Origin of the sequence: Stappia sp. P2PMeth1 (genome assembly GCF_900185735.1) — a bacterium.
GTDB lineage: Bacteria > Pseudomonadota > Alphaproteobacteria > Rhizobiales > Stappiaceae > Stappia.
The window spans coordinates 1-55,174 of the sequence record NZ_FYAW01000014.1 but is presented as its reverse complement, the minus strand read 5'-3'; the positions used below and the strand labels follow the sequence as shown (position 1 = coordinate 55,174).

At 68.4% G+C, this 55,174-nt stretch carries 56 protein-coding genes and 1 riboswitch (1 of these 57 cut by a window edge); of the genes, 49 read left to right on the top strand and 7 right to left on the bottom strand.

Annotated elements, in window-relative coordinates:
• The 18 genes from P2PM1_RS07145 to hypE form a co-directional block, all read left to right on the top strand.
• Positions 1-343, top strand: the 3' end of a protein-coding gene (locus P2PM1_RS07145) for a nickel-dependent hydrogenase large subunit (protein ID WP_186398644.1). The gene continues 1,085 nt to the left of window position 1, outside the view; the window shows 343 of its 1,428 coding nt (coding positions 1,086-1,428); the start codon falls outside the window, past its left edge; it ends in the stop codon at positions 341-343.
• Between the two features lie 185 nt (positions 344-528).
• Positions 529-2,799, top strand: coding sequence for a carbamoyltransferase HypF (gene hypF / locus P2PM1_RS07140; protein WP_208985208.1), 2,271 nt, complete (start codon positions 529-531; stop codon positions 2,797-2,799).
• A gap of 203 nt (positions 2,800-3,002) precedes the next feature.
• Positions 3,003-4,088, top strand: a complete 1,086-nt coding sequence (locus P2PM1_RS07135) for a hydrogenase small subunit (protein ID WP_186387445.1) — start codon at positions 3,003-3,005, stop codon at positions 4,086-4,088.
• Positions 4,089-4,092: 4 nt separating this feature from the next.
• Positions 4,093-5,883, top strand: a complete 1,791-nt coding sequence (locus P2PM1_RS07130; protein ID WP_186396150.1) for a nickel-dependent hydrogenase large subunit — start codon at positions 4,093-4,095, stop codon at positions 5,881-5,883.
• Positions 5,884-5,896: 13 nt separating this feature from the next.
• Entirely contained in the window at positions 5,897-6,466 is a 570-nt protein-coding gene (locus P2PM1_RS07125; RefSeq protein WP_186398642.1) for a HupE/UreJ family protein, read from the top strand.
• A gap of 10 nt (positions 6,467-6,476) precedes the next feature.
• Positions 6,477-7,205 (top strand): Ni/Fe-hydrogenase, b-type cytochrome subunit, encoded by a 729-nt coding sequence (cybH, locus tag P2PM1_RS07120; RefSeq protein WP_186398641.1) that lies wholly within the window; start codon positions 6,477-6,479, stop codon positions 7,203-7,205.
• A gap of 270 nt (positions 7,206-7,475) precedes the next feature.
• Complete coding sequence (locus tag P2PM1_RS07115) at positions 7,476-8,093, top strand: HyaD/HybD family hydrogenase maturation endopeptidase (protein WP_186398640.1); 618 nt, start codon at positions 7,476-7,478, stop codon at positions 8,091-8,093.
• Positions 8,093-8,413, top strand: coding sequence for a HypC/HybG/HupF family hydrogenase formation chaperone (locus P2PM1_RS07110; protein WP_186387450.1), 321 nt, complete (start codon positions 8,093-8,095; stop codon positions 8,411-8,413). Before P2PM1_RS07115 ends, P2PM1_RS07110 begins: the two co-directional genes overlap by 1 nt.
• Before the next feature lie 5 nt (positions 8,414-8,418).
• Positions 8,419-8,850 (top strand): hydrogenase accessory protein, encoded by a 432-nt coding sequence (locus tag P2PM1_RS07105; RefSeq protein WP_186387451.1) that lies wholly within the window; start codon positions 8,419-8,421, stop codon positions 8,848-8,850.
• On the top strand, positions 8,847-9,683 hold the full coding sequence (locus P2PM1_RS07100; protein WP_186387452.1) for a hydrogenase expression/formation protein: 837 nt from the start codon (positions 8,847-8,849) through the stop codon (positions 9,681-9,683). Before P2PM1_RS07105 ends, P2PM1_RS07100 begins: the two co-directional genes overlap by 4 nt.
• Entirely contained in the window at positions 9,680-10,537 is an 858-nt protein-coding gene (gene hybE, locus P2PM1_RS07095) for a [NiFe]-hydrogenase assembly chaperone HybE (RefSeq protein WP_186398639.1), read from the top strand. Before P2PM1_RS07100 ends, hybE begins: the two co-directional genes overlap by 4 nt.
• Positions 10,537-11,430: a HupK protein gene (locus P2PM1_RS07090; RefSeq protein ID WP_186398638.1), complete on the top strand. Its 894-nt coding sequence runs from the start codon at positions 10,537-10,539 to the stop codon at positions 11,428-11,430. The genes hybE and P2PM1_RS07090 overlap by 1 nt, the downstream gene beginning before the upstream one ends.
• Positions 11,423-11,764 (top strand): hydrogenase maturation nickel metallochaperone HypA, encoded by a 342-nt coding sequence (gene hypA / locus P2PM1_RS07085; protein WP_050474652.1) that lies wholly within the window; start codon positions 11,423-11,425, stop codon positions 11,762-11,764. The genes P2PM1_RS07090 and hypA overlap by 8 nt, the downstream gene beginning before the upstream one ends.
• Positions 11,764-12,696, top strand: a complete 933-nt coding sequence (gene hypB / locus P2PM1_RS07080) for a hydrogenase nickel incorporation protein HypB (RefSeq protein WP_186398637.1) — start codon at positions 11,764-11,766, stop codon at positions 12,694-12,696. Before hypA ends, hypB begins: the two co-directional genes overlap by 1 nt.
• Positions 12,697-12,709: 13 nt before the next feature.
• Positions 12,710-14,197 carry a sigma-54 dependent transcriptional regulator gene (locus tag P2PM1_RS07075; protein ID WP_186387456.1) on the top strand — a complete coding sequence of 496 codons (1,488 nt, stop codon included), beginning with the start codon at positions 12,710-12,712 and terminating at the stop codon, positions 14,195-14,197.
• 3 nt (positions 14,198-14,200) lie between these two features.
• A complete protein-coding gene (locus P2PM1_RS07070) occupies positions 14,201-14,491 on the top strand; it encodes a HypC/HybG/HupF family hydrogenase formation chaperone (RefSeq protein ID WP_186387457.1) in 291 nt (96 codons plus the stop codon).
• Positions 14,488-15,624, top strand: a complete 1,137-nt coding sequence (hypD, locus tag P2PM1_RS07065; protein WP_186398636.1) for a hydrogenase formation protein HypD — start codon at positions 14,488-14,490, stop codon at positions 15,622-15,624. Before P2PM1_RS07070 ends, hypD begins: the two co-directional genes overlap by 4 nt.
• A 47-nt stretch (positions 15,625-15,671) precedes the next feature.
• On the top strand, positions 15,672-16,694 hold the full coding sequence (gene hypE / locus P2PM1_RS07060) for a hydrogenase expression/formation protein HypE (RefSeq protein WP_186398635.1): 1,023 nt from the start codon (positions 15,672-15,674) through the stop codon (positions 16,692-16,694).
• Between the two features lie 110 nt (positions 16,695-16,804).
• Here hypE and P2PM1_RS07055 read toward each other — a convergent pair whose 3' ends face one another.
• Complete coding sequence (locus P2PM1_RS07055; RefSeq protein ID WP_186398634.1) at positions 16,805-17,428, bottom strand: LysE family translocator; 624 nt, start codon at positions 17,426-17,428, stop codon at positions 16,805-16,807.
• 350 nt (positions 17,429-17,778) lie between these two features.
• Between P2PM1_RS07055 and P2PM1_RS07050 the strand changes: the two genes are divergently transcribed.
• The 13 genes from P2PM1_RS07050 to P2PM1_RS06990 all read left to right on the top strand — a co-directional run bounded on the left by P2PM1_RS07050 (position 17,779) and on the right by P2PM1_RS06990 (position 34,013).
• Positions 17,779-18,756, top strand: coding sequence for an acyl-CoA desaturase (locus P2PM1_RS07050; RefSeq protein ID WP_244293042.1), 978 nt, complete (start codon positions 17,779-17,781; stop codon positions 18,754-18,756).
• Between the two features lie 32 nt (positions 18,757-18,788).
• Positions 18,789-19,076: an acyl carrier protein gene (locus tag P2PM1_RS07045; protein WP_186387461.1), complete on the top strand. Its 288-nt coding sequence runs from the start codon at positions 18,789-18,791 to the stop codon at positions 19,074-19,076.
• 10 nt (positions 19,077-19,086) lie between these two features.
• The gene (locus tag P2PM1_RS07040; RefSeq protein ID WP_186398633.1) at positions 19,087-19,974 is read left to right on the top strand and encodes a cyclopropane-fatty-acyl-phospholipid synthase family protein; all 888 of its coding nucleotides are present in this window, start codon (positions 19,087-19,089) and stop codon (positions 19,972-19,974) included.
• A 124-nt stretch (positions 19,975-20,098) separates the two neighbouring features.
• The gene (locus tag P2PM1_RS07035; protein WP_186396163.1) at positions 20,099-21,391 is read left to right on the top strand and encodes a cytochrome P450; all 1,293 of its coding nucleotides are present in this window, start codon (positions 20,099-20,101) and stop codon (positions 21,389-21,391) included.
• Positions 21,388-22,218, top strand: a complete 831-nt coding sequence (locus P2PM1_RS07030) for a thioesterase II family protein (protein WP_186398632.1) — start codon at positions 21,388-21,390, stop codon at positions 22,216-22,218. Before P2PM1_RS07035 ends, P2PM1_RS07030 begins: the two co-directional genes overlap by 4 nt.
• Complete coding sequence (locus P2PM1_RS07025) at positions 22,194-23,993, top strand: fatty acyl-AMP ligase (RefSeq protein WP_186398631.1); 1,800 nt, start codon at positions 22,194-22,196, stop codon at positions 23,991-23,993. The genes P2PM1_RS07030 and P2PM1_RS07025 overlap by 25 nt, the downstream gene beginning before the upstream one ends.
• An 81-nt stretch (positions 23,994-24,074) precedes the next feature.
• Positions 24,075-24,500, top strand: coding sequence for a PaaI family thioesterase (locus P2PM1_RS07020; RefSeq protein ID WP_186398630.1), 426 nt, complete (start codon positions 24,075-24,077; stop codon positions 24,498-24,500).
• Positions 24,501-24,538: 38 nt separating this feature from the next.
• Entirely contained in the window at positions 24,539-25,564 is a 1,026-nt protein-coding gene (locus tag P2PM1_RS07015) for a TauD/TfdA family dioxygenase (protein WP_186398629.1), read from the top strand.
• Positions 25,565-25,628: 64 nt separating this feature from the next.
• Complete coding sequence (locus tag P2PM1_RS07010) at positions 25,629-26,438, top strand: class II aldolase/adducin family protein (protein WP_186398628.1); 810 nt, start codon at positions 25,629-25,631, stop codon at positions 26,436-26,438.
• Positions 26,439-26,447: 9 nt separating this feature from the next.
• On the top strand, positions 26,448-27,440 hold the full coding sequence (locus P2PM1_RS07005; protein ID WP_371636472.1) for a Pnap_2097 family protein: 993 nt from the start codon (positions 26,448-26,450) through the stop codon (positions 27,438-27,440).
• Positions 27,441-27,763: 323 nt separating this feature from the next.
• On the top strand, positions 27,764-30,784 hold the full coding sequence (locus P2PM1_RS07000; protein WP_186398627.1) for an AMP-binding protein: 3,021 nt from the start codon (positions 27,764-27,766) through the stop codon (positions 30,782-30,784).
• A 132-nt stretch (positions 30,785-30,916) separates the two neighbouring features.
• Positions 30,917-32,647 (top strand): type I secretion system permease/ATPase, encoded by a 1,731-nt coding sequence (locus tag P2PM1_RS06995; RefSeq protein WP_256376454.1) that lies wholly within the window; start codon positions 30,917-30,919, stop codon positions 32,645-32,647.
• A gap of 1 nt (position 32,648) precedes the next feature.
• The gene (locus tag P2PM1_RS06990; RefSeq protein ID WP_208985207.1) at positions 32,649-34,013 is read left to right on the top strand and encodes an HlyD family type I secretion periplasmic adaptor subunit; all 1,365 of its coding nucleotides are present in this window, start codon (positions 32,649-32,651) and stop codon (positions 34,011-34,013) included.
• Positions 34,014-34,024: 11 nt separating this feature from the next.
• Here P2PM1_RS06990 and P2PM1_RS06985 read toward each other — a convergent pair whose 3' ends face one another.
• Both P2PM1_RS06985 and P2PM1_RS06980 read right to left on the bottom strand, forming a co-directional pair.
• A complete protein-coding gene (locus tag P2PM1_RS06985; protein ID WP_208985212.1) occupies positions 34,025-34,456 on the bottom strand; it encodes a type II toxin-antitoxin system VapC family toxin in 432 nt (143 codons plus the stop codon).
• On the bottom strand, positions 34,453-34,698 hold the full coding sequence (locus tag P2PM1_RS06980; RefSeq protein ID WP_186387472.1) for a type II toxin-antitoxin system VapB family antitoxin: 246 nt from the start codon (positions 34,696-34,698) through the stop codon (positions 34,453-34,455). Before P2PM1_RS06980 ends, P2PM1_RS06985 begins: the two co-directional genes overlap by 4 nt.
• A gap of 141 nt (positions 34,699-34,839) precedes the next feature.
• Positions 34,840-34,943, top strand: a riboswitch (TPP riboswitch).
• Between the two features lie 130 nt (positions 34,944-35,073).
• On the opposite strand from P2PM1_RS06980, the gene thiD reads away from it, so the two are divergent.
• From thiD to P2PM1_RS06935, 9 genes are read left to right on the top strand one after another with little or no spacing between them, the layout of a single operon-like run.
• Positions 35,074-35,946 carry a bifunctional hydroxymethylpyrimidine kinase/phosphomethylpyrimidine kinase gene (gene thiD, locus P2PM1_RS06975; protein ID WP_371636471.1) on the top strand — a complete coding sequence of 291 codons (873 nt, stop codon included), beginning with the start codon at positions 35,074-35,076 and terminating at the stop codon, positions 35,944-35,946.
• Positions 35,943-36,953 carry a glycine oxidase ThiO gene (gene thiO, locus P2PM1_RS06970; protein ID WP_186398625.1) on the top strand — a complete coding sequence of 337 codons (1,011 nt, stop codon included), beginning with the start codon at positions 35,943-35,945 and terminating at the stop codon, positions 36,951-36,953. Before thiD ends, thiO begins: the two co-directional genes overlap by 4 nt.
• Positions 36,922-37,119 (top strand): sulfur carrier protein ThiS, encoded by a 198-nt coding sequence (thiS, locus tag P2PM1_RS06965; RefSeq protein ID WP_097175695.1) that lies wholly within the window; start codon positions 36,922-36,924, stop codon positions 37,117-37,119. Before thiO ends, thiS begins: the two co-directional genes overlap by 32 nt.
• 3 nt (positions 37,120-37,122) lie before the next feature.
• A complete protein-coding gene (locus P2PM1_RS06960; protein WP_186398624.1) occupies positions 37,123-37,896 on the top strand; it encodes a thiazole synthase in 774 nt (257 codons plus the stop codon).
• Positions 37,893-38,495, top strand: a complete 603-nt coding sequence (locus tag P2PM1_RS06955; RefSeq protein WP_186387475.1) for a thiamine phosphate synthase — start codon at positions 37,893-37,895, stop codon at positions 38,493-38,495. The genes P2PM1_RS06960 and P2PM1_RS06955 overlap by 4 nt, the downstream gene beginning before the upstream one ends.
• A gap of 39 nt (positions 38,496-38,534) precedes the next feature.
• On the top strand, positions 38,535-39,470 hold the full coding sequence (locus P2PM1_RS06950; protein ID WP_186387476.1) for an ABC transporter substrate-binding protein: 936 nt from the start codon (positions 38,535-38,537) through the stop codon (positions 39,468-39,470).
• Positions 39,467-40,195 carry a TenA family protein gene (locus tag P2PM1_RS06945; protein ID WP_186398623.1) on the top strand — a complete coding sequence of 243 codons (729 nt, stop codon included), beginning with the start codon at positions 39,467-39,469 and terminating at the stop codon, positions 40,193-40,195. The genes P2PM1_RS06950 and P2PM1_RS06945 overlap by 4 nt, the downstream gene beginning before the upstream one ends.
• Positions 40,192-40,926, top strand: coding sequence for an ABC transporter ATP-binding protein (locus tag P2PM1_RS06940; protein ID WP_186398622.1), 735 nt, complete (start codon positions 40,192-40,194; stop codon positions 40,924-40,926). Before P2PM1_RS06945 ends, P2PM1_RS06940 begins: the two co-directional genes overlap by 4 nt.
• Positions 40,923-41,708: an ABC transporter permease gene (locus tag P2PM1_RS06935; protein WP_186387479.1), complete on the top strand. Its 786-nt coding sequence runs from the start codon at positions 40,923-40,925 to the stop codon at positions 41,706-41,708. The genes P2PM1_RS06940 and P2PM1_RS06935 overlap by 4 nt, the downstream gene beginning before the upstream one ends.
• Here P2PM1_RS06935 and P2PM1_RS06930 read toward each other — a convergent pair.
• Positions 41,705-42,361, bottom strand: coding sequence for a thiamine diphosphokinase (locus P2PM1_RS06930; RefSeq protein ID WP_371328909.1), 657 nt, complete (start codon positions 42,359-42,361; stop codon positions 41,705-41,707). The genes P2PM1_RS06935 and P2PM1_RS06930 overlap by 4 nt on opposite strands.
• Before the next feature lie 92 nt (positions 42,362-42,453).
• Between P2PM1_RS06930 and P2PM1_RS06925 the strand changes: the two genes are divergently transcribed.
• On the top strand, positions 42,454-43,797 hold the full coding sequence (locus P2PM1_RS06925) for an NAD(P)H-dependent oxidoreductase (protein ID WP_186398621.1): 1,344 nt from the start codon (positions 42,454-42,456) through the stop codon (positions 43,795-43,797).
• Positions 43,798-43,808: 11 nt separating this feature from the next.
• Here the strand turns inward: P2PM1_RS06925 and P2PM1_RS06920 are convergent, their stop codons facing one another.
• Positions 43,809-45,191, bottom strand: coding sequence for an L-serine ammonia-lyase (locus P2PM1_RS06920; RefSeq protein ID WP_186398620.1), 1,383 nt, complete (start codon positions 45,189-45,191; stop codon positions 43,809-43,811).
• A gap of 193 nt (positions 45,192-45,384) precedes the next feature.
• Positions 45,385-46,092: a GntR family transcriptional regulator gene (locus P2PM1_RS06915; RefSeq protein WP_186398619.1), complete on the bottom strand. Its 708-nt coding sequence runs from the start codon at positions 46,090-46,092 to the stop codon at positions 45,385-45,387.
• A 128-nt stretch (positions 46,093-46,220) separates the two neighbouring features.
• On the opposite strand from P2PM1_RS06915, the gene kynU reads away from it, so the two are divergent.
• The 8 genes from kynU (at position 46,221) to P2PM1_RS06875 (ending at position 53,902) form a co-directional block, all read left to right on the top strand.
• Positions 46,221-47,483 carry a kynureninase gene (gene kynU / locus P2PM1_RS06910; protein ID WP_186398618.1) on the top strand — a complete coding sequence of 421 codons (1,263 nt, stop codon included), beginning with the start codon at positions 46,221-46,223 and terminating at the stop codon, positions 47,481-47,483.
• Between the two features lie 17 nt (positions 47,484-47,500).
• Positions 47,501-48,358: a tryptophan 2,3-dioxygenase gene (kynA, locus tag P2PM1_RS06905; protein WP_186398617.1), complete on the top strand. Its 858-nt coding sequence runs from the start codon at positions 47,501-47,503 to the stop codon at positions 48,356-48,358.
• An 81-nt stretch (positions 48,359-48,439) separates the two neighbouring features.
• Positions 48,440-49,069: an arylformamidase gene (gene kynB / locus P2PM1_RS06900; RefSeq protein ID WP_186398616.1), complete on the top strand. Its 630-nt coding sequence runs from the start codon at positions 48,440-48,442 to the stop codon at positions 49,067-49,069.
• 97 nt (positions 49,070-49,166) lie between these two features.
• A complete protein-coding gene (locus P2PM1_RS06895; protein WP_186398679.1) occupies positions 49,167-49,937 on the top strand; it encodes an ABC transporter ATP-binding protein in 771 nt (256 codons plus the stop codon).
• The gene (locus P2PM1_RS06890; RefSeq protein WP_186387486.1) at positions 49,934-50,641 is read left to right on the top strand and encodes an ABC transporter ATP-binding protein; all 708 of its coding nucleotides are present in this window, start codon (positions 49,934-49,936) and stop codon (positions 50,639-50,641) included. The genes P2PM1_RS06895 and P2PM1_RS06890 overlap by 4 nt, the downstream gene beginning before the upstream one ends.
• A 5-nt stretch (positions 50,642-50,646) precedes the next feature.
• On the top strand, positions 50,647-51,519 hold the full coding sequence (locus P2PM1_RS06885) for a branched-chain amino acid ABC transporter permease (RefSeq protein WP_186387487.1): 873 nt from the start codon (positions 50,647-50,649) through the stop codon (positions 51,517-51,519).
• Between the two features lie 14 nt (positions 51,520-51,533).
• On the top strand, positions 51,534-52,517 hold the full coding sequence (locus P2PM1_RS06880) for a branched-chain amino acid ABC transporter permease (protein WP_186387488.1): 984 nt from the start codon (positions 51,534-51,536) through the stop codon (positions 52,515-52,517).
• 185 nt (positions 52,518-52,702) lie between these two features.
• Positions 52,703-53,902: an ABC transporter substrate-binding protein gene (locus P2PM1_RS06875; RefSeq protein ID WP_186398615.1), complete on the top strand. Its 1,200-nt coding sequence runs from the start codon at positions 52,703-52,705 to the stop codon at positions 53,900-53,902.
• 154 nt (positions 53,903-54,056) lie between these two features.
• On the opposite strand, the gene rirA is transcribed toward P2PM1_RS06875, so the two are convergent.
• A complete protein-coding gene (gene rirA, locus P2PM1_RS06870; RefSeq protein ID WP_186398614.1) occupies positions 54,057-54,542 on the bottom strand; it encodes an iron-responsive transcriptional regulator RirA in 486 nt (161 codons plus the stop codon).
• Between the last annotated feature and the right edge of the window lie 632 nt (positions 54,543-55,174).

Sequence of the window (55,174 nt, the reverse complement as noted above, 5' to 3'; positions counted from 1 at the left end):
CCGCACCCAGATCCTGATGGAGCACCTGGTCGCCGCCATCGAGCCGGGCGCCGGCTTCATGGTATCCGGCCGCCTGCCGCAGCGCGCTGTCGGCGTCGGCCTGGTCGAGGCGGCGCGCGGCGCGCTCGGACACTGGCTGCGGATCGAGAACGGACGGATCGCTGGCTACCAGATCATCGCCCCGACCACCTGGAACTTCAGCCCGCGCGATGCCGCCGGCATTCCGGGGCCGCTGGAGGCGGCGCTGGTGGGCACGCCGGTGGAGGACGGCGAGAGCACTCCGGTCGCGGTCCAGCATGTGGTTCGCTCCTTCGATCCCTGCATGGTCTGCACCGTGCACTGACGCCAGTCACCCTTTTGAATCTGAAGTTCGTTCAGAGCCTGTCGAGTAATGTGACGAACTTCAGATTCAAGAGGGTGACCAGCAAGTCTATGTTTCTAGTGTGGTTTTCGAATTTGAAATACGCTCACCGGCACGCTGCAAAAATGAGGCGTATTTCAAATTCACCACACTAGCGGGAGGTGGTCATGGTCGAAGGCTGGATCATCCGGGTGCGCGGCCAGGTGCAGGGGGTCGGCTTCCGTCCCTTCGTCTGGACGCTGGCCCGCCGACACGGCCTGCGCGGCTTCGTGCTGAACGATCCGGAAGGGGTGCTGATCCATGCCGCCGGACCGGGCATCGACAAGCCGGACAGCGAGGGGCCGGGTCTCGATGCCTTCGCTCTGGCGTTGCGGACGCAGGCGCCGCCGCTCGCCCGCGTCGACGCGGTCGAGTGCCGGCGGGCCCGCTTCGACGACCTGCCGCCGACCTTCGAGATCCGCGCCTCGGCCGGTTCGGGCGCCGAGACCCGGGTGACGCCGGATGCGGCAACCTGCGCCGCCTGCGCGGCGGAAATCGTCGAGCCGGGCCGCCGCCGGGGTTATGCCTTCACCAATTGCACCCATTGCGGGCCGCGCTATTCGATCCTGCGCAGCCTGCCCTATGACCGCGCCCGCACCGCCATGTCGGTCTTTGCCATGTGCCCGGACTGCGCGGCGGAGTATTCCGACCCCGCCGACCGGCGCTTCCACGCCCAGCCGATCGCCTGCCCGGCCTGCGGGCCGAGGCTGTGCTACGAGGAGGGCGGGCGCGAGCGTCCCGGCGATCCGCTGACGCTGGCGGTGGAGCGGCTGCGGGCGGGCGGGATCGTCGCGGTCAAGGGGCTTGGCGGCTTTCACCTGGCCTGCGACGCCGGCAATGCCGACAGTCTCGCCCTGCTGCGCCGGCGCAAGCGCCGCCCGGCCAAGCCCTTCGCGCTGATGGCCGGGGAGGCGGATCTTGCGGCGGTGGCCGATCTGTCGCCGGCGGCGCTGGCGCTGCTGCGCGATCCGGCCGCGCCTGTGGTGCTGGTCCCCTCCCGCCGGGTGCTGCCCGAAGCGGTGGCGCCGGGCATGACCTCGCTTGGCGTCATGCTGCCCTACACGCCCTTGCACCACCTGCTGCTCGCCGCGTTCGGCGGCGTGCTGGTGATGACCTCCGGGAACCTCTCCGGCGAGCCGCAGGTGATCGGCAACGACGAGGCGCGCGAGAAGCTTGCCGCCTTTGCCGACGGGTTCCTGCTGCATGACCGCGACATCCTGCGCCGTCTCGACGACGGGGTGGAGCGGGCCGAGCCGCCGATGGTGCTGCGCCGCGCCCGCGGCCGGGTTCCCGGCACGCTGCCGCTGCCTCCAGGTTTCGCGGCCGGGCCGCAGGTTCTGGCGCTGGGCGGCCAGATGAAGGGCGCCGTCTGCCTCGTCAAGAACGGCCAGGCGCTGCTGTCGCAGCATCTCGGCGACCTCGACGACGCCCTGACGCTGGACGAGTTCCACAAGGCCATCGCCGATTGCACGGCGCTGTTCGACCATCGGCCCGACCGGGTCGCCATCGATCTGCATCCGGACTATCGGGCAAGCCAGGCGGGCGAGGCGATGGGCCTGCCGGTGACCCGCGTCCAGCATCACCACGCCCATCTCGCCGCCTGCCTTGCCGACAATCTCTGGCCGTCGGATGCCGGGCCGGTGGCCGGGATCGTGCTCGACGGCACCGGCCTTGGGACCGACGGCACGCTGTGGGGCGGCGAGGTGCTGCTCGGCGACTATGGCGAGTTCGAACGGATCTGCCGGTTGCGCCCCGCACCGCTGGCCGGCGGCGACCGCGCCGCGCTGGAGCCCTGGCGCAACCTGCTGGCGCGCCTCGACCAGGCGGAACTCGCGGGTGGCGCGGACGATCTCGCGCAGCGGCTGATGGCCGGCCGGCCGGTGGAGCAACTGCGCGCCGCCCTGCGCGCGGGGATCAACGCGCCGCTGTCCTCCTCCGCCGGGCGTCTGTTCGATGCGGTTGCCGCCGCGCTCGGCCTTTGCCCCGACGCGCAGAGCTATGAGGGCGAGGCGGCGATGCGGCTGGAGGCGATGGCGGCGAGCGCGCCCGCCTACCCGTTCGCGGTGAGCGGGGGGGAGATCGACCCCGCGCCGATGATCCGCGCCCTGCTTGCGGATCTGGCGGGGGGCACCTCCCCGGCACGGATCGCCGGTGCGTTCCATGCGGGGCTCGCCCGCGCCTTCTGCGTGCCGGCCCGCGATCTCGTCGAGACGGGACGGGCGCGGGCGGTCGCCCTTACCGGCGGCTGTTTCCAGAATGCCCGGCTGCTCGAGGCCTGTCAGGCCGAACTGTCCGGCCTGCCGGTGCTGGTCCATCGCCAGGTGCCGGCCAATGACGGGGGCCTTGCCCTGGGCCAGGCCCTCGTCTGCCTTGCCCGCGCCGGGGCGGAAGCGGGCTGACCGCCTGGCCCTGTCCGGCGGTCAGGGGCTTGACATGCGTCGGACGCGAAAAATCCGAAAAATCGGATCAAGCTGTTGATATCAAAAAGGTAATTTTTATTTCTGCGTCAGGTGTTTTTCTGCAGGCGCGGGGAGGGGCCGGCACGACATCATCCTCTCGGTACGGTCGAAACACGACATTTCACGCACCGAGGGAGGACACCTTGTCGCAAGTCGAAACCTTTTACGACGTGATGCGGCGCCAGGGCATTACCCGGCGAAGCTTCATGAAATATTGCAGCCTGACGGCGGCCGCGCTCGGCCTGGGCCCGTCTTTCGTTCCCAAGATCGCCCATGCGATGGAGACCAAGCCGCGCACGCCGGTGATCTGGATCCACGGCCTGGAATGCACCTGCTGCTCGGAGAGCTTCATCCGCTCGGCCCATCCGCTGGCCAAGGATGTGGTGCTGTCGATGATCAGCCTCGACTATGACGACACGCTGATGGCGGCGGCCGGCCATGCGGCCGAGGCGGCGCTGCAGGACACGATCGACCGGTACAAGGGCAACTATATCCTCGCCGTCGAGGGCAATCCGCCGCTCAACGAGGACGGCATGTATTGCATCGTCGGCGGCAAGCCGTTCGTCGACCAGTTGCGCCATGCGGCCGAGCATGCCAAGGCGATCATCTCGTGGGGCGCCTGCGCCTCCTATGGCTGCGTGCAGGCGGCGGCGCCCAACCCGACCCGCGCGACGCCGGTGCACAAGGTCATCCTCGACAAGCCGATCATCAAGGTGCCGGGCTGCCCGCCGATCGCCGAGGTGATGACCGGCGTCATCACCTATATGCTGACCTTCGACCGGCTGCCGACGCTCGACCGTCAGGGGCGCCCGGCGATGTTCTATTCCCAGCGCATCCACGACAAGTGCTATCGCCGGCCGCATTTCGACGCCGGCCAGTTCGTCGAGACCTGGGACGACGAAGGCGCCCGCAAGGGCTTCTGCCTCTACAAGATGGGCTGCAAGGGACCGACCACCTACAACGCCTGCTCCACCATCCGCTGGAACGAGGGCGTCTCCTTCCCGATCCAGTCGGGCCATGGCTGCATCGGCTGTTCGGAGGACGGGTTCTGGGATCAGGGCAGCTTCTATGACCGGCTGACCAACATCAAGCAGTTCGGGGTCGAGGCGAATGCCGATCAGGTGGGCATGACGGCCGCCGGCGTCGTCGGCGGCGCCGTGGCGGTGCATGCGGCGGTCTCGGCGCTGAAGCGCGCGCAGAAGAAGACCCAGGACAAGGTGGAGGCTTGAAACGATGACCGCAACTCCGAACGGTTTCAACCTCGACACCTCGGGCCGGCGCATCGTCGTCGATCCGGTGACCCGCATCGAGGGTCACATGCGCTGCGAGGTCAATGTCGACGAAGGCAACGTGATCCGCAACGCCGTGTCCACCGGCACCATGTGGCGCGGCCTCGAAGTCATCCTCAAGGGACGCGATCCGCGCGATGCCTGGGCCTTCACCGAGCGCATCTGCGGCGTGTGCACCGGCACCCATGCGCTGACCAGCGTGCGCGCGGTCGAGGACGCGCTGGGGATCACCATCCCCGACAATGCCAACTCGATCCGCAACATCATGCAGCTCAACCTGCAGATCCATGACCACGTGGTGCATTTCTACCATCTGCACGCGCTGGACTGGGTGAACCCGATCAATGCCTTGCGGGCCGACCCGAAGGCGACGTCGGAGCTGCAGCAGGCGGTCAGCCCGAGCCATCCGCTGTCGTCGCCGGGCTATTTCCGCGACGTGCAGAACCGGCTGAAGAAGTTCGTGGAATCCGGCCAGCTCGGCCTGTTCAAGAACGGCTACTGGGACAATCCGGCCTATCTGCTGCCGCCGGAAGCCGACCTGATGGCGACGACCCACTATCTGGAGGCGCTCGACCTGCAGAAGGAGATCGTCAAGGTCCACACCATCTTCGGCGGCAAGAACCCGCATCCGAACTGGCTGGTCGGCGGCGTTCCGTGCCCGATCAACATCGACGGCGTCGGCGCGGTCGGGGCGATCAACATGGAACGGCTGAACATGGTCAGTTCCATCATCGACCTGTGCAACACGTTCAACCGCAACGTCTACATCCCCGACGTGATCGCCATCGGCGGCTTCTACAAGAACTGGCTCTATGGCGGCGGCCTGTCGGGCCAGGCGGTGCTTGCCTATGGCGACATCCCCGAGCATCCGAACAATTTCGATGCGGGGCAGTTGCACCTGCCGCGCGGCGCCATCATCAACGGCAACCTCAACGAGGTTCACGACGTCGACCCGCGCGATCCCGAGCAGGTGCAGGAATTCGTCGACCATAGCTGGTACACCTATGCGGAGCCCGGCAAGGGCCTGCATCCCTGGGACGGCGTCACCGAGCCGCGATACGAGCTCGGCCCGAAGGCCAAGGGCACCCGCACCAACATCGAGGAACTGGACGAGAGCGCCAAGTATAGCTGGATCAAGGCGCCGCGCTGGCGCGGCCATGCCATGGAGGTCGGCCCGCTGGCCCGCTATGTCGTCGGCTATGCCAAGGGGCACGAGGACATCAAGAACCAGGTCGACGGCCTGCTCAGGACGATGAACCTGCCGGTCTCCGCGCTGTTCTCGACCCTGGGACGCACCGCGGCGCGGGCGCTGGAGTCCGAATATTGCGGGCGCCTGCAGAAATACTTCTTCGACAAGATGATCACCAACATCAAGAACGGCGATCAGTCGACGGCCAATGTCGAGAAATGGGACCCGAAGACCTGGCCGAAGGAGGCCAAGGGCGTGGGCATGACGGAGGCGCCGCGCGGCGCCCTCGGCCACTGGATCAGGATCAAGGACGGCCGCATCGACAACTACCAGTGCGTCGTTCCCACCACCTGGAACGGCAGCCCGCGCGACACCAAGGGCAATATCGGCGCCTTCGAAGCCTCGCTCATGAACACCTACATGGAGCGCCCCGACGAGCCGGTGGAGATCCTGCGCACGCTGCACAGCTTCGACCCGTGCCTGGCCTGCTCCACCCATGTGATGTCGCCCGACGGCGACACGCTGACCACGGTCAAGGTCCGCTGAGGGAGGGAACCCCATGAATTACGCAGTCTTTCTGGGAGCCCTGCTCCTGTCGACCCCGGCCCTGGCCCATACCGGCCATGGCGAGACCTCCGGTCTCCTCGCCGGGCTCCTGCATCCGGTCCTCGGCCTCGACCATCTGCTGGCGATGGTGGCGGTCGGCATCTGGTCGGGTCTTGCCCTGCCCCGGCATCCCTGGGGCGGGGCGGCCGCCTTCCTCGGCGCCATGCTGGCGGGGGCGGGCCTCGCCTTCGCCGGGATCGCCATGCCGGCCGTCGAGGCGCTGATCCTCGCCTCGGTGGTGATCTTCGGCCTCCTGGTGCTGGTGGCGAAACCGGACATGCCGGCCGCGCTCACGGTTGCGGCGCTCGTCGCGATCGGCTTCTTCGCGCTCGGTCACGGCCATGCCCATGCCAGCGAGGCGGAGGGCGGCGCCATCGCCTATGTCGCGGGCTTCGTGATCGCCACCTCGCTCCTGCATGTGGCGGGCATCGGCGTCGCGCGCGGCATCGCCGGCAAGCTGGTGCTGCAGCGCGTCCTGGGCGGCGCCATCGCGGTCGCCGGCCTGCTGCTGGCCGCATCATGAGGAGGCGGAGATGAACAAGGACAGCCATGCCCTCGAGCTGGAGGCGGAACTCGCTTCGGCCCAGCGGCAGTCATCGGTCTATGTCTACGAGGCGCCGGTACGGATCTGGCACTGGGTGAATGCGGCGGCGATCCTGGTCCTGTGCGTGACCGGGTACTTCATCGGCAGCCCGCCGCCCTCGGTCGGCCAGCACGAGGCCTATGACCAGTTCCTCTTCGGCTATATCCGCTTCGCGCATTTCGCCGCGGGGATGATCCTGACCGTCGGGTTTCTCGGCCGCATCTACTGGGCGATCTTCGGCAATCACCATGCCCGGCAGCTCTTCTATCTGCCGGTGCTGAACGGGCACTGGTGGCGCGAGATCTGGTTCGAGATCCGCTGGTACCTGTTCCTGGAGAGCGAGCCGAAGAAATATATCGGCCACAATCCGCTGGCCCAGCTCGCCATGTTCTTCTTCATCACGATCGGCATCAGCTTCATGATCGTGACCGGCATGGCGCTCTACGCGGAAGGGGCGGGCCAGGGCTCCCTGTACGACGATCTGTTCGGCTGGGTCATCGGCCTTGTCGGCAACACCCAGCGGCTCCACACGCTGCATCATCTCGGCATGTGGTGGATCGTGATCTTCATGATCGTGCATATCTATGTCGCGATCCGCGAGGACATCATGAGCCGGCAATCGATCGTCTCGACGATGATCTCCGGCCACAGGACCTTCAAGGACGACCGCACGGACTGAACGTCCCGTTCGGGTGGCGGCGGCATGCCGTCACCCGACTCATGCCGATGGGATGGAAGGTTTCTTTCCATCGATTGTCGATTTTGGAAGAGTAATTTGCGGCTTATTGTTGTCGCGAGGGGCGAAAAACCCGCCTATCTCCTTGTAGCAATTGATAAATAATATTTATTGCCGGTTCGCTGAAAAACCTGCCGCCGAACCGGTGGTTGGCCTAGTCTTCCCTCAAAGGGCGGAAAGCCCGCATGCGAGCACCGTTCCGGGGAGGGGGACATGCCAGCGACCGAACCATCTTCCATTCTTGTTCTGGGCATTGGCAACGTCCTGTGGGCCGACGAAGGCTTCGGCGTGCGCTGCGTCGAGGCGCTGGCTTCCGCCGTCGCCCTGCCGGAGCACGTTCGCCTGCTCGATGGCGGCACGCAGGGGCTCTATCTCCTGCCGTTTCTGGAGGAGGCGGAGGCCCTTCTCGTCTTCGATGCCATCGATTACGGCCTGGAGCCCGGCACGCTGAAGCTGGTGCGCGACGACGAGGTGCCCGCCTTCATGGGCGCAAGGAAGATGAGCCTTCACCAGACCGGTTTCCAGGACGTGATCGCCACCGCGCAACTGCTCGGGCGCTGTCCGCACAAGCTCACGCTGATCGGCTGCCAGCCGGTGGAGCTGGAGGATTACGGCGGCGGTCTGCGGCCGCAGGTCGCCGCGGCCATTCCCGGCGCGCTGGACCTTGCCCGCGCCGAACTGGCCGCCTGGGGTGTGGAGATCGCCGCCGGCCGCAGCGCCGCCGATCTTGCCGATCCCTCGATCCGCCGCACCGCCTATGAGCAGGGGCGTCCCTCGGCGGAGGAGGCCTGCCGCACCGGCGACGCCCGCTTCTTCCCCGGGAGCCTGTGATGTGCATCGGCGAGCCGGCGCGGCTCGTCTCTCGCGACGGGATCGCCGGCACGGCGACGATCGACGGCCGGGAGACCCTGATCGACCTCTCGCTGACGCCCGACGCGAAGGCGGGCGACTGGCTTCTCTGCTTTCTCGGCACGGCCCGCGAGATCATCGCAGCGCAGGAGGCGGCGGCGGTCGCCGCCGCGCTGGAGGGCCTGCGGCGGGTCATGGCCGGCCAGGATCCGGGCGCGGCCTTTGCCGACCTGGACGCGCGGGAACCCGAACTGCCGCCCCATCTTCAGGCCGCTCTCGCGGCCGGTCACAGCCAGGGATGATCCTCATGCACGATCCGTCCGGCGCCGCCCTTGCCTCCGGCGCCTCTCTCTCCCATCCGCTTCTGCGCCGCCTCGTCGACGATCTCGGCTGGCCGCTGCTGGCAAGCCTTGACGAGGTCTCGGCCTTCACGGCCCGGCCCGGAACCCACTGCCTTCTCGTTCCCGGCAATCCGGCCCGCAACCTGGAGACTGCCGATGCGGCGGTGGTCCTGCCGGAGCTGCGCATGGCGTTTCAGGGCGTGTTCGACTGCGCGCTCGTCGACGACGCGGTGGAGGCGCAGGTGCGCGAGACCTTCAACGCCCTGAAGACGCCGGGCTTCCTGTTCTTTGCGGAAGGGACCTATCTCGGATCGATCCAGAAGATCCGCGATTGGGACGACTACATGGTGCACCTGCCGCGCCTGCTTGGCCTCAGAACCCCGGAGCGGATGCAATGAGCAACGGATTCCTGTTCCCCCCGGTCGGATTCGGACCCGGTTCCCAGCCCGACGACGACGAGGAACTGTCCTACATGGCGCTGCCGTCGGGCATGCGCACCTATGTGCCGCATCTGCCCGAGGTGGGAGATCCCTCGCAGGTCACGCCGGCGCTGAAGACGCTGGCCGATATCGCCGGCGCCTGCGAGATCGCCGCCGCCGCCGGCGGCGAGCGCGCCGAGTTCGACCTGTCGGGCATGGACCCGGCGAGCCGGGCGCTGATGGCCGAGACGCTCGGCCAGGGCGAGGTGTCCATGAAGCTGAGGGGCGTGCCGGCCCTGATGGTCCAGGAAAGCGTCTTCGCCGGGGTCTGGATGCTGGCGGGGGCCGGCATCGACCGCATCGAGGTCGGACCGGTCCCGGCCGAGGCGATCCGGCGCGCCCATGGCGGCGGAGCCCCGGCGCCGATGCTCTCCGCGCCGCGCCCGGCCGGCGTCGTCAATGCGCCTGCCCTGCTGGCGGAACTGGCGGACCAGTCGGCGAGCTGGCAGCCGGGCCGGCTGCCGCATGTGGTCAATCTCTCGCTGCTGCCGCATACGGAGGAGGATCTCCTGTGGCTGGATGCGGCGCTCGGCAAGGGGGCGGTCACCATCCTGTCGCGCGGCTATGGCAACTGCCGGATCAGCGCCTGCGCCCTGCCGCAGGTCTGGCGGGTGCAGTTCTTCAATTCGATGGACGCGCTGATCCTCGACACGTTCGAGGTGACGACCATTCCTGAAGTGGCGCTCGCCGCCCCGGAGGACCTTGCCGACAGCGGCGGGCGCATCCGTGAGGTTCTGGAGGCGATCCGATGACCCGGTTCGAGGGATCCTATCTCGGCGCCAACGACCGGATCAGTCCGCTGGCGATCATGGAATGCAAGATCTGCTGGACGCCCTACGATCCGGCGGAAGGGGACGACACGCGGCAGGTGCTGCCGGGCACCCCGTTCCAGGCGCTGCCGGAGGACTGGAAGTGTCCCGGCTGCGATGCCCCCAAGCACCAGTTCATGGTGCGGGAGGATCCCGGCTCGCCGGCCCTGCTGGCCGAGCAGGACATCGCCGGACGCACGGCGATGCTGGTCGCCGACTTCAAGGATGTCTGGCTGTCGAAGATGCGCGACGTGCCGCTGATCAATCAGGCGCTGCATGTCGAGGCGATCGGCTTTCGCCTGCATGAGGGGCGGCCGCTCGGCGTGCTGATCACGCCCTGGTTCATGAACCTGGTGCTGCTGCCGGGACCGGGCGAGGACTGGAGCGAGCTGGTCCAGGGCACGAAGGAGGTGATCGCTTTCCCCTCCGGCGACTACGAATTCCTGCATAACCGGCGCGATCTCACCGGCGGCTACAAGGCCTGTTCGCTGTTCTCGCCGATGGGCGACTTCAACAGCCAGATGCAGGCGCAGGACGTCGCGCGGGCGGTGATGATGGCGCTGTTCGATCCGGCCAACCGGGACGAGACCAACCGCGCGGCCGACATCCGGGCGGCGCGAGAGGCCGAACTGGCGCCGCCGCCCGAGACGTCCGAGGCGGGGAGCGAGGAGGATCCCGCTGGGACGCAGGGCGTGAGGGAGACGGCGCCGAGCCGGCGCCGGCTGATCACTGCCGGCCTTGCCGGCGAGCCCGCGCCTGTTGCCGCGGCGCCCGAAACGGGGGAGCGCGACGGGTGATGAGCGGGCAGGGGCTGACCATCGTGCTGGCACGGCGGGGGGGCGGGCTTGACGCCCGTCTTGCCCGCGCGCCCGCCATGCCGGTGGAGGCCCTGCTGCTCGGCCGCCCGGTGGCCGAGGCGCGCCAGCTCCTTGGCCGCCTGTTCGGCCTGTGCCGCTGCGCCCATCTGGGCGCGCTGGACCTTGCTCTCGGGCTCGGTGCGCCCGATCCGGCCGATCTTGCGGCCGAAATCCGGACCGATCACCTCGCCCAGCTTTTCGTTCATCTGCCGCCGCTGCTGGGGCTTGCACCGCAGGCGCCGCCGCGCGGCGATCTCGAAGCCGCCCTGCTCGGCGGGGCGGGAGAGCGCTTTGCCGCGGGCGACCTGGCGGGATGGCTGGCGTCGGGTGAGGGCGTGTCGCCGCTGATGCGGCGCATCGCCGACGCCTTTCCGCCGGGGGAGGCCGATCCGGGCCTGCCGCCGCTCGGCCGCGGCGCGCCGCCGCGCCCCGGCGCGGCGCTGAATGTGCCGGCGGCGCGGGTGGCAACGCATCCGATGCTGGCCGAAGCCGCCCGGCGCCACGGTCGCGGGCCTCTCTGGCAGGCGCTCGGCCTCGTCGCCGACCTGCTGGCGCTGGCGGTGCCCGGACACCTCGCTGCCAGATTGGCCGCCCCGTCCTGCGCGCTGGTGCCGGCCGCGCGCGGCACCTATGCCTTGACCGCGACCGCGAGCGGCGGTCTGCTGACCCGGCTCGACCGGCTGACGCCGACGGACGATCTTACCGCGCCCAGTGGGGCGATCGAGCGCGCGCTGGCGCGGCTCGCCCCGTCGCGCCGGTCCCTCGCGCCGCTGGTGGTCAGGCTTCTCAACCCGTGCGAGCGGTTCCAGGTGGAGGAGGCGGCCCATGCATGAGATGTCGCTTTGCGAAGGCATCCGCCAGGTGATCGAGGGGCAGGCCGAGGCGCATGGCTTTTCGCGCGTTGCCGTGGTGCGGCTGGAGATCGGGCGCTTTGCGGGCGTCGAGCGCGCCGCGCTCGACTTCGCCTTCGACGTGGTGATGCGGGGCGGGGTCGCGGACGGTGCCCGGCTGGAGATCATCGACCTGCCCGGCCGGGCCACCTGCTTCGATTGCGCCGCCGAGGTCGATCTCGACGACCGGCTGGCGCCCTGTCCGCGCTGTGGCGGCGGGCGGCTGTTGCCCGTCGGCGGGGACGAAATGCGGATCAAGGATCTGGAGGTGAACTGATGTGCACGGTATGCGGCTGCGGCGACAGCGTGACGAAGGACGGCGTGCCGATCGACGATCATCACCGCCATGACCATTCCCACGACCATTCTCACGATCACGATCACGATCATGGGCATGGGCATGGTCACCACCATCACGATCACGATCACCATCCTCATGACCACCACGACCATGATCATCACCACCATGGCGCTCACGATCATGACCACCATCACTACGGCACCGGGCCGGCGGGCGTTTCCGTGCCCGGCCTGTCGCAGGAGCGGCTGATCGCGGTGGAAACCGCGATCCTGTCGAAGAACGACAGCCACGCCGCCGGCAACCGGCGGGTGCTGAAGGCGCTCGGCGTCTACGCGGTCAACCTCGTGTCGTCGCCCGGCTCCGGCAAGACGACGCTGCTGTGCCGCACCATCCGCGACCTCGGAGCAACGCCGCTCGCTGTGATCGAGGGCGATCAGCAGACCTCGAACGACGCCGACCGCATCCGCGAGACCGGCGCGCGGGCGATCCAGATCAACACCGGCAAGGGCTGTCATCTCGATGCCCATATGGTCGGTCACGCGATGGACGATCTGCCGCTCGCGCCCGACAGCCTGCTGTTCATCGAGAATGTCGGCAACCTGGTCTGCCCGGCGGCCTTCGATCTCGGCGAGGATGCCAAGGTGGCGATCCTCTCGGTGACCGAGGGCGAGGACAAGCCGCTGAAATATCCCGACATGTTCACCGCCGCCCGTCTTGCGCTGGTCAACAAGACGGATCTCGCGCCGCATTGCGACGTCTCGCTGGAGGCCTATGAGGCGAACCTGAAACGGGTGAACCCGCTGATCGAGGTGCTGTTCGTCTCCGCCCGCACCGGCGAGGGAATGGACGCCTGGCTCGCCTGGCTCGCCGCCCGCCGCGCCGAAAAGCGCCTGGCCAGGGCCTCGTGAAGGACCGCGCGAGATGAACGCTCCCGCATCCCGTCCAACCCTGCTTCTCGTCGACGATGAGCCGCATTCGCTGACCGCGATGCGCATGGCGCTCGAGGACGAGTTCGACATCCTGACGGCGCCGGGCGCCGAGGAGGCGCTGCAGACGCTGGAAAAGGAGTGGGTGCACGCGATCTTCTGCGACCAGCGCATGCCCGGCCGCTCCGGCGTCGAGTTCCTGGCGGATGTGCGGGAGCGCTGGCCGGAGACGGTGCGCGTCATCATCACCGGCTATACCGATCCCGGCGCGATGATGGCGGCGATCAACGACGCCGGCATCCACCAGTTCCTGACCAAGCCCTGGCATCCCGACCATCTGATGGTCGCCGCGCGCAACGCGGTGCGCCTGTTCCAGCTTGCCCGCGAGAACGAGCGGCTGGTGCTGGAAATGCGCTACCTCACCAACACCGCGAAGGAGCGGCTGGAGCGGCGGCGCAAGGCGCTGCGCGAGGGGGCGGGCTTCGAGACCATAAGCTGCGCCCCGGCCTCGCCGATGAACCAGGTGATCGATCACGCCCGGCGCTATGCCAGCTTCGACCTGCCGGTGCTGCTGACCGGCGAAGCCGGCACCGGCAAGAGCCGGATCGCCCGGGCGATGCATCTGGGCTCGCTGCGCTCGGACAAGCCGTTCTACACGTTCGACCTGACCGGCGTGCCGTCGGACCTCGCGGCCCTGCACCTGTTCGGCGCCAAGCGCGGCGCGCTGCCGGGCGGCGCCTATCGCGTCGGGCTGATGCAGCGGGCCGATCGCGGCACGCTCTATCTGAGCGGGCTCGAGACGGCCTCGCCCGAGATCCAACTGGCGCTGATGCGTGTCGTCGGCGAAGGCACGTTCACGCCGCTCGGCGGGCAGGAACTCATCGACACCAATGTCCGCCTGATCTCGGGGGCGACCAACGAACTGGCGGCACGGGTGGCGGAAGGCCAGTTCCTGCCGGGCCTCTATCATGCGCTTGCCGTCGGACGCATCGTCGTGCCGCCGCTGCGCCAGCGCCGCTGCGACATCGCCATCCTGGCGCAGCAGATCGCCGCCGATCTCTCCATCGCCCATGGCAAGCCGGTGCGCGGCTTCACCGATGCGGCGCTGGAGTTCCTGGAGACCTATGACTGGCCCGGCAATCTGCGCGAACTGACCGGCGAGGTCACCCGCATGCTGGTGTTTGCCCAGGACGACGTGCTGGGGGCGGAGCTGATTTCCCGCCACATCCTGCAGGCGATGCCCGGCGCGCTCCAGGCCGAGCGCGACGCGGCGCTCGACATGGTCCTGACCGGCGACACGACGCTGAAGGAACGGGTGGAGGAGGTGGAGACGCGCATCCTGCGCGAGACCCTCACCCGCCATCGCTGGAACAAGAGCCGGGCGGCGGCGGAACTCGGCCTCAGCCGGGTCGGCCTCAGGGCCAAGCTCGACCGCTACGGCATCGTCGACCCGAGCGGGCGCGGCGAAGAAGAGGAGGACTAGACCATGTGTCTCGGCATTCCCGGACAGATCGTCGCGATCACCGATCCCGCCAGGCTGATGGCGCTTGCCGAAGTGTCCGGTGTCCGGCGCGAGGTCAATGTCGCCTGCGTCATGGGCACCTCGCTCGACAGCCTGGTGGGCAAGTGGGTGCTCATCCATGTCGGCTTCGCCATGGCCTTGATCGACGAGGACGAGGCAGCCCGGACGCTTGCGGCCCTGCGCGACCTCGGCGAGGTGCAGGAAGCCCTCGATGCGATGGCGGAGGGCCAGCGCGCCCTGGAGGAACGGACATGAAGTTTGCCTCGGAGTTTCGCGATCCCCTGGCGGCGCGGGCCGTGCTCGCCGAGATCGCCCGGCTTGTCGAACGGATCGGCGCCTCTCGGGAAAATCCCCTGCACATCATGGAGATCTGCGGCGGCCACACCCATGCGATCTTCCGCTACGGGCTCGACAAGCTGGTGCATGAGGGGGTCGAGTTCATCCATGGTCCCGGCTGTCCGGTCTGCGTGCTGCCGATGACCCGTGTCGATGAATGTATCGAGATCGCCGAGCGGCCGAACGTGATCTTCACCACCTTCGGCGATGCGATGCGGGTGCCGGGCTCCCGTGGCAGCCTGTTGCAGGCCAAGGCGCGCGGCGCCGATATCCGCATGGTCTATTCGCCGCTTGATGCGCTGGAGCTTGCCCGCCGCAACCCGGACCGGGAGGTCGTCTTCTTCGGCCTCGGCTTCGAGACGACCACCCCCTCGACGGCGCTGGCGCTGCAGCAGGCGGCGCGGGAGCGGCTGGAGAACTTCTCGGTCTTCTGCAATCACATCACCGTGCCGGAGCCCATTCGCGCCCTGCTGCAGGATCCGGACATGCGGCTCGACGGTTTTGTCGGTCCCGGCCATGTCAGCATGGTGATCGGACTGGAGCCCTATGCGTTCATCGCGCAGGAGTTCGGCAAGCCGATCGTCGTCGCCGGCTTCGAGCCGCTCGACCTGCTGCAGTCCGTGCTGATGGTGCTGAGGCAGATCGCCGAGGGGCGGGCCGAGGTGGAGAACCAGTATGCCCGCGTCGTCCCGCGCGAGGGCAATCCCGCCAGCCTCGCCGCCATTGCCGATGTCTACGAGCGGCGACCGAGTTTCGAGTGGCGCGGCCTCGGCGAGATCGAGTCCTCGGGCCTGCGCATCCGCCCGGCCTATGCGGCCTATGATGCGGAGGCGAAGTTCGGCGTCGGATACGGCGCAGCGAGCCGCCGCATCGCCGAGCCGGAAGGCTGCGCCTGCGGTGCGGTCATGACCGGCCGGATCAAGCCGACGGCCTGCCCCAATTACGGCACCCAGTGCACGCCGGAGACGCCGCTCGGCGCCCTGATGGTCAGCTCGGAAGGCGCCTGCGCCGCCTATTGGCAGTATGGCGGGGCGCGGGCGCTGGCCTCCTGAGGCGGGCGGCGTACAGATGAGACAGTGACCGGAAGGCGGGAGCAGGAATGGCGCTTCGCGATACGCATGTGACGCTGGCCCATGGCGGCGGTGGCCGGGCCATGCGCGACCTGATCGAGGACGTGTTCACCGGCGTGTTCGACCCGCCGGGGATGGAGGACCAGGCCCGCCTGACCCATGCGGCCCTGGCCGAGCCGGGCGCCCGCCTCGCCTTCACGACGGACAGTTTTGTCGTCACGCCGCTGGAATTTCCCGGCGGCAATATCGGTCATCTGGCGGTCTGCGGCACGGTCAACGATCTTGCCGTCGGCGGTGCGCGGCCGCTCTGGCTTTCGGCGGCCTTCGTCATCGAGGAGGGAACGGACGTGGCCTTGCTGCGCCGCATCGTCGCCTCGATGGCCGAGGAGGCGGACAAGGCCGGCGTGCGCATCGTCACCGGCGACACCAAGGTCGTGGGGCGCGGCGCGGCCGACGGGGTCTTCGTCACCACGGCCGGGGTCGGGGTCATCCCGCCGGGGCGGGAGCTTGCCGCAAGTCTCCTGCAGCCCGGCGATGTCGCCATCGTCAACGGCGTCCTCGGCGACCATGGCGCGGCGATCCTGGCGGCGCGCGGCGACCTTGCCCTGTCGACCGACATCCTCTCCGACTGTGCCGGCCTCGGCCATCTCATGGAGGCGGTGATCGCCGCCGCGCCGGCAACGCGCGCGGCGCGCGACTGCACCCGTGGCGGCCTCGCCTCCGCGCTCAACGAGATGGCGGCGGCGGCCGGCGTCGGCATCGTCATCGAGGAGACGGCCCTGCCGCTGCGCGCGGAAGTGCGCGGCATGTGCGAGATCCTCGGGCTCGACCCGCTCTATCTCGCCAATGAGGGAACGCTTGTCCTGTTCGTTCCGCAGGAGGAGGCCGCCGCAGCCCTTGCGGCCATGCGCGCACGGCCGGAAGGTCGCGGCGCGGTCGCCATCGGCCGGGCGAGCGCCGCGCATCCGGGGCAGGTGCGCATGACCACGCCCTTTGGCGGGATGCGCATCGTCGACATGCTGGTCGGCGAGCAACTGCCGCGCATCTGCTAGAGCGCTTTCCGATCAGGTGAAATCACCTGATCGACAAGAATATGCTCTAGCAACCGGATTGCTGAAAGCCTTGGCGCGCCGGGCAGAGCAGATCGCGCGCGGGCGCCGGCTCAGGCCTGAACGCTGTCGACGATCAGCCAGAGGCCCGATAGTCCATAGACGGCGGTCAGCAGATAGCGGAACCCGGCCGAGTTGGCGACCTCCTCCCGCTGCAGGATGCGCGAGGAAAACAGCAGCACATAGGCCGAGAAGATACAGATCCCCAGAACCAGGCAGCCGAGGACGATCACCAGCGGCGCATGCCAGGGCGAACCCTGCCGCACGCCGACGGCGATGATCAGGATCCAGCCGACAATGGCCTTGGGGTTGAGGATCTGGATCAGAAAGCCGCGGCGGAAGTGTCCGGCAAGGCTCGTGCGCCCCATGTCCCGTCCGCGCGACGGCGTCCAGTTGCGAAGCGTCTTCCAGGCCAGCCAGACCAGATAGACCCCGCCGACGATCCCGACCGCCATCATCGCGGCCGGGAGGGTGACCAGCACCGAGGACAGGCCGATGGCGGCGAGCAGCGCCCAGGTCTGGCCCGCGGCCATGACGCCGGCCATCACCGCGAAGCCGGACGGGCGGCCCTGGCTGATCGCGGCCGAGGCGATGGTCATGTTGCCGAGGCCGGGGCTCGCGGCCCCGACGATATAGATCGCAAACGCCGAGATCATGTTGGCTTCATTGGGTGTCATGATCGATGGGGTCTCTGGATCCGGCCGGAAGACAGCGAAGGCGCGAGCGCCCCATTACAGTGTCGCGGTCGGATTTTGCAAGCGTGGATTGTGCAGGGCGTCATCAAGCCCCGACAAAATTACGCAGTTGCCGCTCTGGATATATCCTGAAAACGCCCTTCATATTCAAAGTGACTCACAAGATACTTTTAAAGTATTTCGTCAATAATATTGATAATGCTAATTTATAACAAGTGATAGATCGATGTTTCCGCCAAATTATTTGATATTGGCGACGACTATACTTGGATTTTACCGATCATCCGACGGTCCGTTCCGGCGAAGCGCGGCCTGCGATTGGAGGAAGAGCCATGTTGAACAAAGGCGAACAGATCGCTCAGGAGATGTTCCTGGAGGCGCAACTGCCCGGGCAGCCGCGCCAGAAGGTCATCGACAGTCCGCATCTGCACAAGATGCAAAGGATGCACTTCTTCCTGTTTGACGTGTTGCCGATCTTCGGAACCGTCTGCGCGATCGTGCTGCTGTTCTTCCATCCGATCTCGGTGCTGGATCTGACGCTGTTCGCCGTTTTCTGGGCGCTGAGCGGGCTCGGCATCTCGATCGGCTATCACCGTCTCTTCACCCATCGCAGCTTCAAGGCCTCGGCGCCGGTTCGCGCGGCTCTCGGCATCTTCGGGTCGATGGCCGGGCAGGGCGGGGTGATCTCCTGGACGGCGATGCACCGCAGGCACCATGAACTGGGCGACCAGGAAGGCGACCTGCACTCGCCGAACCTGCATGGCAGCGGTCTGAAGGGGAAGCTGAAGGGCTTCATCCATGCGCATTTCACCTGGATGGTGGCGCATCCCTATCCCAATGTCGTCCACTACGCGCCGGACCTGCTCAAGGACCGCGTGATCATCTGGGTGAACCGGCACTACTACACCTGGATCGTGCTCGGCCTGCTGATCCCGACCGCCATCGGCGGGCTCGTCACCCAGAGCTGGATGGGCGCGCTGACGGGCTTCCTGTGGGGCGGCATGGTGCGCATGTTCGTGGTCGAGCAGGGCATCTTCGCGCTCAACTCGCTCTGCCACCTGATCGGCCGGCGCCGCTTCGCCACCGACGACCAGAGCACCAATATCGGCTGGCTCGCCCCCTTCATCTTCGGCGAGTCCTGGCATCACAACCACCACGCCTTTCCCGCCTCGGCGTCCTTCGGGCTCGCCTGGTACCGCATCGATCCCGGCTACTGGGTCATCTGCTTGCTCGCTCTCCTCGGTCAGGCCTGGGACATCAAGGTCCCGTCGAAGGAGCAGATCAAGCGCCGGGAAATCCGCAGCGCCTGACCCCGCGCACCGAAGAAAGAGGAGGAGTTTCCATGGATCACGTGCAGATTGCGGAAAAGGTCGATGAGGCCGCCGTCTTTGCCTGGCTCAAGACCTACATCTCCAACGTGCTCGGCATGGACCAGGCATCGATCAAGGGCAGCGACGGGCTCGACTCCCTCGGCCTCGACTCCGCCCTGACCACGGCGCTGGCGATGGACCTGGAGACCTGGCTCGGCGTCGAGATCCCGCTCGCGATCCTGTTCGAGGCGGAAACGCTCGACAACATCGCCACCGGCGTCGCCCGCGAGGCCGAACGCCAGCACGTCACCGCAGGATGAGGGCCAGGCGATGAAGACCGAACAGCCCGACTACGGCGGCTCGATGTCCGCTGTCCAGTACCACTACGATGTCAGCCGCGACTTCTACCGCCTGTGGCTTGATGAATCGCTCACCTATTCCAGCGCCCTGTGGGAGGGCGAGGACGACACGCTCGCCGCCGCCCAGCAGCGCAAGATCGACCATCACCTGCGCGAGGCACGGGTGGAGGGGGCGGAATCCCTGCTTGATGTCGGTTGCGGCTGGGGCGCCCTGGTGCGCAAGGCCAGCAGCTATTCCGGCCTCAAGCGGATCGTCGGCCTGACGCTCAGCGAGGACCAGGCGGACAACGTGCGCGGCTTCGGCATCCCGCAGATCGAGGTGCGGCTGGAGAGCTGGACCCAGCACAAGCCGGACCGGCCCTATGACAGCATCATCTCCGTCGGCGCCTTCGAGCATTTCGCCAAGCCCGAGGACAGCCGCGAGGTGAAGATCGCGACCTATCGCGACTTCTTCGCCACCTGCGCCGCGTGGCTGACGCCGGGCGGGCGCATGTCGCTGCAGACCTTCGTCTACGGCACCATGCGCAACGAGGAAGCCAGCCAGTTCATCAACGAGGAGATCTTCCCGGCCGCCGACCTGCCGCGGCTGGACGAGATCGCCGCGGCGGCGGACGGGGTGATGGAGGTGACCTATCTGGTCAACCACCGCCTGCACTATGCCCGCACCTACGATGCCTGGGCGCGCAACTTGCGCCGGCGCCGGGCCGAGGCGGTGGCACTGGTCGGGGAGACCGTCACCGAGCGCTACGAGCGCTATCTCAAGCAGACCTCCATCGGCTTCTACACCGGCAAGATCGGGCTGCTGCGCATCTCGCTGCGCCCGACCGACCGGCCCGTGTCCGAACTGTCGAGGATGTGAGGGGAGCCGGGTCGGCGTCCTTCGCCGGCCCGCATCGGCATCACCACCGGCGGCACCAGCCGTGCCGCCGGACGCCCCCGCCTTGTCTCCGTCTTGCCCGTGTCCAGGATCAGGGAACAGCGTCATGACCGTCACCGCCCCAGCAGCAGATCCCCGTGCAGGCAGCGCCGCTGCCCGCGCGCCGGCCGGCCAGGACATCGTCTTCAACCCGCTCGATCCGGCGTTCCGCGCCGACCCCTATCCTGTCTATGCGCGGCTGCGCCGCGAGGCGCCGGTGCTGCGCACCAAGGGCACCTTGGTCCTGTCGCGCTATGAGGATGTGCTCGCCGTCATGCGCAGCCGCAAGTTCAGTGTCCGCCTGATCCCCGACACGGTGGTCAAGCAGGCCGCCCGGCTGCGGTTCGACGACTACGGGCAGATGCTGCGCTTCCTGCAGACCTCCATCGTCTTCACCGACAATCCGGAGCACATGCGACTGCGCCGGCTGGTCAACCAGGCCTATTCCAACGAGGCGATCGCCGCTCTCCTGCCGGTCCTGACAGAGCGGATCGAGCGGCTGCTCGCCGCCCATGCCGCGCGCGGCGGCTGCGATATCATGGCCGATATCGCCGCGCCGCTGCCGATCGACGTGCTGTGCGACTGGATGGCGGTCGAGGAGGCGGCCCGCCCCGGCATTGCCGAGAAGGTCCATGCCGTGCGCTACCTGCTCGACCCCGGCATGATGAACCGCGCCGCCTTCCAGAAAGCGGCCAGCAGCATGCGCGAGCTGACCGGCTATTTCGCCGAGCACGCGGCCCGCATCCGCAAGTCGGGCAAGGACACGATCATCGCCCGCCTGTGCGAGGCGCAGGTCGACGGCGCCGGCCTCACCGAGGAGGAGATCGCCTTCGCCTGCGTGATGTCCTTCGTCGCCGGCACCGAGACCACCCAGTGCCTCATCGGCAACCTCGTCGATGCCATTCTCGACCATCGCGAGCAGTTCGAAGCCCTGGGCGAGGACGAGGCCGCGATCCGGGCGGCGATCGAGGAGGTGACGCGCTACGAGACGCCGCTGCAGTTCACCAAGCGCCTTGCGGTGGAGGACTGCACCGTCGGCGGTATCGACATTGCCGCCGGCGAACAGATCCTGCTCTGCCTCGGCTCGGCCAATCGCGACGGCGAGGTGTTCGAGGATGCGGACGCGTTGCGTCTCGACCGCAAGGGCACCGCCCATATCGGCTTCGGCTTCGGCATGCATTCCTGCCTCGGCGGTCTGCTCGCCCGCGTCCAGGGCGCCGCCTTCCTCAAGCTGCTGATGGCCGGCTATGGCGACCTTGAGCGGGTCGATCCCGAGCGCCGCTGGCAGGCCAACAGCCTGATCCTGCGTGGCCCTGAGCGCCTCGACATCCGCTTCTCCAGCCAACGGGGGACGGCGTGAGCGCGCAGGCGGAGATCTTTGCCAGCGACCGGGCGCGGGCGGCGGTCGACCTTTACGTCTTCCACCATGCCGGTGGCAGCCGCCACTCCTTCGCCGCCTGGCAGTCGAAGTTTCCCGCCGAGGTCGCCCTGCACCGGGTGCAGCTTCCCGGCCGCACGGCGGAGACCTGCGACGTGCTGCCGAAATGGGCCGGCGGGCTCGTTCCCGGTCTTGTCCGCAATTTCCTGCAATCGCGCGCCGGATCGCGGCGGCCTTTCGTCTTCTACGGTCACAGCTTGGGTGCGCTGATCGCCTTCGAACTGACCCGCTTCCTGCGGCTGGTCGGCGAGGACATGCCGGCCGGCCTCGTCGTCGCCAGCCGCCGCGCGCCCCATTGCGAGCTGAGCCATGGCGAGCTCTTCAGCCTGCCCGACGACGAGTTGGTGGCCGCGCTGCATCGCCTCGGCGGCGTGCCGGCGCATATGCACGGCAAGGAGGACTGGCTGCGCCAGGTGCTGCCGGTGATCCGCGCCGACCTGCGGCTCTCCGACATCTACCGCTATGCCGGCCAGCCGCCGCTCGATTGTCCGATGCTGGCGGTGAAGGGCGTCGACGACCCGATCATGTCGCTGCGCGAACTCCTCGAATGGTCGGCCCACACCACCGGCAATTTCACCTGCGGCGAGCTGCCGGGCGCGCATTTCTTCGATGCCGACGGGACGCGCCGCCTCGAGGCACTCCTTGTCAGGACCCTGGCCCGCTGGGCCGAGTTCGACCCCACCGGCATGCCCGCCCGTCCCATCACCGTTCCGGAGGTAAGACCATGCTCGACAAGAGCCGGGATCTGAGCAGCATCAGCGTTCCCACCCTGTGGGGCCTTCTCGATGCCTATGCGGCCGCGCGGCCCGACGACCGGGCCTTCCTCTATCTCGGGCCGGAGAATGTCGAGCAGGAGGCGCTCACCTACGCCGAACTGCACCGGCTGGCGCGCATCTACGGCCAGCGGCTGCGGCAGCACACCCGCCCCGGCGACCGGGCGATCCTGATGTTCCCGACCGGCCTTGCCTTCGTCGTCGCCTTCTTCGCCTGCCATTTCGCCGGCGTCGTGCCGGTGCCGATGGTGCCGCTGAAGGGCGCGCGCCTGCGCAACACCGTGCATGCCATCGCCGAGAACGCGGCCGCCGCCGTGGTGTTCAGCAACGTCGACCAGGCTTCGCTGGTTCATGCCCAGCTCAGCCCGCTGCCGAGCTATCGCGGTGCCGCCTTCATCGCCATCGATCTCGACGAGACAGGCGCAGCGCCGACGGCCGACCCGCATGAGGCGCTGCCGCATGAACTCGCCTTCATCCAGTACACGTCCGGCTCCACCTCGGTGCCGCGCGGCGTCATGGTCAGCCACGCCAATCTTGCCGCCAATCTGGAGATGATGGCCGAGGCCTTCGGCAATGACGACAGCCCGACCTATGTCGGCTGGGCGCCGCTCTATCACGACATGGGGCTGATCGCGAACGTGCTGGAGCCGTTCTATCTCGGCACGTTCTGCATCCTGATGTCGCCCAATCTCTTCGCCCACCGGCCCTGGCTGTGGCCGAAGGCGATCAGCGACTATCGCGCGGTGGTCAGCGGCGGACCGAACTACGCCTATGACCTGTGTATCGAGCGCCGTGACCTGATCCTCGACGCCAGGCTCGACCTGTCGTCCTGGAAGCTCGCCTTCAACAGTGCCGAGCCGGTGCGCGCCGGCACGCTTCAGCGTTTCAGCGAGGCCTTTGCCGGCATCGGCTTCCGCCCGCAGACCTTCTACCCCTGCTTCGGCATGGCGGAGGCGACGCTGCTGATCACCGGCGGCAGCCGCAGCGAGGTGCCGATCCTGCGCCCGGTCAGCCGTGCCGGCCTTGCGCGGGGCTCGGCCCTCGCGCCGACCGATGAGAAGGACGAGACGCAGGCGATCGGCTGCGGCCGGGCGCTGCGCGACGAGACGCTGCGCATCGTCGACCCCGAGACCTTCGACGCCATGCCCGATGGCGAGATCGGCGAGATCTGGGTCGCCGGCCCGCATGTGCCGCTCGGCTATTTCGACAATGAGGAGGTCTCGCAGCGCACCTTCCATGCCCGCATCGCCGGCGAGGAAGACGGCGAGCGCTACCTGCGCACCGGCGATCTCGGTTTCGTGCTGGACGGCGAGCTCTATGTGACGGGCCGCCACAAGGACCTGATCATCGTCCGCGGCCACAACGTCTATCCGCAGGACATCGAATATGTCGCGGAGCGCGCCTGGCCGGGGCTCAAGACCAATTCCGGCGCCGCCTTCGCGATCGAGGACCCCGACAGCGGCATCCAGACGTTGGTGCTCGCCCAGGAAGTGCGGATGGGCAACCGCCAGTCGATCGACATCGACGCGGCGACGCGGGCGATCCGCCAGGAGATCCTGCGCGAGGCCGACGTCACCTTCCACAAGATCGTCCTGCTGGAGCCGGGCTCCATCCCGAAGACGTCGAGCGGCAAGATCCGCCGGGCCGAGACCCGCAAGCGCTATCTCGACGAGACGCTGGCGATCCTGGCGAGGCGGGCGGCGCCGGCTGCCGAGGCGGAGCCCGCGAAGGCGGCGAGCGGCGACGACTGAGGAACTGACGATAAGGCGAAGGAGGGGGAGGGACCGCCCGCGGCGCCCGACCTTCGCACCCAGGCGAGGTGAGACGGGACCATGGCCGAAGACAAGCAGCCGGTGATGTCGCGCGAGGAGATCGCGGCGGTGATCGGCAAGACGCCGTTTGCGATCTGGGTCGGGGCGAGCCTCGACACCTATCGCCACGGCGAGGTCGAGATCAGCATCCCGATGCGCCGCGAACTGACCCAGCATCACGGCTTCGGCCACGGCGCGATCATCGGGTTCCTGGCCGACAGCGCCTGCGCCTGGGCGGCCGCCTCCGTCGCCGGCGATGTCGTCACCTCCGAATACAAGCTGAACATGTTCGCGCCCGCCGTCGGCCAGACCCTCGTCGGCCACGGCCAGGTGCTCCACTACGGCGGCCGCCATGCCGTCTGCCGCGCCGATGTCTACGCCCTTGCCGGCTCGCGCAAGAAGCTGGTGGCGACCGCGCTCGCCACGATCTTCCAGGTCAAGCCTTAGAGCGAGTTTCCGATCCACCCCAACCAGGAGTTCGCGCCATGCAGCATGTTGAAAGCACTCTCGGTCCCGACATTCCGATCGTGGTCTGGTCGCCCGCGGACGGTGCCCCGGTCGGCCTTGCGGACCTGACGGCCTATCTGGCCGATGCCAAGGACCGGATCTCCGCGCAGCTCGACGAGAACGGCGGCGTCCTGCTGCGCGGGTTCGATTGCGTCCACACCTCCGGCGACTATCAGAAGGTGCTCGACGTGGTCGCGCCCGACCTGATGGACTATGTCGGCGGCACCTCGCCGCGCAAGGTCGTCAACGGCCGCATCATGACCGCGACCGAGATCCCCGGCTCCTACTCGATCCCGCTGCACCAGGAAATGTCCTACACGGACAATTCGCCGGACCGGATCTCCTTCTTCTGCGAGCGTCCGCCGCAAGAGGGCGGCCAGACCACCATCGGCGACATGCGCGCCATCACCCGGGCGATCGACCCGAAGGTCCGCGAGCGCTTCGAGACCCATGGTGGCGTCCAGCTCTGCCGCAACCTGCCGCTGCCCGAGAAGGTCGCCTCCCGGCCGGGCGTGCCCAAGACCTGGCACGAGGTCTTCGCCACCGACCGGCGCGAGGAGGCGGAGAAGGTCGCCGCCAAGTCCGGCTGGCGCTACGAGTGGCTCGACGACGGATCGATGCAGCTCTGGCAGGAGGTGCGTCCGACCACCCGGCAGCATCCGCGCTCCGGCGACGATGTCTGGTTCAACCAGGTCCACATCTTCTCGCCCGTCTCGGCGCTGAAATGGGCCCGGCTCGACGGCCGCACCGAGGCCGCCGACCGGCTGGCGCGGGCGCTGGAGGAGGCGCCGCAGCTTCTCGACCACATGCGCTATGGCGATGGCAGCGAGATCTCGGCCGAGGACGTGCTGCACATCTATGACGTGCTGCTGGAAAACGAGAAGCCGGTGCAGTGGCGGAAGGGCGACGTGCTCGTCCTCGACAACATCCTCGTCGCGCATGGCCGCAAGCGTTTTTCCGGCGACCGCAGCGTGCTCACCGCCTTGATCCAGCACGCCCACTGAAACGAGAGCCTGCGGCCCGGTGGCCTGTCCGCCGGACCCGCCCCCATCCGAACGGGAGACAGCCATGCTGAAGACGGTTTCCAGCACCAAGTCCGGCGAGGCACAGGACGAGATCGCCGCCGAGGAGCGGCGGCTGCGCGTGCAGCTTGCCGAGTTCTACCATCTCGTCGCCTATCTCGGCTGGACCGAGATGATCTTCAACCACATCTCGCTGCGCGTGCCCGGCCCGGATCGTCACTACCTCGTCAATCCCTTTGGCCTGCACTACGAGGAGATCACCCCGGACAACCTCGTCAAGGTCGATGTCGAGGGGAACCTGGTCGAGCCGTCGGACTATCCGGCCAACCGGACGGGCTTTGCCCTGCACGGGGCGATCCACGAGGCGCGCGACGACATCCACTGCATCGCCCACACGCACACGACGCCGATCTCGGCCATCGCGCTGAAGGAGGGCGGCTTCACCTATGACGACTTCTACGGGGCGCAGCTCTTCGGCCGGGTCGGGTATCACGCCTTCGAGGGGGTGACGGTCTTTGCCGACGAGCGCCCGCGCATGGTCGCGAGCCTCGGCGACAAGAGCGTCCTGGTGCTGCGCAACCACGGCATCGCGGTCGGCGAACGCGACGTGCCGCGCACCTTCTGGCTGCTCTACAACGCGCAGCGCGCGGCCGAGATCCAGTGCCAGGCCGGCATGCTGCCCGGCGCCAACACCCCGCTCACCGACGAGGTGCGGCTCCGCAGTGCGGCAGCGGCGGAAGAGCTGATCGCAGGCGATGCCTTCGCCGCCAAGCTCTTCGACGCGATGATGCGCAAGGTGCGCCGCGACCGCGGTCCGCTCTGGGCCAGGGACACCGGCACCGACCGGCTGGAATAGGCGGCGCCCGTGGTCGGCGAGACAGTCCGATCTCGAAATCGCGGAGGATCACGTCCCGTGTCACTGCAACAGAGAAACAATCCCCCAACCCGTCCAGGGGCCCTGTCCCAGCGGGAGCGGGCGGCAGGGTGGGCGAGTACCCATCGGGTCCATCTCGGCATGCCGCATCTGGCCTTCAGCGGGCTTTCGGAGGCCTGGTTGCTGAAGGAACTGGGCCATCGCCACTGGATCCAGCTTGCGCGCATGGCGGAGCACGACTTCCCCGACTTCTACGACGAGGCGGGACACACGGTCTATGCCGCCTTCCGCTCGGTACGGATCGAGGGCGCGCGTTTCGACCTTGCCAAGGAGAACGACACGCTGGTGATCCGCTCCAGCCTGTTCCGCCTGTCGCGCACCCAGGTGCAGAGCGAGCACCGGCTCAGCATCGGCGGGGCGCTGCTCGGCATCGTGCGCATGGTCTCCGTCTTCGTGCATCGCAACGGCCAGACCTCGAACCGCTCGGTGGTTCGGGTCGAGATCCAGGGTCTGCCGCCGGTCTCGCAGGCCAGCAAACCGGATCTGTCGGGCGTCGACGGCAACCTGTGGATCTGGGACGACGGGGCTGCGGCCACTGCCGATCACCGGCCACAGCTCTTCTTTCCCTGTCCCTCGCAGGATTTCAACGGCGCCGGCTTTCTCTATTTCGCCAATGTGCCGGCCTTCGTCGACCGGGCGGAATGGAACGTCGATCCGGACTTTGCCCGCAACGCCATCACCCGCTGGCGCAGCGTCGCCTATCACGCCAACATCGACCCCGGCGAGGCGATCTCCATCGAACTCGTCGACTTCGAGCGCGACGATCTGCTGTGGCGCCATCGCGGCCGTGTCACCCGCGCCACCGACGGCAAGCATATGGCCGACGTCCTGAGCGTGCGCAGCCGCGTCGAGGTCGCCGGCTCGCGGCGCGCGCCTGCGCATCGGGAGGTCGAGTGCCGCGACCGGTCGGATTGCCCGGGCTGAGCCGACCGCCGGCGGGGCGACCGGACAGGGCATTGGGAGATTGCCGGCGCGGCCCGCGGCCATGCGTATTCAGGTACTCGGCCGCCCGCCATCTTGCGTCCGGTCAGTCGCGATTTCCCTGCGTGGTTGTCACAGTGCAAATTTTACATCGCTACGTTGTCGTGCTACCCCTTTCCTGGTCCCACCGAACCGCGGACACTCTGTAAGCTCATGCCGTTTCAAGGCAAATCCGTCCGGATGGCGGAAGCGGGCAGGCCGCTGCCGGCCATATTGCGTTCGTCCCGTTCTGGCTGTGGGTCGGCCTCGCCCTGTGGGAGATATTGATGACACAGTCCGTGCTGCGGCGGATCGAGGAACTGGCCTTCGATCAGGGCGACCGCGTCGCGATGGAGGAGGGGCCGCGCCGACTGACCTATGCCGGCCTGCACGAGGCGATCCGCAGGGCCGGCCGCCAGGGCCTTGCCCGCTCCGCTCCCGGGCTTGTCGGGATCAACGGCCGCCCGTCGATCGAGGCGGGCGTCGGCCTTCTCGCCGCAATGGCCTCGGGCGATGTCGCCGTGCCCGTCGACGAGCGCCTGCCGCTCGCCCGCCAGCAGGCGCTACTCGACTGGTGCGGCAGCTTGAGCGACCAGCGGGAGATTGCCGGCATTGTCGCGGAGCTCGACGGCAAGGTGCCGCTGCCGGATCCCTCAAGCGGCATCACGCCGCGCGCCGCGCGCCAGGCCGCCTATATCGCCTTCACCTCCGGCACCACTGGCGAACCCAAGGCCATCGAGGGCACGATGGAGGGCATCGACCATTTCATGGCCTGGCAGTCGGGCCTCGTCGGCAGTTTCTGCGTGGCGCCGCGGGTGTCCTGGCTGACGCCGCTCTCCTTCGACGTGATGTATCGCGACCTCTTGCTGCCGCTGGTGACCGGCGGCACGCTGGTCATTCCGGATGTCGAGGCCGGGTTCAACATCGCTTCCGGCTGGCACTGGCTGGCGGCGCAGGGGATCGATATCGCCCATGTGGTGCCCTCCATCGTCTCCGCCTGGCTGACCTCCGGCGATCTGCCGCAGCTCGACGTCCGCGCCATGTTCTTTGCCGGCGAACCTTTGAAGGTGCCGCTCGTTGCCGCTCTGCGTCGCCGCTATGCCGGACGCATCTACAATCTCTACGGCCCTTCGGAAGGCACGATGGCGAAGTTCTGTCGCCTGATCGACGAAGGCTGCCCGACGCGCGGCGCGCTCTATCCGGTCGGCCGTCCCATCGGCGAGGACGTCTCCTTCGACCTTGCCGAGAACGGCGAGATCGTGCTGGCTTCGCCCTACCTGACCAACGGCTACCGGCGCCGCGACGGCAGCGGCGATCCGTTCCCGCAAGCCCGGCCCGGCTGGTACGCCTATCGCACGGGAGACCGGGGCGAGGTTATCGGAGACGATCTCTTCCTGCTCGGCCGCCTCGACACCCAGATGAAGGTCAACGGCATCCGCATCGAGGCCGGCGAGGTGGAACGCCTTGCCGAGGCTTGCGCGGGCGTCACGCGCGCGGTTGCCGTCAAGCTGTCGCCGCCCGAGGTGCCGGGCGAGACGCTCGCCCTGTTCTGGCAAGGCGCGCCGGACGTGCAACCGGCCCTGCGGGAGCGGCTCTCCGATGCCCTGCATCCGGCGGTGATGCCCTCGCTTTACCGGCGGATCGAGAGTTTCCCCGTCACCTTGAACGGCAAGGTCGACCGCGCAGCCCTCTCGGCGCAGGCGGCTGCGGCGCTTGCCGAGGAACAGACGGGCCTTGCCGAGACGGGTGAGGGCGACCCGGCGGAGCGTCACGTTCAGCAGGTGATCTCGCAGGTGCTGCGCCGGCCCTGCGGCCTCGATACGGATTTCATCGGCCTTGGCGGCAATTCGCTGATGTTCGGCCTGATCGCCCTGCAACTGGAAACCGCGTTCGGCATCGCCATTCCTCAGCCGCGCTTCTACGAGGCCGGCACGCCGCGGGCCATCGCCGCATGGTTTCTCGGAAATGGCGGGCAGCTCCGCCAGACTGCGGACAACGGGAATGCGACCGGCGCCCCCGCCTTGCCGGACGCGGCGGAAGAGGATTATCGGCCGCTCACCAGCCGCCAGCAGACGATCTTCGACATCTTCTGCAAGGACATTTTCGGCGCGGCCATCAACATGATCCTGCAGATGCCGTTCCGCGCCGCCGAGGCCGAGCGGTTGAAGCGCGTCCTGCTGCGGCTGATCGAGCTCAACGACTGCTTCCACCTGCGCTTCCGCCGCGACGGCGAGACGCTGCTGCAGACCATGGTCTCGAACGGCTTCGGTCCTGCGGACTTCGAGGAGATCGAGGCAAACGATGCCGAGTTCGACCGGCTTTCCACCGCCTTCGGCGAGCGGACCTTCGATCTCGGCGGCGAGCGGCCCTTTCGGATCCTGCTGCTGACCAGCCCGTCGGATGCCGGCCGCCTCATCCTGTCCATGCACCATCTCATCAGTGACGGCATGTCGCGCGAATATATCCGCCGCGACATCGAGGACGCGCTGGCCGGCGCGCCGGTGCCGGTGCGCGGGTCGTTCCGCTCGGTCCTTGCCGCCGAGACCGGCGACAGCCGCGCCCGCGCCACCGCCTTCTGGCAGGCGCAGATCGCGGGCGCGCCGCCGATGCCGCGCTTCGTCTCCGGCCTCGATCGGAAGAACCTTTCGGCGCGCATGCTCACCGTGCCGCTCGGCGTCGATCACGACGCGCTGCTGGCCCATGCCCGGGCGCTCAATGCCAGCGTCTTTCCCTATCTGATGGCGCATTTCTACCGGGCGATGGCCGCCCATTGCGGTGTTTCGGACCTGATCATCCGGGTGACGACCCATGGGCGCTACCGCCCGGAACTGCTGGACACGCTGGGCCTGCTGTTCAGCGCCGTGCCGCTGCGGATCGACGGGGCGGATCAGAGCACGCCGGCCATCGTCGCCGGCCTGTCGCGTCTGCTGGAGGCCGCCCGCGAGCACCAGGATGTCTGCTTCCGCGACCTTGCCCGCCTGATCGGCGAGCCGGACGACGCGCATCTCCACCCGGTCACCGGTATCAGCTTCGCGCTCGACGGCTATGACGTCAGCGAGGCGATGCCGGCCGGCCTGTCCCTCGACGCGATCCCGCAGGTCGTCCGGGCCTCGCTGCCGCATGAGGCGCTGGTCTTCGCCCGCACCTATAGCGACGGCTGCGTGCTGCGGTTCCTCTACCGCCCCAAGGCCTTTTCCGACGCCGATATCCGGTCCATTGCCGGCCACATGCGCGAGACGATCGCGGGGGAACTGGCGGAGGCGACACAGGCGCAGGAAGCGGTCCTCTGCGCCGTGCGGCGGGTTTGACGGTGGCCGGAGTGCCGCGCATCCCTGCCGAGCACCGCGTTAATCGCCCCAGGGCCAGCGAAAAATGCTAGTTTTCCGCAGGATGCCGTGGCAAGCGGATATCAGGTGATGCACAGCGGTCGGGACTGAGACTTGCGCAAGGACACATCGAGGACGGATTCCCTTGCGGGCCCTACGGCGGTGGACGGGGTCTTCCGCGCGGTGCGCTCCGCGCTGTTCGGTGTCGCGCTGGTCAGCCTGCTGGTCAATCTGCTGATGCTGACCGGCCCGCTCTACATGCTGCAGGTCTATGACCGGGTCCTGGCCAGCGGGTCGGTTCCAACGCTCCTGGTGATCAGCGGCTTCGCCCTCGTGCTCTATACGGTCTTCGGCCTGCTTGAGGGCCTGCGCTCGCGCATCCTCTCGCGCATCGGCCAGCGCATCGACGCGCGGTTGTCGGGCCTCGCCTTCATCGTCTCCAGCCGGCTGCCGCTGCGCCTGGGCGCGGGCGCGGCAAAGCTGCGACCGGTGCAGGATCTCGACGCGGTCCGTACCTTCATGTCCGGCCCCGGCCCGTCGGCGATCTTCGACCTGCCGTGGATGCCGGTCTATTTCGCCCTGCTCTTTCTGTTCCATCCGCTGCTTGGCTGGCTCGCCATCGGCGGCGCGGTGCTGATCTGCATCCTGATCGGCCTCAACGAGGCGACCTCGCGCAAGCCGGTCTCGGAGGCGGCGCGGGCCTCCAGCCGCCGCGCCGCGGTGGAAGAAGCCGGCCGCCGCAACGCCGAGGCGCTCGGCGCCATGGCGATGGAAGGCGCCCTGATGCAGCGCTGGGAGCGCGAGAACGAGGCCTTCCTGGACGTACAGCGCCGGGCGCAGGACTGGTCCGGCTTCTTCGCCACTGCCATCAAGACCGTGCGCTTCCTGTTGCAGTCGGCGGTGCTCGGCCTCGGCGCCTGGCTCGCCATCCTGCACGAGGTGTCGCCGGGCGTCGTCATCGCCGGGTCGATCCTCACCTCCCGTGCGCTGGCGCCGGTGGAACAGGCGGTCGCCCACTGGCGATCCTTCGCCGCCGCCCGTCTCGGCCGCCGGCGCCTGCGCGAGGTCTTCGCCAAGCTCGCCGACGCCGACATGGAGCGCCTGGAACTGCCCCTGCCGCAGCGCGGACTCACTGTCGAGCACCTGGCCTGCGGCCCCGCCGGCATGAACCGGCCGGTGGTGCAGGGGGTTGCCTTCGAGCTTGCCGCCGGCGACGGCCTCGGCATCATCGGCCCCTCCGGTTCGGGCAAGTCGACGCTCGCCCGCGCCCTGGTCGGCCTGGCGCCGCCGCTGCACGGGGCGGTGCGCCTCGACGGCGCGGAACTGTCGCAATGGCCGCCGGCCCGCCGTGGCCGCATCGTCGGCTACCTGCCGCAGGACGTGCAGCTCTTCGACGGCACGGTGACGGAGAACATCGCCCGCTTCGAGCCCGACGTGGAGGCCGAGGCGGTGATCGAGGCCGCGCGCATGGCCGACATCCACGACTTCGTCACCGGCCTGCCGGAGGGCTACAACACGCTGATCGGCTCGGAAGGCATGATGCTGTCGGGCGGGCAGCAGCAGCGCATCGCGCTGGCCCGCGCCCTGTTCCGCAAACCCTTCCTGGTGGTTCTGGACGAGCCGAACTCCAATCTCGATTCCGACGGCGAAGCGGCGTTGACCAGAGCCATCCGCGAGATCCGCGCCGCCGGTTGCATCGTCGTGGTGATCGCCCATCGGCCGAGCGCCATTGCCGCCGTCGACAAGGTCCTGTGCCTGCGCGACGGGCGCATGGCCGCGTTCGGGCCGAAGGAGGAGGTGCTGAAGCGCGTCGTCGCCCCGGTGCCGCAGTCGGGGGTGGCGTGAGATGACCCACCCGATGGACAGGGCGGCAGACAGGACGGCAAACGGTGCGTCAGGCACCGCCTCCGCGGTCGATCGCCAGTTGACCCGCAGCGTGCGCCGCCATCTGCTGGCCGCGCTGCTGGTCTCGGTGCTGCTGGTCGGCGGCTTCGGCGGCTTTGCGGCGCTGGCGCGGATTTCCGGAGCGGTGGTCGCGCCCGCCACCGTCGTGGTGGAGAGCAATGTCCGCCGCATCCAGCACCAGGAAGGCGGGATCGTCCGCGAGATCGCCGTGGAGAACGGCGACCGCGTCGCCGCCGGCGACCTGCTCGTGCGCCTCGACGACACGGTGACCCGCGCCAATCTCGCCGTGGTCTCCCGCCAGCTCGTCGACCTCTATGCCCAGGAAGCCCGCCTTGTCGCCGAGCGCGACGGACTTGACGTCGCCACCTTCAACGAGCGCGCCCGCGGCCTTGCCGACGACGACCAGTTGGCTCTGGTCGAGGAGAGCCAGACGAGCCTGATGCAGGCGCGGCGCAACTCCATCGCCGGCCGCAAGGATCAGCTCGCCGAGCAGATCGTCCAGTATCGCAGCCAGATCGAGGGGCTGGACTCGCAGCTTTCCGCCAAGGGTGAGGAGATTGCCCTGATCGAGGACGAACTGGTCGATCTCACCGCCTTGCTCGAAAAGCGTCTCGTCGCCCGCGCCCGCGTCACCGCCCTGCAGCGGGACCGCACCCGCCTCCAGGGCGAGCATGGCGGGCTCGTCGCCAAGATCGCCGAGGTCAACGAGGCGATCAGCGAGCGGCGCATCCTGATGCTGCAGATCGACGAGCAGTCCCGCGCCGAAGTGCTGGAGCAGTTGCAGGACACCCGCGCCCGCATCGCCCGGCTGGAGGAGCAGAAGATCGCCGCCGAGGACCAGCTTCGCCGCGTCGAGATCCGCAGTCCGCATGCCGGGACGGTGCACCAGTTGGCCGTGCACACGGTCGGCGGCGTCGTCGCCTCCGGCGAGACCCTGATGTTGATCGTGCCGCAGGGCGATCTTCTGGTGATCGAGGCGCAGGTGCAGCCGCGCGACATCGCGCAGATCGTGCCGGGACAACAGGCGCGCGTCCGCTTCCCCGGCTTCGACCAGCGCACGACGCCGGAACTCGCCGCCCATGTGCGCACCATTTCCGCCGACCTTGCCCGCGATGCCGTCACCGGCGCGCGCTATTACATCGTCCGTCTGGTCATTCCGGACGAGGAACTGTCGCGTCTCGACGGCGGGCTGCTGGTGCCCGGCATGCCGGCGGAAGCCTTCATCACCACCGAGGAGCGCACGATCCTCTCCTATCTGGTGCGCCCGGTCACCGACCAGATCGCCCACGCCCTGCGCGAGCGGTAGGCGAGGTCCGGTCAGGCGAGATCGGTTCGGGCAAAGTCTTCACCCTTGTAGAGCAGGGCAGTGCCGTGGACCCTGGCGCAGGCATGCGAGAAGCAGTCGCCGAAGTTGAGGGCTGCCGGATGGCCGACCACCTTTCCATAGGCCGCAGCCGCCAGAAGGGCCGCTTCTCCGATCTCGCGGGTGATGGGAACCTCGGTTGCTCCGATTTCGGACAGGAAGTCGCCGACAAGGTCCCGCGCGGCGGCGATCATTTCGGCATCGGAGCGCTGCTGGACGCCTCTGTCGCGTGATGCGGCGCGCGCCAGCGCGAGAACCGCCTCGAACCGCACGAGCGGGGAGGCCAGCAACAGGCTCGGACTGTCGGCCATGCGCTGGGCAATCCGCTCCCAGCCGGTCTCCTGGTTGAGGACGGCGACGATGGCCGATGCGTCGACGAACATCAGTCCTCGTCCCACATCTCGTCGCTGAAGCGTTTCATGTCGAAGTCGGGATTGGGCAATCCCAGCCGGCTCGCCCGGTCCTGCAGCTCCGCCAGTCTTTCGGCCAGCGGCACGGACTTGCGCCGCCTGGCGATTTCGTGGCGCAGGGCGGTTCGAACGGCTTCCGTCTTGCTCGGGGCGTTGGTCAGTTTCGCCAGTTCCTCGGCAAGGGCGGCAACACCGTCATCGCGAATGTAGAGCGGCATCGAAGCCTCCGGCAGATGGTCTCGCCAGGAGACACTATTGTATATCCGCCTTGAATATACAACTGCCGTAGCGGTTTGCGATGCCATTTCCGCGTCGTTCGAGCCCGCTTGACGTCCCCGTCCTTCCCTCCTATCGTGCCGCAAAATTCGTTGGGGTGCCCTGACCGGCTGAGAGACGCGCAACGCGTCAACCCACTGAACCTGATCCGGGTCATGCCGGCGTAGGGAACGAATGCAAGCCCGAACGGCCGCAAGGCCGGGCCTTGCCGCAAGATCGCGGCCATCCGTCTCCCGAAAACCGCTGTCCGGATCGTGTCTTTGACGCAGGCGTCGTTCCCCTTGTCCGGGCGCGCGCCCAGCACGAGCGGGAACGTCGTGGCCAGCAACACGAAACCGGACCATGCCGCAGGCGGCGCGGGCAGAGGGGCGGCCATTGCCCCCGCCATTGCGCTGACCATCGCCGGCTCCGACAGCAGCGGCGGCGCCGGCATCCAGGCGGACCTCAAGACCTTCTCCGCGCTCGGTGTCTATGGCGCCAGCGTCATCACCGCGATCACCGCGCAGAACACCCGCGCGGTGACGCATATCCACGACATCCCGCTCGACGTGGTCGCCGGCCAGATCGCCGCCGTTCTCGACGATCTCGACGTCGGCGCGGTGAAGATCGGCATGCTGTCCTCGCCGGAGATCGTCGCCTGTGTCGCCGCCGCGCTCGCCGACTATGCCGGGCCGGTGGTGCTCGATCCGGTCATCGTCGCCAAGTCCGGCGCCAAGCTGCTGCGCGGGGAGGCGATCGCCGCCTTGAAGGAGCAGTTGCTGCCCCGCGCCACCGTGATCACGCCGAACCTGCCGGAAGCCGCGAGCCTGCTCGGCGAGGCGCCGGTGCGCGATCCGGCGGAGGCCGAAAGGCAGGGCCGTGCCCTGCTGGCGCTCGGGCCGGCCGCCGTCCTGATGAAGGGCGGGCACGGCGAAGGGGCGCAGTGCACCGACCTGCTGCTTGCTGCCGGCGAGCCGCCGCGCGCCTTTACCGCCGAGCGGATCGAGACCCGCAACACCCACGGCACCGGCTGCACGCTGTCCTCGGCGATTGCCGCCGGGCTCGCGAAGGGCCTGCCGCTCGCGGCGGCCGTCGCCGAAGCGCATTCCTGGCTGCATGCGGCGATTGCCGCCGCCGACACCCTGCGTGTCGGCTCCGGGCATGGCCCGGTGCATCATTTCCATGCCCTGTGGCGGGAGGAGGCGCGATGAAAGTCTCCGTCATCGGCGGCGGCGTCGTCGGCCTCTGCGTCGCCACTGTGCTCGCCGAGCGCGGGCAGGAGGTAACGCTGTTCGAGCGTGCCGAGGCGCCGGGCCCTGCCTCCTGCTCCTGGTGGGCGGGCGGCATGCTCGCTCCCTGGTGCGAGGGCGAGAGCGCCGAGGAGCCGGTGGTCCGGCTCGGCCGCGACGCCATCTCCTGGTGGTCGCAGCGCGTCGGCGGCGTCGTCCTCAACGGCAGCCTCGTCGTCGCCCCGCCGCGCGACACGGCGGACCTGCGCCGCTTCGCCCGCCTGACCGAGTGCCACGAGAGCGTCGACGGCGCGCGCATCGCCGAACTGGAGCCGGACCTTGCGGGCCGCTTCCGTCAGGGTCTGTTCTTTGCCGGCGAAGGCCATCTCGACCCGCGCCGGGCGCTCGCTGATCTCGTCGCCCGGCTGCAAGGGCTCGGCGCCGACCTGCGCTTCAACACGGACATGCTGCCGCAGGATGCGCCGGGCGACCGGGTGATCGACTGCCGCGGCCTTGGTGCGGCAGTGGATGTGCCGGAACTGCGCGGCGTCAAGGGCGAGATGCTGGTGCTGCATGCGCCGGACGTTGCGCTGTCGCGGCCCGTGCGCCTGCTGCATCCGCGCATCCCGCTTTATGTGGTGCCGCGCGGCGAGGGGGTGTTCATGGTCGGCGCCACCATGATCGAGAGCAGCGAGCGCTGGCGCATCACCGCCCGCTCGATGATGGAACTGCTCGGCTCCGCCTATACGCTGACCCCCGCCTTTGCCGAGGCGGAGATCCTGGAGACCGGCGTCGATGCGCGGCCGGCCTTCCCCGACAACCTGCCGCGCCTGTTGCGCGACGGCCGCATCCTGCGCGCCAACGGCACCTATCGCCACGGCTACCTGCTGTCGCCGGCGCTGGCGCAGCAGGTCGCGGCCCTGCTTCTCGAACCTGAAACCGAACCGGAGTTCTTCCATGGCCATAACCGTCAACGGCGCTCCGCTTGAGCTTGCGCCGGGGTCGCTGGCCGCGATCCTCGAGGCGCTCGACTATGGCGACGCCATCGTCGCCACCGCCCTCAACGGCGATTTCGTTCCGGCCGAGGAGCGCGCCGACACGCAGGTGCGCGACGGCGACCGCGTCGAGATCCTCGCCCCCATGCAGGGAGGCTGACCCATGCCCGTCTTCTACGGCGAAACCGTCGAAAGCCCGCTGCTGCTCGGCACCGCGCTCTACCCCTCCCCGGCGATCATGGCCGAGGCGGTGCGGGCCTCTGCCTGCGACATCGTCACCGTGTCGCTGCGGCGCGAGTCCGGCTCCGGCCGCGCGGGGCAGGACTTCTGGGGCTTCATCCGCGACCTCGGCGTCCGCGTCCTGCCCAACACCGCCGGCTGCCATTCGGTGCGCGAGGCGGTGACCACGGCGAAGATGGCGCGCGAGGTCTTCGGCACGCCCTGGATCAAGCTCGAGGTCATCAACGACGCCGAGACCCTGGCTCCCGACGTGTTCGGCCTGGTCGAGGCGGCGCGCATCCTCTCGGGCGAAGGGTTCCAGGTGTTCCCCTATTGCACCGAGGATCTCGGCGTTGCCGAGCGGCTCATCGAGGCCGGCTGCGAGGTCCTGATGCCCTGGGGGGCGCCCATCGGCTCGGCCCGCGGGCTCAACAATGTCTATGGCCTGCGTTCGCTGCGCGCGCATTTCCCGAGCGTGCCGCTGGTGATCGATGCCGGCCTCGGCGTGCCCTCCCATGCCGCCGCCGCCATGGAACTCGGCTATGACGCGGTGCTGCTCAACACGGCGGTCGCCAAGGCCGGCGATCCGGTCGCCATGGCGAGCGCCTTCGCCAAGGCCGTGGAGGCCGGCCGCCTTGCCTTTACGGCCGGGGCGATGGAGCCGCGCGACATGGCCGCCCCCTCCACGCCGGTGCTCGGAAAGGCATTTCTCGAATGACCGCCCTCGACCGCTTCTATCCCATCGTCGACAGCGCCGCCTGGATCGACCGCCTCGTGCCGCTCGGCGTGCGTCTCGTGCAATTGCGGATCAAGGACCGCAGCACGGCGGAGCTGCGCGCTGAGATCCGCGCCGCCGAGGCGACCTGCCTTGCGCATGACTGCCTGCTGGTGGTCAACGACTATTGGCAACTCGCCATCGACGAGGGCTGCCGCTTCGTCCATCTCGGCCAGGAAGACCTTGCCGATGCCGATGTCGGCGCGATCCGCCGCGCCGGGCTCGGCCTGGGCCTGTCCAGTCACGACGGTGAAGAGCTGGAGACCGCGCTTGCCGCCTCGCCGGACTATATCGCGCTCGGGCCGGTCTATCCGACCATCCTGAAACAGATGAAATGGGCACCGCAGGGATTGGAAAAGCTTACCGACTGGAAGCGCCGGATCGGCGACATCCCGCTCGTCGCCATCGGCGGCATGAGTGTCGAGCGCGCGCCCGGCGCCTTCGCCGCCGGCGCCGACATCGTCTCTGCCGTCACCGACATCACCCTCAACCAGGATCCCGAGGACCGCGTCCGGCAATGGCTCGCCGTAACGCGGGCCTGATCCTGGACCTCCCTAACCCCCAGCCGAGGTTCGTCACCAATGCGTATCCTGACACTCGTTCTCGCCCTCCTTTTTGCCTTGCCGGCCGCTGCCGCCGACAAGATGACGCTGCTGCTCGACTGGTACGTGAACCCTGATCATGGGCCGATCATCATCGCCAAGGAGAAGGGCTTCTTCGCCGACGAAGGCCTCGACGTCGAGATCGTCGCTCCGGCCGACCCGTCCGCCCCGCCGAAGCTGGTTGCCGCCGGCAAGGCGGAGCTTGCGGTCTCCTACCAGCCGCAGATCCATCTGCAGGTCGCCGAAGGCCTGCCGCTGAAGCGCGTCGGCACGCTGATCGCCTCGCCGCTCAACTGCCTGATGGTCAAGGACGACGGCCCGGTGAAGACCATCGCCGACCTCAAGGGCCGCAAGGTCGGCTACTCCGTCGCCGGCGTCGAGGAAGCGCAGATGCGTGCCGTTCTCTCCCGTCACGGCCTGACGATGGACGATGTCGAGATGGTCAACGTCAACTGGTCGCTCGCTCCCTCCGTCATGTCCGGACAGGTTGATGCGGTGATCGGCGCCTATCGCAATGTCGAGCTGCACCAGATGGAGATCGAGGGCGTCAAGGGCCGTTGCTTCTTCATCGAGGAGGAGGGCATGCCCTCCTATGACGAGCTGATCTATGTCGCCAATCCGGAGCTGATGGACAGGGCGAAGATCGTTCGCTTCCTGGCCGCGACCGAGCGCGCCACCCAGTACATCGTCAACCATCCGGACGAGAGCTTTGCGATCTATGCCGGCACCGCGCCGGAGCTCAACGACGAGCTCAACAAGCGCTCCTGGGCCGACACGATCCGCCGCTTCGCCCTGCGCCCGGCGGCGCTCGACCATGGCCGTTACGTCCGCTTCGAGGAGTTCCTGAAGGAGCACGGCCTGATCGAGACGATCCGTCCGGTGTCCGACATCGCCATCGATGTGAGCGTCCAATGAGCGGCGGCGGGATCATCGTGGCCGGCGATTACGGATCGCCGGTGTTCGGTGCCTGGCGCCGGGAAGCGGCGGGCGACTGGCACGCCTACACGCATCATGCCTTCGTCGAGCAGCTCGGCGCCGGCACGCTGCCGCGGGAGATCTTCCTGCACTATCTGACGCAGGACTATATCTTCCTGTTCCACTTCGCCCGCGCCTGGGCGCTGGCGGTGGTCAAGTCCGAGACGATCGCGGAGGCGCGCTTTGCCGCCTCCATCGTCAACGGGTTGATGGACGCCGAGATGAGCCTGCATGTCGACATCTGCGGCAAGGCCGGCATTCCGGAAGCGGCCTTGCTGGCGGCGGCCGAGGAGCGGGAGAACCTTGCCTATACGCGCTTCGTGCTGGATGCCGGCATGTCGGGCGACTTTCTCGATCTTATCGCCGCGCTGGCGCCCTGCGTCATGGGCTATGGCGAGATCGGCGCAAGGCTTGCCCGCGAGGGCGCGGCCGACACGCCGTACCGGCAGTGGATCGACACCTATGCCGGCGACGGCTATCAGGGCCTTTGCACCAGCGTCGGCGAACTGATCGAGACGTCCATGCGCGGGCGCCTCGGCGAGGCGCCGGCCGCCCTGCCGCGCTGGGCCAGCCTGTCGAAGCGCTTCCGCACCGCCACGCGGCTGGAAGTCGGCTTCTGGGAAATGGGGTTGCGCGGCCCGACGCTCGCCCCGGACCTGACGTGAGCAGGGTAGCGGCCCCCGCCCTACGGCTGACCGGCGACTTCCATCATGCCGGGCGGCCGCTGTTTTCCGGCCTCGATCTCCCGATCTCTGCCGGCGGCTGGACCTGCCTGCTCGGGCCGTCCGGCGTCGGCAAGTCGACGGTGCTGCGCCTGTTTGCCGGGCTCGACACCGGCGGAACGTTCGAGGGCGAAATCTCGGCGAGCGACGGCGCGCCGGTCGCCACCCGCATCGCCTTCATGGCCCAGTCGGACCTTCTGGCGCCCTGGCTCGACGTCGTCGGCAACGTGACGTTCGGCGCGCGCCTGCGCGGCGAGGCGCCGGATCTTGCCCGCGCCCGCGCCCTGATCGAGCGCGTCGGCCTTGCCGGCCATGTCGACAAGCGCCCGGCGAGCCTGTCCGGCGGCATGCGCCAGCGGGTGGCACTCGCCCGCGTGCTGATGGAGGACCGCCCCATCGTGCTGCTCGACGAGCCCTTCGCCGCGCTCGATGCCCGCACGCGGGCGGAGATGCAGGAACTCGCCTTCGAGGTGCTGGAGGGGCGCACCGTGCTGCTCGTCACCCACGATCCGGCCGAGGCCGTCCGCCTCGGCCATCACCTCTTCATCCTGTCGGAGGAGGGGCTGGCGCGGGTCGCCGCGCCCGCCTCGCCGCCGATCCGCGCGGTCGATGCGCCCGAGACGATGGAGATGCAGGCGCGCCTGTTCCGCGCGCTGCGGGGGAGGGCGGCATGACGAGTTCAACCGTCCGCCTGACGCCGCTGCAGCGGCTGCGCGATGCGCTGGTTGCGGTCGCGGTCGCCCTGTCGCTGTGGCAGGCCATCGTCTGGCTCAGCGGCGTTCCGCCCTTCATCCTGCCCGGTCCCTGGCGGGTGGCGGTGACGCTTGCCGACAATATCGGCCTGATCGCCGACCATGCGCTCATCACCATTGCCGAGGTGCTGATCGGTCTCGTCTTCGGCGCCCTGCTGGGTGCTGCCACCGCGCTGCACCTGATGATCTCGCCGGCCGCGCGCCGCATCGCCCTGCCGATCATGGTGTTCAGCCAGGCGGTGCCGGTCTTCGCGCTGGCGCCGCTGCTGACCCTGTGGCTCGGCTACGGCATGGCCTCGAAGATCGCCATGGCGCTGCTGATCATCTATTTCCCGGTGGTCTCGACCTTCTATGACGGGTTGCGCCGCACCGATCCCGGCCTGCTCGACCTTGCCCGCACCATGGGCGCGACGCCCACGCGCACGCTGCTGCATATCCGTCTGCCGGCGGGCCTGCCGGCCTTCGGCTCGGGTCTGAGGCTCGCCGCCGTCTATGCGCCCATCGGCGCGGTGATCGGCGAGTGGGTGGGGGCGTCCCAGGGTCTCGGCTATCTGATGCTGCTGGCCAACGGCCGGGCCAAGACCGACCTGATGTTCGCCAGCCTCTTCGTGCTGGCGGCCTTCGCGGTGGCGCTCTATGGCCTCGTCTCGGTGGCGACGCGGCGGATGGCTTCCTGGTCGCGCGAGAGCCTCGACACGTTTTAAAGTGCACCGAGATGCGGCCGGGCGAGCAGCACCGCGTTGCCGCGCCCGAGGCCGATGCGCAGACCCTCGCCGCCCGCCACCCGGTTGGACAGGGTGAGCGAGGAGCCCATCGGCACGTCGCGGTTCGTGAGCGGCCATTCGACGCCGCGCAGCGTCAGGCCGGCAAGGTCGGAGAGCGCCAGCACCGAGAACAGCGAGCCGGCGGGCAGGTCGATTTCCTGTTCGCCGGGCAGCAGCGGCCAGCCTTCCTCGTGGCCGCTGGTCATCAGCACCGGCAGTCCGCGCGCCCTCAGCGCCGCGCCCTGCAGCAGGTTGCCCATGGCGTGGTCGAAGCGCTCGCCGCCGAAGGCGCCGGCGATGACGAGGCCGCTGGCGCCGCGCGCGATCGCTTCCGCCGCCGCCAATTCCCCATCGGTCATGTCCTTCGCCTCCGGGTGGCGTTGGCGCGGCACCTCGCGCCAGGCGGCGGTGAGGTCGCCGCCGCTGGAGTCGAAGTCGCCGACCCACAGTTCCGGACGCAGGCCGAGCGGCGTCGCGTGGCGGATGCCGCCATCGGCGGCGATGGCCCGCGCGCCGGCGATCTGTCGCAGAAGCCGCTGCGTCGGCGTGAGATCCCCGCCGAGCAGGATCACGAACGGCGCCCTTCCGATCATCGGTCCGTCCTCCATGCAATAGGAGATATTGCGAAATCTGCCTTGTAATATCGGCTTTTTCCCGGCCATGCTCCCGCAAAAGGGAGGACTGCATGAATCTGTCCAACATGCTTGCCCATCGGGCCGAGACGGGTCGCCCGGTGCGTGTGGCTTTGATCGGTGCCGGAAAGTTCGGCTCCATGTACCTGACCCAGGCCCGCCTCACCGTCGGCGTGCATGTGGCGGCGATCGTCGATCTCGATCCGGCCCGCGCGCGCCGCACGCTGGCGACCTGCGGCTGGCCCTCGGAACAGTCCGCCGCGGCTTCGCTGGACGACGCCTGCGCCAGCGGCGCCACCTTCGTCACCAATGATCTTGCCGCCGTGCTGTCGGACGGCCGCGTCGAGGTGGTGATCGAGGCGACCGGCGATCCGGCGGTCGGCATCCGCCATGCGCTTGCGGTGATCGAGGCCGGCAAGCATGTGGTGATGGTCAATGTCGAGGCCGACGTTCTCGCCGGGCCGCTGCTCGCGCGGCGGGCCGAGCAGGCCGGCGTCGTCTACTCGCTGGCCTGGGGCGACCAGCCGGCGCTGATCTGCGAGCATGTCGACTGGGCGCGCGCCTGCGGCTTCAAGGTCGTGTGCGCTGGCAAGGGCACCCGCTACCTTCCGACCTATCACCAACTGACGCCGGAGACGGTCTGGGACGTGCTGACCCAGTATCTGCACATCACCGACCGCAGCCTGATCAACCCGAAGATGTTCAACTCGTTCCTCGACGGTACCAAGTCGGGCATCGAGATGACGGCGGTGTGCAACGCCACCGGCCTGCTGCCCCAGCCGGACGGGTTGTCCTTCCCGCCGGCGAGCCGCTTCGAGCTCTCCACCGTGCTGCGGCCGAAGGAGGCCGGCGGCAGCCTGCCGATCACCGGCACCACCGAGGTCGTCTCCTCGCTGACGCGCGACGGCGCCGACGTGCCGCATCACCTCGCCATGGGCACTTTCGTGGTGATCGAGGGCGAGACGGATTACGCCCGCCAGTGCTTCCGCGAATATCACATGCTGGAGGACGAGACCGGCCGCTATGCCGCGCTCTATCGGCCGACCCACATGATCGGCATGGAGCTCGGCCTGTCGGTCGCCTCCGCCGCCCTGCGCAAGGAGCCGACCGGCATGCCGCGCGGCTTCGTCGCCGATGTGGTGGCGACCGCCAAGCGCGATCTCAAGGCCGGCGAGATGCTGGACGGCGAGGGCGGCGCGACCGTGTGGGGCAAGCAGCAGCCGGCCTCTGTGTCGCTGGAGCGCGGCCTGCTGCCGCTCGGCCTTGCCGCCCATGTCAAGCTGCTGCGCGATGTCGCGGAAGGAGAGATGCTGCGCTGGGACGACGTCGCCATCGACACGACCCAGACGGCGGTGCGCATCCGCCGCGAGATGGAGGCCGCCTTCAGCGCCGGCTGACGCGTCAGTCCTCAGCAGGCCACGACATTGACCGCAAGTCCGCCCTTCGAGGTTTCCTTGTACTTGTCGGTCATGTCGAGGCCGGTCTGGCGCATCGTCTCGATGCAACTGTCCAGCGGCACCAGATGGGTGCCGTCGCCCCGCAGCGACAGCGAGGCGGCGGTGACCGCCTTGACCGCGCCGAAGGCGTTGCGCTCGATGCAGGGCACCTGCACCAACCCGCCGATCGGATCGCAGGTCATGCCGAGATGGTGTTCGAGCGCGATCTCGGCCGCGTTTTCCACCTGCTCGTTGGTGCCGCCGAGCGCGGCGCACAGGCCGGCGGCCGCCATCGCCGAGGCCGAGCCGACCTCGCCCTGGCAGCCGACCTCCGCGCCCGAGATCGAGGCATTGGCCTTGATGATGCCGCCGATCGCCGCCGCGACCAGCAGGAACGAGCGGATGCCGGCCTGCGTGCAGTCGGGGCAGTGGTCGAGATAGTAGCGCAGCACCGCCGGCACCACGCCGGCCGCCCCGTTGGTCGGCGCGGTGACCAGCGTGCCGCCGGCCGCGTTCTCCTCGTTGACCGCCATCGCATAGACGCCGAGCCAGTCCATCACCGTGTGCTGGAAGGGGCGGTTTTGCCCGGTCTCTCCGACCAGCTTGGCGTGGATCTGATGCGCCCGCCGCTTGACGTTGAGCCCGCCGGGCAGGGTGCCGTCGCGCGACAGTCCGCGCTCCAGGCAGGCGTTCATCACGCTCCAGATGCGGTCGAGCCCGGCCTCCAGGTCGCCGTCGGGATTGCGCGCGATCTCGTTGCGTCGCTTCATCTCGGCGATGGACAACCCGCTGTCGCGGCCCATCGCCAGCATTTCCGCCGCGGTCTTGAAGGGGAAGGGGACGCCCGCCTCCACCGTGCCGGCCATCGGCTCGCTCTGCGCGGCAAGCTCCGCCTCGCTGACGACGAAGCCGCCGCCGACCGAGTAGATCGTGTCCTGCGCCAGTTCCGCGCCGTCTGCGTCGAAGGCGCGGAAGATCATGCCGTTGGCATGGCCCGGCAGCGGCGGACCGTAATCGAAGACGAGATCGGCGGCAGGGTCGAACGCCATGTGGCCGACGCCCTCCACCGCCAGGCGCTTGTCGCGTGTCAGCTTCGCGATCTCGTCCTCGATGCAGTCGGGATTGATCGTCGCTGGATCGTGGCCGAGCAGGCCGAGGCAGATCGCCCGGTCGCTGGCGTGGCCCTTGCCGGTGAAGGCGAGCGAGCCGTGCAGCGACACGGCAAGGCGTGCCGGCTTCAAGCTCCGTTCGCGCAACAGGTCCAGGAAGCGCGCGGCCGCCACCATCGGCCCCATCGTGTGCGAGGACGACGGGCCGATGCCGATCTTGAAGATGTCGAAAACGCTGATGAACACATGACCCTCCCGAAACCGCCGGCGTGTCGCCGGTGCGCGCGGATCTCTCCCGCACCCGCCGCGCGGCGGCGATCATGCGTCGGGAATCGGCCCGTGTCACCCGTTGCCGGGAGGCGTGACGGATTGGGGAAAATCCCTGTCGCTTTCGCAAGTCGCGACAAAGGCCTCACGCGTTCCCCCTCAGGCGTCCCCCTTAAGCGTCTTCGGGCCACAGGAAGGCGTAGACGGCGAGCGAGAAGCCGATGTGCTCGGCGAGCAGCGCCACGGCGCCGGCGCTGTCTCGGGCGAGCGTCGCCTCCATCAGGGCGGTGTGATGGGCAAGGCCGAGCGTGCGCCCGACGAGGGCGCGGAGATCGGCCATGGCCGCCGGGGAGAGCCCGTGCCGGCCGGCTGGGTCGAACAGCATGTGCCGGTGATGGCGCTGCAACTGCTCGGTGATCTGCTGCTGGAAGCGGGCAAGGCTGTCGGAGCGTCCGGCCGACAGCAGCGCGGCGTGGAAGGCATCGTGCCGTTCCTCCCACAGCGACATGCCGGCATCGTCGGCGCCGGGCTCCGGCGGTGGGGTCAGCGACAGGCGGTGATGGGCGGCGACGATCCGTGCTTCCCAGTCGGCGTCTCCCGACTCGATGGAGCGCACCAGCAGCGTCTCCTCTACGGTGCGGCGGGCAAGCTGCAGGTCGCGGATCGCGGCGGCGGAGACCGGCGCCACCCGGTAGCCGCGATTGCGCTCGGAAACCACCAGCCCTTCCGCCTCCAGCCGCGACAGCGCCTCGCGCAGCGGCGTCCAGCCGAGGCCGTAGCGCGCCTTCAGTCCGGCGACGACCAGCGACGCGCCCGGCGCGATGCGGCTGCGCAGCAGGTCGGCCTTCAGCCGCTCATAGGCTTCCTCGGTCTTGGCCATGGGCTTCCGTGCGGCGCCGTCGAACCCTCCGGCGCGCTGGTTTCGATATAATCAGGCATATTATATATAATCCTTGGCACTTGTCGTCCACCCTGTTAGGATCGCCCGCGTCAGGACAGGAGACGGACATGCTGACAGGCCAGGACGCGGCCGGCGGAGCCTCGAACGGGGCTCCCGACATTGCCGCACGCGACCGCGACGACCCGCTTGCCGGCAAGCGCGCGCTCTTCTCGATCCCTGACGGCGTGATCTATCTCGACGGCAATTCGCTCGGCGTGCTGCCGAGCGCCGTGCCCGCCCGCCTCGCCGAGGCGGTTGCGAAGGAGTGGGGCGAGAGCCTCATCCGCGCCTGGAACGAGCATGGCTGGATCGACCTGCCGCAGCGCGTCGGCGAGCGCATCGCCCGCCTCATCGGCGCCGCGCCCGGACAGGTGACGGCCTGCGACAGCACCTCGGTCAATGTCTTCAAGGTTCTGGCGGCCGCGCTGGCGCTGCGCCCCGAGCGCAAGGTGATCCTCTCCGACAGCGGCAATTTCCCGACCGACCTCTACATGGCGCAGGGCCTGCGCGACCTGCTCGGCCGGGGTCACGAGTTGAAGATTGTCGCGCCGCAGGAGGTCGAGGCGGCGATCGGCGAGGATGTCGCCGTCGTCATGCTGACCGAGGTCGACTATCGCACCGGCCGCCTGCACGACATGGCGGCGATCACCGCGATCGCCCATGCCGCCGGCGCGCTGACCATCTGGGATCTTGCCCATTCGGCCGGCGCGCTGCCGGTGGCGCTGGACGCGGCCGGCGCGGATTTCGCCGTCGGCTGCGGCTACAAATATCTCAACGGCGGCCCCGGCGCCCCGGCCTTCCTCTATGTCGCGCAGCGCCATCTCGATCATGTCGCACCGCCGCTGACCGGCTGGATGGGCCATGCTGCGCCCTTCGCCTTCGATCTCGACTACCGGGCGGATGCCGGCATCGGCCGCATGCGCGTCGGCACGCCGGCGATCCTGTCGCTGACGGCGCTGGAGGCGGCGCTCACCGCCTTTGACGGCGTCGACATGGCGGCGCTGCGCGCCAAGTCCATCTCGCTGTCGGAGCTGTTTCGCGCCGAGGTCGAGCGCCGCTGTCCGGAGCTGGAGCTCGCCAGCCCCCGCGATCCGCGCGCGCGCGGCAGCCAGGTCTCCTTCCGCTTCGAGCAGGGCTATGCCCTGATGCAGGCCTTGATCGCCCGCGGCGTCATCGGCGACTTCCGCGCGCCGGACATTGTCCGCTTCGGCTTCACTCCGCTCTACCTCTCCCATGCCGACGTGATCGCCGCCTGCGACATCCTCCAGGAGATCATGGAGACGCGTGCCTGGGACCGGCCGGAGTTCCACAAGCGGGCGAAGGTCACATGAGCGGCGAGGGAGGAGAGATGGTCACGCGCAGCCCCTATGCCAGCGGCCCCTTCGATCCGGCCGAGGACGGCGCCGAGATGGAATTCGACGGTCGCATGTCCTATGGCGACTATCTGTGCCTTGGCCGCATCCTGACGGCGCAGAACCCGCTGTCCGAGGCCCATGACGAGATGCTGTTCATCATCCAGCATCAGACGTCGGAACTGTGGATGAAGCTCGCCATCCACGAACTGGCCGCCGCCAAGGCGCGCATCGCCGCCGACGACCTGCCGCCGGCCTTCAAGATGCTGACCCGCGTCTCGCGGATTTTCGAACAGCTCACCGGCGCCTGGCAGGTGCTGCGCACCATGACGCCCTCGGAATACACCCTGTTTCGCGGCGATCTCGGCCAGTCCTCCGGCTTCCAGTCGCATCAGTACCGGGCGATCGAGTTTCTCGCCGGCAACAAGAACGCGGCGATGATGCGCCCGCATGCGCATGTGCCGCGCATTCATCACTGGCTCGACCACATCCGCCGCGACACCAGCATCTATGACGAGGCGATCCGCCTGCTTGCCCGCTCCGGCCTGCCGGTCGACGAGGCGCATCTGGCCCGCGACGTCTCGCAGCCCTATGAGCGCAACGACAGCGTCGCCCGCGCCTGGCTGGAGGTCTATCGCGACCCGCACCGTTACTGGTCGCTCTATGACCTCGCCGAGAAGCTGGTCGATTTCGAGGACTATTTCCGCCGCTGGCGCTTCAACCACGTCACCACGGTGGAGCGCATCATCGGCTTCAAGCGCGGCACCGGCGGCACCTCCGGCGTCATGTATCTGCGCCGGATGCTTGAAGTGGTGCTGTTTCCCGAATTGTGGGAGATCCGCGCCGACATGTGAGCGCGGCGCGCTATATGCCTTCGGGAACGGGGCCGGCCTTGGGAGGGGCTTGATGGGAAAGGGCGTCATGGGAGGGGCTTCATGCCGACGGGACTGATCGACATCACGCCGCCGCTGCGTCCGGGCGCTGCGGTGTTTCCGGGCGATGCGCCCTACCGGGTGGAGAGAACCTTCGCCATCGGTCCCGGCTGCCCGGTCAACGTCACCTCCGTCTCGCTCTCCACCCATTGCGGCGCCCATGCCGACGCGCCGCTCCATTACGATGCGGCCGGCGCCGCGATCGATGCCCTGCCGCTGGCGGACTTCATCGGCCCGGCCCGGCTGATCGATGCGCGCGGGGAGGGCCCGCTCTGCCTGCCTCACGAAATCGAGCGATATCTCGACGGCGCGCCGCCGCGCGTGTTGCTGCGCCTTGCCGAGACGCTCGATCCGCAGGTCTGGCCCGAAGGCTTTCGCGCGCTTGACCCCGAGACGGTGGACCTGCTCGCCGCTCATGGCGTGCGTCTCGTCGGTGTCGACGTCCCCTCCGTCGATCCCGAAACCTCGAAGGATCTGCCCGCCCATATGGCGTTTCGGCGCCACGACATGCGGATTCTGGAAAATCTCGCCCTCGCCCATGTCGAAACCGGGGATTATGAGTTGATCGCCCCGCCATTGAAGCTAGAAGGGCTCGACGCGGCGCCGGTGCGCGCCCTGTTGCGGCGCCTTTAGGGCGCGCGACAATGCCAGCGGCAGGAAGAGCGGCCGGAAAGGCCGCCGCATCGGACCGAATGGTCCCGGCGAGGGTAGGATGAGCGGACAGGACATGATGCTGGAGGTCGAGGACCTCGTGATGAGCTATGGCGGCTTCCGCGCCGTCGACGGCTGCAGCTTCTCCGTGCGCGAGGGCACGATCACCGGGTTGATCGGACCCAACGGCGCCGGCAAGACGACGACGTTCAACATGGTGGCCGGCGCCATTCCGCCGACCTCCGGGCGCATCCGCTATCTCGGGCGCGACGTCACCGGCCTTTCCACCGACAAGCGCTTCCATCTCGGCCTGGTGCGCACCTTCCAGATCCCGCACGAATTCCACCGGCTGACGGCGCTGGAGAACCTGATGATGGTGCCGCCGCGCCAGTCGGGCGAGGGGCTGCTCGCCAACTGGCTGTCGCCCGGCCGGGTGCGCGCCGACGAGGAGCGGGTGCAGGCACGCGCGCTCGAGACGCTGGCCTTCCTGGAACTGTCGCATGTGGCGGACGAGCGCGCCGGCAACCTGTCCGGCGGCCAGAAGAAGCTGCTGGAGCTCGGCCGTACCATGATGACGGACGCGAAGCTCGTGCTGCTCGACGAGCCGGCCGCCGGCGTCAACCGCACCCTGTTGCGCAAGCTGGAGGAGAAGATCGCCATTCTCAACCGCGAGCGCGGCTACACCTTCGTCCTCATCGAGCACGATATGGAGATGATCGAGAAGCTCTGCGACCCGGTGATCTGCATGGCCGAGGGGCGGGTGCTGATCGAGGGCGACTTCGCCACCGTGCGCTCCGACCCGCGGGTGCTGGAAGCCTATCTCGGCGAGAGCGTGGGAGATGCCGCATGAGCGACATTCTCGACATGCGCGACGTCGTCGGCGGCTATGGCGAGGCCGACATCCTGCAAGGTGTGACCCTGCGCGCGGCCCCGTCCGAAATCGTCGTCATCGTCGGCCCGAACGGCGCCGGCAAGTCGACGGCGATGAAGGCGATCTTCGGCCTGCTGCATGTGCGCGGCGGCACGATCCGGGTCGACGGGGCCGACGTCACCGGCCTTGAGCCCAACCGTATCGTCGAGGCCGGCGTGTGCTACGTGCCGCAGGTCAACAACGTCTTCCGCGAGATGACGGTGCACGAGAACCTGGAAATGGGCGCCTTCCTGCGCTCCGGCGACCTGTCGGCCGCCTATGACCGGGTCTATGCCCTGTTCCCCGACCTCAAGGAGCGGCGCAAGGCGCTCGCCGGCAACCTGTCCGGCGGCCAGCGCCAGATGGTCGCCATGGGCCGGGCCCTGATGCTGGAGCCCAAGCTGCTGCTGCTCGACGAGCCGACGGCCGGGCTTTCGCCGAAATACATGGAGCAGATCTTCCAGATCTGCCGCGACGTGCGCGACACCGGCGTGACCATCCTCCTGGTCGAGCAGCACGCCAAGCAGGCGCTCGCCTTCGCCGATCGCGGCTATGTGCTCGCCTCCGGCGCCAACCGGCACGAGGGCACGGGCGCCGAGCTCCTCGCCGACGAGGATGTCGCAGCCATGTTCCTGGGAGGCTGATCGCCATGGGTGCGATGGAAATCGTCAACTTCTACCTGGTGCCGGGCATCGTCGTCGGGTCGATCTATGCGCTCGGCGCGGTCGGCATCACCCTGGTCTTCGCGATCCTGCGCTATGCCCATCTCGCCCATGGCGACCTTGCCACGCTCGGCGCCTTCCTGGCGCTGGCCGTGGTCACGCTGGGCGGCGTCTCTCCCTATGTCGCGCTGCCGGTGGCGATGGCGGTGACCGCGGCGGTCGCCGTCGGCATCGACAGGACCTTCTACGCCTATCTGCGCGAGCGGCCGAAGATCGTCACGGTGATGGCCTCGCTCGGCGTCGCCTTGATGGTGCGTGCCGTCGTGCAGATCGTATGGGGGGTCGATTCCCAGACCTATACCCGCGGCATCGTGCGGCCCGAGAACTGGTTCGGCATCCGCATCCGCGACCGCGAGCTGATCACCGTTCTGGCCATGGTCGGGCTTGTCGTCGCGCTGCAGCTCTTCCTGAAATACAGCAAGTGGGGCAAGGCGATGCGGGCGATGTCCGACAATCCGGACCTTGCGCTCCTGTCGGGCGTCGACAACCGCAAGGTCGTGCTGCTCACCTGGACGATCGTCGGCGCCCTGTGCGCGGCGGCCGGCGTCTTCCTCGGCCTCAACTACGAGCTCAAGGCGATGATGGGCTGGTCGATGCTGCTGCCGATGTTCGCCGCCGCCATTCTCGGCGGTGTCGGCCGCGTCGAGGGCGCGGTGCTCGGCGGGCTGATCGTCGGCATCGCCGAGGAGATGTCGGCGCTTGTCCTGCCGACCGAATACAAGGCGGCGACTGCCTTCGCCATCCTGCTGTTGATGCTCCTTGTGCGGCCGACCGGCCTGCTCAAGGGCAAGGTCTTGTAAGGAGGTCGCGCGCGATGGAATGGCTCGGCTTCGTCAACTACGCCGTCTTCATGGCGATCTTCATCGGCATCTATGCGCTGCTGGCGCTGGGGCTGAACATCCAGTGGGGCTATACCGGCCTCTTTAACGCGGGCATCGCCGGCTTCTTCGCCGTCGGCGCCTACACGTCCGCGATCCTGACCACGCCCTTCGTGCCGGGGCGCGTCGGCGGCTTCGACCTGCCGGTGCCGGTCGGTTGGCTGGGCGCGATGGTGGCGGCCGGGCTGATCGCCTGGCCGATCGGCAAGATCTGTCTGCGCCTGCGCTCCGACTATCTCGCCATCGCCACCATCGGCGTCGCCGAGATCATCCGCCTCGTCGTCAAGTCGGAAGGCTGGCTGACCAATGCGGCGCGCGGCATCACCAACATCCCGCGTCCCTTCGGCGACCTTGCCTACACAATGTCGCAGCTTGCCTATCTCGCCATCGTCGCCGGCGTGCTGCTCGCCGCCTATCTCCTGGTCGAGCGGCAGTTCGCCTCGCCCTGGGGGCGGATGATGCGGGCGATCCGCGACAACGAGGATGCGGCGCGGGCCATGGGCAAGGACGTGCCCTATCGGCGGCTCGAGGCCTTCATCTTCGGCTCGGCGCTGATGGGGCTCGGCGGCGCGCTCTTCGTCCATTTCAACCGCACGATCACGCCGGAGGCGATCGACCCGATGGTCGCGACCTTCCTGGTCTGGATCATGCTGATCCTCGGCGGCTCGGGCAACAATCGCGGCGCCATTCTCGGCGTTGCCGTGGTCTGGATCATCTGGTCCGTGTCGGAGATCGTCACCGACCGGCTGCCGCATGAATACGCGGTCAAGGCGAAGTACCTGCGCGTCTTCCTGATCGGCCTGATGCTGCAACTGGTGCTGCGTTTCCGCCCAGAGGGGCTGCTGCCCGAGCCGCGGGGCAAGGGGCGCCGGCCGGAGGCCGCGGCGCAAGGTGCACGCCCGCCGGCGGCATCCGATTGAGGCTTGTGAGGGCGGCGCGTTTCGGTTGAAACTGCCGCCACCGGGCAGCCGGGCGACCGGCTGCCGCAAGCGCGGAAAGCGGCATCCACGGCACGGCCTGCGGGCCCCGGGAGCCGCCTCCGCGAGACAGCGAACGGCCGGCGAGACTTCGCACCGGCCGGATAACCACAAGGTGGAGGTTCATCATGAAGACGTTGCGTATCGCGGCCCTCGCCGCCCTTCTGGGAGCGACGGCGCTTGCGGCGCCCGCCCATGCGGACGTGAAGATCGGCCTGCTCGGCGGCATTTCCGGTCCGATCGCCGCCATGGCCCCGGCGATGATCGACAGCGCCAATCTCGCCATCAGCCAGGTCAACGAGGCCGGCGGCATCCTCGACGGCCGCAAGCTGATCGGCGTCGTCGGCGACAGCGCCTGCAACCCGCAGAACGCCACCGACGCGGCGACCAAGGCGGTCAACCTGGAAGGCGTCATCGCCATCGTCGGCCCGCATTGCTCCGGCGCCGTGCTCGCCGCCGCCAATTCGGTGACCATCCCCGCCGGCGTCACCATCGTCACCCCGTCGGGCACCTCGCCGGAGATCACGTCGCTCCAGGACAACGACACCGTCTTCCGCACCGTGCCCTCCGACGACTATCAGGGCCGGGCGCTCGCCCGCACCCTGCTGGAGCGCGGCACCACGAAGGTGGCGGTCGCCTATCTCAACAATGACTACGGCAAGGGCCTTGCCGAGGCGTTCCGCGCCGAGTTCGAGGAAAAGGGCGGCGAGATCGCCGGCTTTGCCGCGCATGAGGGCGAGCGGGCGTCCTACCGCTCCAACCTGGCCGACCTTGCCGCCGGCGGCGCCGACACGCTCGTCATTCTCGACTATGGCGACGGCTCGGGCCTGACCATGCTGCGCCAGGCGCTGGAAAACGGCTTCTTCGAGAACTTCGTCGGCGGCGACGGCATGAAGTCCGACGCGCCGATCCGCGAGCTCGGGGCCGACAACCTGACGACCTTCATCGCCTCCGCGCCGGTCGGCCAGCAGTCGGACGCGCTGGAAGTCTTCAACAAGGCCTTCTCCGACATCGGCGGCGATCCGAATGCGATCTTCGTCACCACGTCCTATGACGCGACCTTCATGCTGGCGCTGGCCATCGAGAAGGCCGGCGCCGACAAGTCGAAGGTCTCGGCGGCGCTGCGCGAGATCTCCAACGGCGAGGGTGAGCCGATCCTGCCGGGCGAGTGGGCCAAGGCGAAGGAACTGATCGCCGCCGGCACCGCCATCGACTATCGCGGCGCGGCCGGCGAGCACAATTTCGACGAGGCCGGCGACGTGCCGGGCGCCTATGCGCTGTTCAAGGTGTCGGGCAGCACCTTCGAGGTCATCGCCGAAATGGAGTGAGTCCCGATCCGGCCGGGGCGGTTCGCTCCGGCCGGATTCTCCCCTCAATGGGGAGCCGAAAACGAAACGGCGGCCTTACGAGGGGCCGCCGTTTTCGTGTCGTCTGTCGGGATCGGCGCTGCCTGCGTCTCAGGCGCCAGGGTCTCTATGCGCCTCAGGCGCCGGCGCCCTGCAGGCTCGTCGCCTTGCTCTGCGCGGCGATCTCCGGATCCATCTTCAAGAGGAAGCGGATCTCGGTGCGGTCCTCGGCCAGCTCGGCGATGGTGTGGGAATCGAGCACCGTCATGAAGGCCTCGAGCGCCTCGTGCAGCAGCCCGTTGAAGCCGCAGGAGGTGATCAGCGGACAGTCCTTGCGGCCCGACTCGAAACACTCAGCCAGCAGGAAGCTTTCTTCCGCCGCGCGGACCACTTCGCCGACGGTGATCTCCGCCGCTGGGCGGGCGAGCAGGATGCCGCCGTTGCGGCCGCGCAGGGTGCGCACGAAGCCGCCATCGACAAGAACCTTTAGGATCTTGAAGAGATGGGTCTCCGACATCTCGAAGCTGGCCGCGATATCCGCGACACGGCTTGGCGATCCGGGATTTGCCGCACAGTAAATCAGGGTGCGGACGGCGTAGTTGGTCTGCTGGGTCAGGCGCATGGGCATAGATATGCGGTGCCGGGGCGCCCGCGTCAACGGCTTTGACGAAAAAACCTAACCAAATGAGTCAAGTTTACGCGCGCCATTGTGCCGCAGCGGCAGTTCGAGGGGCTTCCGGGCCGGATCGGGATGGCCGTTCCGTCTGGACGTCGTGGCTGGTTTCGGGTCGCGGCTTCGCCTTGCCCGGAATGACGAAAAGAGAGGGCGGCGCGCAGGAGGACGCAAAGAGGGGCGTGAGTGAGGCGGGCGGGGAGGCGGGCGTGAGGCGGGAGCGCTTCGCCACCTCCCCGGCTGTCATACCTGCGAAGGCAGGTATCCAGTATCCGCCGGGGCGGAGGGTGGCGTGACGGCGGCAACCTCCGACCGCCCGGCGGTAGCGCCGAAGCTTGAGCCTCGCGACCTGTGGTTACTGGGCCCCTGTTTTCGGCTTCACTGAGACCGGGACGACAGCCGAGGAGTAGGGCTCGGCCGGCGCGCCCTCTCCATCGCTCTGGCTGCCAATAGTCCCCGGCTCTCCGGCTTCGCCTGCGGCCGGGGTTGTTTGTTTGCATTGGTGGTAGAGTTTGGGTGGTCTCCCGGACACACCCGTCCGGGAGACCAGCGGCCGGCGACCGTGCCGGGGTCGGGTTTGC

What these genes read in the sequence shown, in the direction of transcription:
- hypF (WP_208985208.1), top strand. Translation starts at nt 529, where the DNA reads ATGGTCGAAGGCTGGATCATCCGGGTGCGCGGCCAGGTGCAGGGGGTC.
- P2PM1_RS07130 (WP_186396150.1), top strand. Translation starts at nt 4,093, where the DNA reads ATGACCGCAACTCCGAACGGTTTCAACCTCGACACCTCGGGCCGGCGC.
- P2PM1_RS07125 (WP_186398642.1), top strand. Translation starts at nt 5,897, where the DNA reads ATGAATTACGCAGTCTTTCTGGGAGCCCTGCTCCTGTCGACCCCGGCC.
- cybH (WP_186398641.1), top strand. Translation starts at nt 6,477, where the DNA reads ATGAACAAGGACAGCCATGCCCTCGAGCTGGAGGCGGAACTCGCTTCG.
- P2PM1_RS07115 (WP_186398640.1), top strand. Translation starts at nt 7,476, where the DNA reads ATGCCAGCGACCGAACCATCTTCCATTCTTGTTCTGGGCATTGGCAAC.
- P2PM1_RS07110 (WP_186387450.1), top strand. Translation starts at nt 8,093, where the DNA reads ATGTGCATCGGCGAGCCGGCGCGGCTCGTCTCTCGCGACGGGATCGCC.
- P2PM1_RS07105 (WP_186387451.1), top strand. Translation starts at nt 8,419, where the DNA reads ATGCACGATCCGTCCGGCGCCGCCCTTGCCTCCGGCGCCTCTCTCTCC.
- P2PM1_RS07100 (WP_186387452.1), top strand. Translation starts at nt 8,847, where the DNA reads ATGAGCAACGGATTCCTGTTCCCCCCGGTCGGATTCGGACCCGGTTCC.
- hybE (WP_186398639.1), top strand. Translation starts at nt 9,680, where the DNA reads ATGACCCGGTTCGAGGGATCCTATCTCGGCGCCAACGACCGGATCAGT.
- P2PM1_RS07090 (WP_186398638.1), top strand. Translation starts at nt 10,537, where the DNA reads ATGAGCGGGCAGGGGCTGACCATCGTGCTGGCACGGCGGGGGGGCGGG.
- hypA (WP_050474652.1), top strand. Translation starts at nt 11,423, where the DNA reads ATGCATGAGATGTCGCTTTGCGAAGGCATCCGCCAGGTGATCGAGGGG.
- hypB (WP_186398637.1), top strand. Translation starts at nt 11,764, where the DNA reads ATGTGCACGGTATGCGGCTGCGGCGACAGCGTGACGAAGGACGGCGTG.
- P2PM1_RS07075 (WP_186387456.1), top strand. Translation starts at nt 12,710, where the DNA reads ATGAACGCTCCCGCATCCCGTCCAACCCTGCTTCTCGTCGACGATGAG.
- P2PM1_RS07070 (WP_186387457.1), top strand. Translation starts at nt 14,201, where the DNA reads ATGTGTCTCGGCATTCCCGGACAGATCGTCGCGATCACCGATCCCGCC.
- hypD (WP_186398636.1), top strand. Translation starts at nt 14,488, where the DNA reads ATGAAGTTTGCCTCGGAGTTTCGCGATCCCCTGGCGGCGCGGGCCGTG.
- hypE (WP_186398635.1), top strand. Translation starts at nt 15,672, where the DNA reads ATGGCGCTTCGCGATACGCATGTGACGCTGGCCCATGGCGGCGGTGGC.
- P2PM1_RS07055 (WP_186398634.1), bottom strand. Translation starts at nt 17,428, where the DNA reads ATGACACCCAATGAAGCCAACATGATCTCGGCGTTTGCGATCTATATC.
- P2PM1_RS07050 (WP_244293042.1), top strand. Translation starts at nt 17,779, where the DNA reads ATGTTGAACAAAGGCGAACAGATCGCTCAGGAGATGTTCCTGGAGGCG.
- P2PM1_RS07045 (WP_186387461.1), top strand. Translation starts at nt 18,789, where the DNA reads ATGGATCACGTGCAGATTGCGGAAAAGGTCGATGAGGCCGCCGTCTTT.
- P2PM1_RS07040 (WP_186398633.1), top strand. Translation starts at nt 19,087, where the DNA reads ATGAAGACCGAACAGCCCGACTACGGCGGCTCGATGTCCGCTGTCCAG.
- P2PM1_RS07035 (WP_186396163.1), top strand. Translation starts at nt 20,099, where the DNA reads ATGACCGTCACCGCCCCAGCAGCAGATCCCCGTGCAGGCAGCGCCGCT.
- P2PM1_RS07025 (WP_186398631.1), top strand. Translation starts at nt 22,194, where the DNA reads ATGCTCGACAAGAGCCGGGATCTGAGCAGCATCAGCGTTCCCACCCTG.
- P2PM1_RS07020 (WP_186398630.1), top strand. Translation starts at nt 24,075, where the DNA reads ATGGCCGAAGACAAGCAGCCGGTGATGTCGCGCGAGGAGATCGCGGCG.
- P2PM1_RS07015 (WP_186398629.1), top strand. Translation starts at nt 24,539, where the DNA reads ATGCAGCATGTTGAAAGCACTCTCGGTCCCGACATTCCGATCGTGGTC.
- P2PM1_RS07010 (WP_186398628.1), top strand. Translation starts at nt 25,629, where the DNA reads ATGCTGAAGACGGTTTCCAGCACCAAGTCCGGCGAGGCACAGGACGAG.
- P2PM1_RS07000 (WP_186398627.1), top strand. Translation starts at nt 27,764, where the DNA reads ATGACACAGTCCGTGCTGCGGCGGATCGAGGAACTGGCCTTCGATCAG.
- P2PM1_RS06990 (WP_208985207.1), top strand. Translation starts at nt 32,649, where the DNA reads ATGACCCACCCGATGGACAGGGCGGCAGACAGGACGGCAAACGGTGCG.
- P2PM1_RS06980 (WP_186387472.1), bottom strand. Translation starts at nt 34,698, where the DNA reads ATGCCGCTCTACATTCGCGATGACGGTGTTGCCGCCCTTGCCGAGGAA.
- thiO (WP_186398625.1), top strand. Translation starts at nt 35,943, where the DNA reads ATGAAAGTCTCCGTCATCGGCGGCGGCGTCGTCGGCCTCTGCGTCGCC.
- thiS (WP_097175695.1), top strand. Translation starts at nt 36,922, where the DNA reads ATGGCCATAACCGTCAACGGCGCTCCGCTTGAGCTTGCGCCGGGGTCG.
- P2PM1_RS06960 (WP_186398624.1), top strand. Translation starts at nt 37,123, where the DNA reads ATGCCCGTCTTCTACGGCGAAACCGTCGAAAGCCCGCTGCTGCTCGGC.
- P2PM1_RS06955 (WP_186387475.1), top strand. Translation starts at nt 37,893, where the DNA reads ATGACCGCCCTCGACCGCTTCTATCCCATCGTCGACAGCGCCGCCTGG.
- P2PM1_RS06950 (WP_186387476.1), top strand. Translation starts at nt 38,535, where the DNA reads ATGCGTATCCTGACACTCGTTCTCGCCCTCCTTTTTGCCTTGCCGGCC.
- P2PM1_RS06945 (WP_186398623.1), top strand. Translation starts at nt 39,467, where the DNA reads ATGAGCGGCGGCGGGATCATCGTGGCCGGCGATTACGGATCGCCGGTG.
- P2PM1_RS06935 (WP_186387479.1), top strand. Translation starts at nt 40,923, where the DNA reads ATGACGAGTTCAACCGTCCGCCTGACGCCGCTGCAGCGGCTGCGCGAT.
- P2PM1_RS06930 (WP_371328909.1), bottom strand. Translation starts at nt 42,361, where the DNA reads ATGATCGGAAGGGCGCCGTTCGTGATCCTGCTCGGCGGGGATCTCACG.
- P2PM1_RS06925 (WP_186398621.1), top strand. Translation starts at nt 42,454, where the DNA reads ATGAATCTGTCCAACATGCTTGCCCATCGGGCCGAGACGGGTCGCCCG.
- P2PM1_RS06915 (WP_186398619.1), bottom strand. Translation starts at nt 46,092, where the DNA reads ATGGCCAAGACCGAGGAAGCCTATGAGCGGCTGAAGGCCGACCTGCTG.
- kynU (WP_186398618.1), top strand. Translation starts at nt 46,221, where the DNA reads ATGCTGACAGGCCAGGACGCGGCCGGCGGAGCCTCGAACGGGGCTCCC.
- kynA (WP_186398617.1), top strand. Translation starts at nt 47,501, where the DNA reads ATGGTCACGCGCAGCCCCTATGCCAGCGGCCCCTTCGATCCGGCCGAG.
- kynB (WP_186398616.1), top strand. Translation starts at nt 48,440, where the DNA reads ATGCCGACGGGACTGATCGACATCACGCCGCCGCTGCGTCCGGGCGCT.
- P2PM1_RS06895 (WP_186398679.1), top strand. Translation starts at nt 49,167, where the DNA reads ATGCTGGAGGTCGAGGACCTCGTGATGAGCTATGGCGGCTTCCGCGCC.
- P2PM1_RS06890 (WP_186387486.1), top strand. Translation starts at nt 49,934, where the DNA reads ATGAGCGACATTCTCGACATGCGCGACGTCGTCGGCGGCTATGGCGAG.
- P2PM1_RS06885 (WP_186387487.1), top strand. Translation starts at nt 50,647, where the DNA reads ATGGGTGCGATGGAAATCGTCAACTTCTACCTGGTGCCGGGCATCGTC.
- P2PM1_RS06880 (WP_186387488.1), top strand. Translation starts at nt 51,534, where the DNA reads ATGGAATGGCTCGGCTTCGTCAACTACGCCGTCTTCATGGCGATCTTC.
- P2PM1_RS06875 (WP_186398615.1), top strand. Translation starts at nt 52,703, where the DNA reads ATGAAGACGTTGCGTATCGCGGCCCTCGCCGCCCTTCTGGGAGCGACG.
- rirA (WP_186398614.1), bottom strand. Translation starts at nt 54,542, where the DNA reads ATGCGCCTGACCCAGCAGACCAACTACGCCGTCCGCACCCTGATTTAC.